General features: G+C 54.5%; 59 protein-coding genes and 1 other RNA gene (2 of these 60 cut by a window edge). 41 read left to right on the top strand and 19 right to left on the bottom strand.

Features of this window, described 5'->3' with window-relative positions:
* The 9 genes from nusA to N5923_RS04280 form a co-directional block, all read left to right on the top strand.
* Positions 1–446, top strand: partial view of a transcription termination factor NusA gene (gene nusA, locus N5923_RS04315; RefSeq protein ID WP_267142750.1) — the end only. Its footprint begins 1,042 nt before the window's first position; 446 of the gene's 1,488 nt are visible here — the last part of the coding sequence; its start codon lies off the left edge, out of view; it ends in the stop codon at positions 444–446.
* Between the two features lie 17 nt (positions 447–463).
* Complete coding sequence (infB, locus tag N5923_RS04310; protein WP_267142749.1) at positions 464–3,139, top strand: translation initiation factor IF-2; 2,676 nt, start codon at positions 464–466, stop codon at positions 3,137–3,139.
* A gap of 67 nt (positions 3,140–3,206) precedes the next feature.
* Positions 3,207–3,608: a 30S ribosome-binding factor RbfA gene (gene rbfA / locus N5923_RS04305; protein WP_267142748.1), complete on the top strand. Its 402-nt coding sequence runs from the start codon at positions 3,207–3,209 to the stop codon at positions 3,606–3,608.
* Between the two features lie 4 nt (positions 3,609–3,612).
* Complete coding sequence (truB, locus tag N5923_RS04300) at positions 3,613–4,557, top strand: tRNA pseudouridine(55) synthase TruB (protein ID WP_267142747.1); 945 nt, start codon at positions 3,613–3,615, stop codon at positions 4,555–4,557.
* 136 nt (positions 4,558–4,693) lie between these two features.
* Positions 4,694–4,963, top strand: coding sequence for a 30S ribosomal protein S15 (gene rpsO, locus N5923_RS04295; RefSeq protein ID WP_267142746.1), 270 nt, complete (start codon positions 4,694–4,696; stop codon positions 4,961–4,963).
* Between the two features lie 316 nt (positions 4,964–5,279).
* Positions 5,280–7,406, top strand: coding sequence for a polyribonucleotide nucleotidyltransferase (gene pnp, locus N5923_RS04290; protein WP_267142745.1), 2,127 nt, complete (start codon positions 5,280–5,282; stop codon positions 7,404–7,406).
* 123 nt (positions 7,407–7,529) lie between these two features.
* The gene (gene nlpI, locus N5923_RS04285) at positions 7,530–8,414 is read left to right on the top strand and encodes a lipoprotein NlpI (RefSeq protein WP_267142744.1); all 885 of its coding nucleotides are present in this window, start codon (positions 7,530–7,532) and stop codon (positions 8,412–8,414) included.
* A gap of 104 nt (positions 8,415–8,518) precedes the next feature.
* Positions 8,519–8,575, top strand: a complete 57-nt coding sequence (yrbN, locus tag N5923_RS24775; protein WP_100229640.1) for a protein YrbN — start codon at positions 8,519–8,521, stop codon at positions 8,573–8,575.
* A 16-nt stretch (positions 8,576–8,591) separates the two neighbouring features.
* Entirely contained in the window at positions 8,592–10,550 is a 1,959-nt protein-coding gene (locus N5923_RS04280) for a DEAD/DEAH family ATP-dependent RNA helicase (protein ID WP_267145220.1), read from the top strand.
* Positions 10,551–10,604: 54 nt separating this feature from the next.
* Here the strand turns inward: N5923_RS04280 and N5923_RS04275 are convergent, their stop codons facing one another.
* Positions 10,605–11,354 (bottom strand): SDR family NAD(P)-dependent oxidoreductase, encoded by a 750-nt coding sequence (locus tag N5923_RS04275; RefSeq protein WP_267142742.1) that lies wholly within the window; start codon positions 11,352–11,354, stop codon positions 10,605–10,607.
* A gap of 188 nt (positions 11,355–11,542) precedes the next feature.
* Here N5923_RS04275 and N5923_RS04270 point away from each other — a divergent pair, with 188 nt between their 5' ends.
* Positions 11,543–12,439 carry an AraC family transcriptional regulator gene (locus N5923_RS04270; RefSeq protein ID WP_267142741.1) on the top strand — a complete coding sequence of 299 codons (897 nt, stop codon included), beginning with the start codon at positions 11,543–11,545 and terminating at the stop codon, positions 12,437–12,439.
* A 30-nt stretch (positions 12,440–12,469) separates the two neighbouring features.
* Here the strand turns inward: N5923_RS04270 and N5923_RS04265 are convergent, their stop codons facing one another.
* The 3 genes from N5923_RS04265 to ubiU form a co-directional block, all read right to left on the bottom strand.
* Positions 12,470–13,480, bottom strand: coding sequence for a luciferase-like monooxygenase (locus tag N5923_RS04265; protein WP_267142740.1), 1,011 nt, complete (start codon positions 13,478–13,480; stop codon positions 12,470–12,472).
* Between the two features lie 128 nt (positions 13,481–13,608).
* Entirely contained in the window at positions 13,609–14,487 is an 879-nt protein-coding gene (locus N5923_RS04260) for a U32 family peptidase (RefSeq protein ID WP_267142739.1), read from the bottom strand.
* 8 nt (positions 14,488–14,495) lie between these two features.
* Entirely contained in the window at positions 14,496–15,491 is a 996-nt protein-coding gene (gene ubiU, locus N5923_RS04255; protein ID WP_267142738.1) for a ubiquinone anaerobic biosynthesis protein UbiU, read from the bottom strand.
* Positions 15,492–15,697: 206 nt separating this feature from the next.
* On the opposite strand from ubiU, the gene ubiT reads away from it, so the two are divergent.
* Positions 15,698–16,222 carry a ubiquinone anaerobic biosynthesis accessory factor UbiT gene (gene ubiT, locus N5923_RS04250; protein WP_267142737.1) on the top strand — a complete coding sequence of 175 codons (525 nt, stop codon included), beginning with the start codon at positions 15,698–15,700 and terminating at the stop codon, positions 16,220–16,222.
* On the top strand, positions 16,216–16,722 hold the full coding sequence (locus N5923_RS04245) for a GNAT family N-acetyltransferase (RefSeq protein WP_017801414.1): 507 nt from the start codon (positions 16,216–16,218) through the stop codon (positions 16,720–16,722). The genes ubiT and N5923_RS04245 overlap by 7 nt, the downstream gene beginning before the upstream one ends.
* Here N5923_RS04245 and N5923_RS04240 read toward each other — a convergent pair.
* Positions 16,706–17,011, bottom strand: coding sequence for a GIY-YIG nuclease family protein (locus N5923_RS04240; protein WP_267142736.1), 306 nt, complete (start codon positions 17,009–17,011; stop codon positions 16,706–16,708). The two genes, N5923_RS04245 and N5923_RS04240, sit on opposite strands and share 17 nt — an antisense overlap.
* 77 nt (positions 17,012–17,088) lie before the next feature.
* On the opposite strand from N5923_RS04240, the gene N5923_RS04235 reads away from it, so the two are divergent.
* A complete protein-coding gene (locus N5923_RS04235) occupies positions 17,089–17,523 on the top strand; it encodes a YhbP family protein (RefSeq protein ID WP_267142735.1) in 435 nt (144 codons plus the stop codon).
* Between the two features lie 26 nt (positions 17,524–17,549).
* Here the strand turns inward: N5923_RS04235 and N5923_RS04230 are convergent, their stop codons facing one another.
* Positions 17,550–18,068, bottom strand: coding sequence for a type 1 glutamine amidotransferase domain-containing protein (locus N5923_RS04230; protein WP_267142734.1), 519 nt, complete (start codon positions 18,066–18,068; stop codon positions 17,550–17,552).
* 137 nt (positions 18,069–18,205) lie between these two features.
* Between N5923_RS04230 and N5923_RS04225 the strand changes: the two genes are divergently transcribed.
* A complete protein-coding gene (locus tag N5923_RS04225) occupies positions 18,206–18,835 on the top strand; it encodes an NAD-dependent epimerase/dehydratase family protein (protein WP_267142733.1) in 630 nt (209 codons plus the stop codon).
* Here the strand turns inward: N5923_RS04225 and nrdG are convergent.
* From nrdG to N5923_RS04210, 3 genes are all read right to left on the bottom strand, one after another.
* Complete coding sequence (gene nrdG / locus N5923_RS04220) at positions 18,832–19,296, bottom strand: anaerobic ribonucleoside-triphosphate reductase-activating protein (protein WP_267142732.1); 465 nt, start codon at positions 19,294–19,296, stop codon at positions 18,832–18,834. The genes N5923_RS04225 and nrdG overlap by 4 nt on opposite strands.
* Positions 19,297–19,310: 14 nt before the next feature.
* The gene (gene nrdD / locus N5923_RS04215) at positions 19,311–21,452 is read right to left on the bottom strand and encodes an anaerobic ribonucleoside-triphosphate reductase (protein WP_267142731.1); all 2,142 of its coding nucleotides are present in this window, start codon (positions 21,450–21,452) and stop codon (positions 19,311–19,313) included.
* 149 nt (positions 21,453–21,601) lie between these two features.
* Positions 21,602–22,483: a LysR family transcriptional regulator gene (locus N5923_RS04210; protein WP_267142730.1), complete on the bottom strand. Its 882-nt coding sequence runs from the start codon at positions 22,481–22,483 to the stop codon at positions 21,602–21,604.
* A 100-nt stretch (positions 22,484–22,583) separates the two neighbouring features.
* On the opposite strand from N5923_RS04210, the gene N5923_RS04205 reads away from it, so the two are divergent.
* The gene (locus tag N5923_RS04205) at positions 22,584–23,120 is read left to right on the top strand and encodes an NAD(P)H-dependent oxidoreductase (RefSeq protein WP_267142729.1); all 537 of its coding nucleotides are present in this window, start codon (positions 22,584–22,586) and stop codon (positions 23,118–23,120) included.
* A 41-nt stretch (positions 23,121–23,161) separates the two neighbouring features.
* Here N5923_RS04205 and N5923_RS04200 read toward each other — a convergent pair whose 3' ends face one another.
* Positions 23,162–23,902 carry an SDR family NAD(P)-dependent oxidoreductase gene (locus N5923_RS04200; protein ID WP_267142728.1) on the bottom strand — a complete coding sequence of 247 codons (741 nt, stop codon included), beginning with the start codon at positions 23,900–23,902 and terminating at the stop codon, positions 23,162–23,164.
* 113 nt (positions 23,903–24,015) lie between these two features.
* Here N5923_RS04200 and N5923_RS04195 point away from each other — a divergent pair, with 113 nt between their 5' ends.
* The gene (locus N5923_RS04195; RefSeq protein ID WP_267142727.1) at positions 24,016–24,663 is read left to right on the top strand and encodes a TetR/AcrR family transcriptional regulator; all 648 of its coding nucleotides are present in this window, start codon (positions 24,016–24,018) and stop codon (positions 24,661–24,663) included.
* A gap of 52 nt (positions 24,664–24,715) precedes the next feature.
* On the opposite strand, the gene treC is transcribed toward N5923_RS04195, so the two are convergent.
* Positions 24,716–26,389, bottom strand: a complete 1,674-nt coding sequence (gene treC / locus N5923_RS04190) for an alpha,alpha-phosphotrehalase (protein WP_267142726.1) — start codon at positions 26,387–26,389, stop codon at positions 24,716–24,718.
* On the opposite strand from treC, the gene N5923_RS04185 reads away from it, so the two are divergent.
* On the top strand, positions 26,389–26,607 hold the full coding sequence (locus N5923_RS04185) for a hypothetical protein (protein WP_267142725.1): 219 nt from the start codon (positions 26,389–26,391) through the stop codon (positions 26,605–26,607). The genes treC and N5923_RS04185 overlap by 1 nt on opposite strands.
* Positions 26,608–26,742: 135 nt before the next feature.
* Positions 26,743–29,127: a beta-N-acetylhexosaminidase gene (locus N5923_RS04180; RefSeq protein WP_407704380.1), complete on the top strand. Its 2,385-nt coding sequence runs from the start codon at positions 26,743–26,745 to the stop codon at positions 29,125–29,127.
* A gap of 34 nt (positions 29,128–29,161) precedes the next feature.
* Here the strand turns inward: N5923_RS04180 and ridA are convergent, their stop codons facing one another.
* From ridA to argF, 4 genes are all read right to left on the bottom strand, one after another.
* Positions 29,162–29,548, bottom strand: a complete 387-nt coding sequence (gene ridA / locus N5923_RS04175) for a 2-iminobutanoate/2-iminopropanoate deaminase (protein ID WP_267142724.1) — start codon at positions 29,546–29,548, stop codon at positions 29,162–29,164.
* A gap of 80 nt (positions 29,549–29,628) precedes the next feature.
* On the bottom strand, positions 29,629–30,093 hold the full coding sequence (pyrI, locus tag N5923_RS04170) for an aspartate carbamoyltransferase regulatory subunit (RefSeq protein ID WP_267142803.1): 465 nt from the start codon (positions 30,091–30,093) through the stop codon (positions 29,629–29,631).
* 11 nt (positions 30,094–30,104) lie between these two features.
* Entirely contained in the window at positions 30,105–31,040 is a 936-nt protein-coding gene (gene pyrB / locus N5923_RS04165; RefSeq protein WP_267142723.1) for an aspartate carbamoyltransferase, read from the bottom strand.
* Between the two features lie 246 nt (positions 31,041–31,286).
* Positions 31,287–32,297 (bottom strand): ornithine carbamoyltransferase, encoded by a 1,011-nt coding sequence (gene argF / locus N5923_RS04160; RefSeq protein WP_267142722.1) that lies wholly within the window; start codon positions 32,295–32,297, stop codon positions 31,287–31,289.
* 165 nt (positions 32,298–32,462) lie between these two features.
* Here argF and rraB point away from each other — a divergent pair, with 165 nt between their 5' ends.
* Both rraB and miaE read left to right on the top strand, forming a co-directional pair.
* Positions 32,463–32,882, top strand: coding sequence for a ribonuclease E inhibitor RraB (rraB, locus tag N5923_RS04155; protein ID WP_267142721.1), 420 nt, complete (start codon positions 32,463–32,465; stop codon positions 32,880–32,882).
* A 59-nt stretch (positions 32,883–32,941) separates the two neighbouring features.
* Positions 32,942–33,724, top strand: coding sequence for a tRNA isopentenyl-2-thiomethyl-A-37 hydroxylase MiaE (miaE, locus tag N5923_RS04150; RefSeq protein WP_267142720.1), 783 nt, complete (start codon positions 32,942–32,944; stop codon positions 33,722–33,724).
* A 19-nt stretch (positions 33,725–33,743) separates the two neighbouring features.
* On the opposite strand, the gene yjgA is transcribed toward miaE, so the two are convergent.
* Positions 33,744–34,286, bottom strand: a complete 543-nt coding sequence (yjgA, locus tag N5923_RS04145; RefSeq protein ID WP_267142719.1) for a ribosome biogenesis factor YjgA — start codon at positions 34,284–34,286, stop codon at positions 33,744–33,746.
* A 111-nt stretch (positions 34,287–34,397) separates the two neighbouring features.
* On the opposite strand from yjgA, the gene pmbA reads away from it, so the two are divergent.
* The 11 genes from pmbA to N5923_RS04090 all read left to right on the top strand — a co-directional run bounded on the left by pmbA (position 34,398) and on the right by N5923_RS04090 (position 44,168).
* Complete coding sequence (gene pmbA / locus N5923_RS04140; protein ID WP_267142718.1) at positions 34,398–35,738, top strand: metalloprotease PmbA; 1,341 nt, start codon at positions 34,398–34,400, stop codon at positions 35,736–35,738.
* Between the two features lie 93 nt (positions 35,739–35,831).
* Positions 35,832–36,218 carry a cytochrome b562 gene (gene cybC, locus N5923_RS04135; RefSeq protein ID WP_267142717.1) on the top strand — a complete coding sequence of 129 codons (387 nt, stop codon included), beginning with the start codon at positions 35,832–35,834 and terminating at the stop codon, positions 36,216–36,218.
* A gap of 408 nt (positions 36,219–36,626) precedes the next feature.
* Complete coding sequence (locus N5923_RS04130; protein WP_267142716.1) at positions 36,627–36,971, top strand: glycine dehydrogenase; 345 nt, start codon at positions 36,627–36,629, stop codon at positions 36,969–36,971.
* 45 nt (positions 36,972–37,016) lie between these two features.
* On the top strand, positions 37,017–37,379 hold the full coding sequence (locus tag N5923_RS04125; RefSeq protein ID WP_267142715.1) for an SFCGS family glycine-rich protein: 363 nt from the start codon (positions 37,017–37,019) through the stop codon (positions 37,377–37,379).
* Between the two features lie 2 nt (positions 37,380–37,381).
* Positions 37,382–37,678, top strand: coding sequence for a DUF4312 family protein (locus tag N5923_RS04120; protein ID WP_267142714.1), 297 nt, complete (start codon positions 37,382–37,384; stop codon positions 37,676–37,678).
* A 32-nt stretch (positions 37,679–37,710) separates the two neighbouring features.
* Positions 37,711–38,487, top strand: coding sequence for a DUF4311 domain-containing protein (locus tag N5923_RS04115; RefSeq protein WP_017801392.1), 777 nt, complete (start codon positions 37,711–37,713; stop codon positions 38,485–38,487).
* Positions 38,488–38,501: 14 nt separating this feature from the next.
* Positions 38,502–39,149, top strand: coding sequence for a DUF4310 family protein (locus N5923_RS04110; protein WP_017801391.1), 648 nt, complete (start codon positions 38,502–38,504; stop codon positions 39,147–39,149).
* Positions 39,150–39,197: 48 nt separating this feature from the next.
* Positions 39,198–40,331, top strand: coding sequence for an amidohydrolase/deacetylase family metallohydrolase (locus tag N5923_RS04105; RefSeq protein ID WP_267142713.1), 1,134 nt, complete (start codon positions 39,198–39,200; stop codon positions 40,329–40,331).
* Positions 40,315–41,436, top strand: coding sequence for a DgaE family pyridoxal phosphate-dependent ammonia lyase (locus tag N5923_RS04100; protein ID WP_267142712.1), 1,122 nt, complete (start codon positions 40,315–40,317; stop codon positions 41,434–41,436). Before N5923_RS04105 ends, N5923_RS04100 begins: the two co-directional genes overlap by 17 nt.
* On the top strand, positions 41,433–42,173 hold the full coding sequence (gene dagF / locus N5923_RS04095; protein WP_267142711.1) for a 2-dehydro-3-deoxy-phosphogluconate aldolase: 741 nt from the start codon (positions 41,433–41,435) through the stop codon (positions 42,171–42,173). The genes N5923_RS04100 and dagF overlap by 4 nt, the downstream gene beginning before the upstream one ends.
* An 84-nt stretch (positions 42,174–42,257) precedes the next feature.
* Positions 42,258–44,168 (top strand): BglG family transcription antiterminator, encoded by a 1,911-nt coding sequence (locus N5923_RS04090; RefSeq protein WP_267142710.1) that lies wholly within the window; start codon positions 42,258–42,260, stop codon positions 44,166–44,168.
* Positions 44,169–44,396: 228 nt separating this feature from the next.
* On the opposite strand, the gene rnpB is transcribed toward N5923_RS04090, so the two are convergent.
* Positions 44,397–44,775: RNase P RNA component class A (rnpB, locus tag N5923_RS04085), an RNA gene on the bottom strand.
* Positions 44,776–44,807: 32 nt separating this feature from the next.
* Entirely contained in the window at positions 44,808–45,674 is an 867-nt protein-coding gene (gene rsmI, locus N5923_RS04080; protein WP_267142709.1) for a 16S rRNA (cytidine(1402)-2'-O)-methyltransferase, read from the bottom strand.
* A 62-nt stretch (positions 45,675–45,736) separates the two neighbouring features.
* Between rsmI and N5923_RS04075 the strand changes: the two genes are divergently transcribed.
* The 4 genes from N5923_RS04075 to dolP are packed head-to-tail and all read left to right on the top strand — an operon-like array spanning position 45,737 to position 49,311.
* Positions 45,737–47,770, top strand: a complete 2,034-nt coding sequence (locus N5923_RS04075; RefSeq protein ID WP_267142708.1) for a penicillin-binding protein activator — start codon at positions 45,737–45,739, stop codon at positions 47,768–47,770.
* Positions 47,728–48,123, top strand: a complete 396-nt coding sequence (locus N5923_RS04070; RefSeq protein WP_267142707.1) for a YraN family protein — start codon at positions 47,728–47,730, stop codon at positions 48,121–48,123. Before N5923_RS04075 ends, N5923_RS04070 begins: the two co-directional genes overlap by 43 nt.
* Before the next feature lie 14 nt (positions 48,124–48,137).
* Positions 48,138–48,728, top strand: coding sequence for a DnaA initiator-associating protein DiaA (diaA, locus tag N5923_RS04065; protein WP_267142706.1), 591 nt, complete (start codon positions 48,138–48,140; stop codon positions 48,726–48,728).
* Positions 48,729–48,738: 10 nt separating this feature from the next.
* Positions 48,739–49,311 carry a division/outer membrane stress-associated lipid-binding lipoprotein gene (gene dolP, locus N5923_RS04060; protein ID WP_267142705.1) on the top strand — a complete coding sequence of 191 codons (573 nt, stop codon included), beginning with the start codon at positions 48,739–48,741 and terminating at the stop codon, positions 49,309–49,311.
* A gap of 175 nt (positions 49,312–49,486) precedes the next feature.
* Here the strand turns inward: dolP and N5923_RS04055 are convergent, their stop codons facing one another.
* A complete protein-coding gene (locus N5923_RS04055; protein WP_267141253.1) occupies positions 49,487–50,191 on the bottom strand; it encodes a pirin family protein in 705 nt (234 codons plus the stop codon).
* Positions 50,192–50,327: 136 nt separating this feature from the next.
* On the opposite strand from N5923_RS04055, the gene N5923_RS04050 reads away from it, so the two are divergent.
* From N5923_RS04050 to N5923_RS04030, 6 genes are all read left to right on the top strand, one after another.
* Positions 50,328–51,224, top strand: a complete 897-nt coding sequence (locus N5923_RS04050) for a LysR family transcriptional regulator (RefSeq protein ID WP_267141252.1) — start codon at positions 50,328–50,330, stop codon at positions 51,222–51,224.
* A gap of 441 nt (positions 51,225–51,665) precedes the next feature.
* Positions 51,666–53,969 (top strand): autotransporter family protein, encoded by a 2,304-nt coding sequence (locus N5923_RS04045; RefSeq protein WP_267141258.1) that lies wholly within the window; start codon positions 51,666–51,668, stop codon positions 53,967–53,969.
* Positions 53,969–54,802, top strand: a complete 834-nt coding sequence (locus tag N5923_RS04040; RefSeq protein WP_267141251.1) for an alpha/beta fold hydrolase — start codon at positions 53,969–53,971, stop codon at positions 54,800–54,802. Before N5923_RS04045 ends, N5923_RS04040 begins: the two co-directional genes overlap by 1 nt.
* A gap of 156 nt (positions 54,803–54,958) precedes the next feature.
* Positions 54,959–55,663, top strand: coding sequence for a hypothetical protein (locus N5923_RS04035; RefSeq protein WP_267141250.1), 705 nt, complete (start codon positions 54,959–54,961; stop codon positions 55,661–55,663).
* Positions 55,660–55,971 (top strand): YjeO family protein, encoded by a 312-nt coding sequence (locus tag N5923_RS24770; protein WP_407704379.1) that lies wholly within the window; start codon positions 55,660–55,662, stop codon positions 55,969–55,971. The genes N5923_RS04035 and N5923_RS24770 overlap by 4 nt, the downstream gene beginning before the upstream one ends.
* Before the next feature lie 90 nt (positions 55,972–56,061).
* On the top strand, positions 56,062–56,393 hold the start of the coding sequence (locus tag N5923_RS04030) for an ABC transporter ATP-binding protein (RefSeq protein WP_267141249.1). The gene runs 739 nt beyond the window's last position; the window shows 332 of its 1,071 coding nt (coding positions 1–332); its start codon is at positions 56,062–56,064; its stop codon lies off the right edge, out of view.

Raw genomic sequence — 56,393 nt, 5'->3', positions numbered from 1 at the left:
ACCAGGCTGAAGCACATGCAGCCATTGACGTCTTTACCAGACATCTTGATATCGATGAAGAATTTGCCACCGTTCTGGTTGAAGAAGGCTTCTCCTCTCTGGAAGAGCTGGCCTATGTGCCGATCAACGAACTGCTGGAAATCGATGGCCTCGATGAAGATATGGTAGAAGCGCTGCGCGACCGTGCGAAAAATGCGTTGACCACTCTGGCACTGGCAAAAGAAGAGAGCCTTGGCGATACCAAACCTGCAGATGATTTACTGAATCTGGAAGGTCTGGAGCGCGCAATGGCATTCAAACTGGCGGCAAAAGGTGTTTGCACGCTGGAAGATCTTGCTGAGCAGGGTGTTGACGATCTGTCGGATATTGAAGGCCTCAGCGATGAGCAGGCCGGCGAGCTGATTATGGCTGCGCGCAATATCTGCTGGTTCGGTGACGACGCGTAATAACAGGAAGGAACAGCATGACAGATGTAACCGTAAAATCGCTGGCCGCAGAGATTGAGACTCCGGTGGAACGCCTGGTACAGCAATTTGCTGACGCAGGGATCCGCAAGTCTGAAACCGACTCAGTGACCCAGCAAGAAAAAGAAACCTTACTGACGCACCTGAATCGTGAGCACGGCAGCGTGTCAAGTAAACTGACTTTGCAGCGCAAGACGCGTAGCACCTTGAATATTCCTGGCACCGGGGGTAAAAGTAAATCGGTGCAAATCGAAGTCCGCAAAAAGCGCACCTATGTGAAAGGCGAAACTGACGCTGAACAAGCGGAAGCAGAAGCGCTGGCGCAGCGTGAAGCGGAAGAACAGGCTCGTCGTGAAGCTGAAGAAAAAGCTAAACGAGATGCCGCAGATAAAGCTAAGCGTGAAGCGGAAGAACAAGCTAAACGTGAAGCCGCCGACAAAGCAAGGCGCGAAGCAGCGGAAAAAGATAAAGTGAGCAATCAACCTACCGACGAAATTACCCGGGCAAATCAGTCAGATAAAGCCCGTCGCGAAGCTGAAGCTGCAGAGCTGAAGCGTAAAGCCGAAGAAGAAGCGCGCCGCAAGATTGAAGAAGATGCTAAGCGCGTAGCTGAAGAGGCCCGTAAAATGGCAGAAGAGAAAGGTGAAAGCTGGACCGTAGCGTCCGAAGAGCCTGAAGATACTTCTGATTACCACGTCACCACATCTACGCATGCCCGTCAGGCTGAAGATGAAAACGACCGTAAGGTTGAAGGTGAACGTCGTAGCCGTCCGGTGAAAGCCGTGCGTCAGAAAAAAGGCAATAAACACTCAGAATCGAAAGCTGACCGCGAAGAAGCGCGCGCTCAGGTTCGTGGTGGTAAAGGCAAGCGTAAGCCAAGCACTCTGCAGCAGGGCTTCAACAAGCCAGCGCAGGCGGTTAACCGTGATGTGATCATCGGCGAAACCGTGACCGTGGCCGAACTGGCCAACAAAATGGCGGTGAAAGGCTCCCAGGTCATCAAAGCGATGATGAAAATGGGCGCAATGGCTACCATCAACCAGGTTATCGACCAGGAAACTGCTCAGATGGTCGCGGAAGAGATGGGTCATAAAGTTACCCTGCGCCGCGAGAATGAGCTGGAAGAAGCGGTAATGAGCGACCGTGACACTGATGCAGCGTTAGAATCACGCGCGCCAGTGGTAACCATTATGGGTCACGTTGACCATGGTAAAACCTCGCTGCTGGATTACATTCGCTCCACCAAAATCGCCTCTGGCGAAGCGGGCGGCATTACTCAGCACATCGGTGCTTACCACGTCGAAACCGACAACGGTATGGTGACCTTCCTTGACACCCCTGGTCACGCCGCGTTTACCGCGATGCGCGCCCGTGGTGCTCAGGCGACCGATATCGTTATCCTGGTGGTTGCGGCGGACGACGGCGTGATGCCACAGACCATCGAAGCTATCCAGCACGCCAAAGCGGCGAAAGTGCCGGTTGTGGTTGCGGTCAACAAAATTGATAAGCCAGATGCGGATGCGGATCGTGTTAAAAACGAACTGACCCAGTACGGCATCATCCCGGAAGAGTGGGGCGGCGAGAACATGTTTGTTAGCGTCTCCGCCAAAGCGGGTACCGGTATTGATGACCTGCTGAACGCTATCTTGCTGCAGGCTGAGGTGCTTGAACTGAGCGCAGTGCGTCAGGGTATGGCAAGCGGCGTAGTGATCGAATCCTTCCTGGATAAAGGTCGCGGCCCGGTTGCTACCGTTCTGGTGCGTGAAGGTACGCTGAATAAAGGCGATATCGTACTGTGCGGCTTCGAGTATGGCCGTGTGCGTGCGATGCGTGACGAATTAGGTCGCGAAGTGCTGGAAGCAGGTCCGTCTATCCCGGTTGAAATCCTTGGTCTGTCCGGCGTGCCGGCAGCGGGTGATGAAGCGACCGTGGTACGTGACGAGAAGAAAGCACGTGAAGTGGCGCTGTATCGTCAGGGCAAATTCCGCGAAGTTAAACTGGCTCGCCAGCAGAAATCTAAGCTGGAAAACATGTTCGCCAATATGACCGAAGGCGAAGTGTCCGAGCTGAACATCGTGATGAAAGCCGACGTACAGGGTTCTGTCGAAGCGATTGCCGATTCACTGCAGAAACTCTCCACCGACGAAGTGAAGGTGAAGATTGTGGGTTCAGGCGTAGGTGGTATCACCGAAACCGACGCCACCCTGGCTGCAGCGTCCAACGCTATCCTGATCGGCTTTAATGTTCGTGCTGATGCCTCTGCGCGTCGCGTGATTGATTCAGAAAGCCTGGATCTGCGTTACTACTCCGTCATCTATAATCTGATTGACGAAGTTAAGCAGGCGATGAGCGGTATGCTGGCGCCTGAGTACAAACAGCAGATCATCGGTCTGGCTGAAGTACGTGACGTGTTCAAATCACCGAAATTTGGTGCTATCGCCGGTTGTATGGTGACCGAAGGTAACATCAAACGTCATAACCCGATTCGTGTTCTGCGTGACAACGTGGTTATCTACGAAGGCGAGCTGGAATCCCTGCGCCGCTTCAAAGATGACGTTAACGAAGTCCGTAACGGCATGGAATGTGGTATCGGCGTGAAGAACTACAACGATGTGCGTCCTGGCGATATGATTGAAGTATTCGAAATTATCGAGATCCAGCGTACTATCGATTAATGGTCGCCTGAAAAAGTGACTTATTTGGGAGGCCACTGCGCCTCCCGAATTATTTGGAGAATTGATTATGGCGAAAGAATTTGGTCGCCCACAGCGTGTCTCCCAGGAGTTGCAGAAAGAGATCGCGATGATTTTACAGCGTGAGATTAAAGATCCACGTCTGGGCATGATGGTTACGGTGTCCGGCGTCGACGTCTCGCGCGACCTGGCCTATGCCAAAGTGTTTGTCACCTTCCTGAATGACAAAGATGAAGCCGCGATTAAAGCGGGCTTACGTGCGCTGGGCGACGCCTCTGGCTATATCCGCACCCTGCTGGGCAAAGCGATGCGTCTGCGTATCGTGCCTGAGCTGACCTTCTTCTACGATAACTCGTTAGTTGAAGGTATGCGTATGTCTAACCTTGTCACTAACGTAGTGAGAAACGACGATGAACGTCGTGCTCCAGCGGAAGAAGACAAGGAGGAATAGCCTTATGAGTCGTCCTCGTCGTCGTGGCCGCGATATTCACGGCGTGCTGCTGCTGGATAAGCCACAGGGCTTGTCGTCGAACGATGTGCTGCAGAAAGTAAAACGTCTGTATAACGCCAACCGCGCAGGGCACACCGGCGCGCTGGATCCGCTGGCGACCGGCATGCTGCCGATCTGTCTCGGTGAAGCCACCAAGTTTTCCCAGTATCTGCTGGATTCTGACAAGCGCTACCGCGTGATCGCCCGTCTGGGCCAGCGTACGGATACCTCCGACGCTGATGGCGTGGTGATCAGTGAACGTCCGCAGACCTTCAGTCAGCCGATGCTGGATGCCGCACTGGAAAGCTTCCGTGGCGAAACGCAGCAGGTGCCTTCGATGTATTCGGCGCTGAAATACCAGGGGCGCAAGCTGTATGAGTATGCGCGTGAGGGTATCGAAGTGCCGCGTGAAGCACGCAGCATTGTGGTTTATGAGCTGAAGTTTATTCGCTGGGAAGGCGATGAGCTGGAGCTGGAAATCCACTGCTCGAAAGGCACCTATATTCGCACCATTATCGACGATCTCGGTGAACAGCTGGGCTGTGGCGCGCATGTGATTATGCTGCGTCGTCTGCAGGTGGCGACCTATCCGTTAAGTATGATGGTCACGCTGGAGCAGCTGACTGAGCTGGTTGAGCAGGCCAATGCTGAAGGCAGCGCGTCGGCGGATAAACTTGATCCTCTGCTAATGCCGATGGACAGTCCGGCAGCGGCGTTTCCTGAAGTCAATTTGCTTACCGTTGTCGCCGCTTATTTTAAGCAGGGACAGCCGGTACAAGCTTCTGGCGTACCGGCTCAGGGCTTAGTGCGTGTCACCGAAGGTGATGAGCGTAAGTTTATCGGTATGGCGGAAATCGATGACGATGGTCGCGTTGCGCCACGTCGTCTGGTCGTTGAATATTCTGATTGAGTCATTTGCTAACGCAGGTGGCTCAGAGTAGAATAGCGCGGCTTTGTACCCTGGGTCGAGTTACTCGGGTATAACATTGGGTAGCTGAATTAGAGATCGGCGCCTGTAAATTTATCTTAATATCTGGAGTTGTAATATGTCTCTAAGTGTTGAAACTAAAGCACAAATCGTTGCTGATTTCGGTCGTGGCGCTAACGACAGTGGTTCTACTGAAGTTCAGGTTGCTCTGCTGACTGCACAGATTAACCATCTGCAGGGTCACTTCTCTGAGCACAAAAAAGACCACCACAGCCGTCGCGGCCTGCTGCGTATGGTTTCCCAGCGTCGTAAGCTGCTGGATTACCTGAAAGGCAAAGACGTTGCGCGTTACGCCAGCCTGATCGAGCGTCTGGGTCTGCGTCGCTAAGTCTGAGAATCTGTTCTGAAACGTCCGTCGGCGTTAAACTGACGAAAGCACGGCTCGATGAACAGATTCGTGCGAGTTTCGCTAAAAGGGGGCCTTTATGGCCCCTTTTTCAGAGCAATCGGCAGCATTATGTACCAAACTAATGTATTGTTGCTTAGTGTGATCTTCAGTTGCAGAGGTTCGCGCGGCTAATGAGAGGCTTTTATCCAACGGGGCGTGGATTGAAGGTTGTCATTAGTCGCGAGAATGCGAATGAAGATTAAAAATCCCCGGCAGAGCACGATGAAAGTGTCTGCTATGAGTAAAGGATATTATTTTGCTGAACCCGATCGTACGTAAATTCCAATATGGTCAGCATACCGTTACCCTTGAAACCGGTATGATGGCGCGCCAGGCAACTGCAGCTGTAATGGTTAGCATGGACGACACCGCGGTGTTCGTTACCGTTGTTGGCCGTAAACAAGCTAAACCAGGTCAGGACTTCTTCCCTCTGACGGTTAACTATCAGGAGCGTACTTACGCTGCTGGTCGTATCCCGGGCAGCTTCTTCCGTCGTGAAGGCCGTCCAAGCGAAGGCGAAACCCTGATTTCGCGTCTGATTGACCGTCCGGTGCGTCCACTGTTCCCGGAAGGTTTCGTTAATGAAGTGCAGGTTATTGCCACTGTCGTTTCCGTTAACCCACAGGTTAACCCGGATATCGTGGCAATGATTGGTGCTTCTGCTGCGCTGAGCCTGTCTGGCCTGCCATTTAATGGTCCAATTGGTGCGGCACGCGTCGGTTACATCAACGATCAGTACGTGCTGAACCCGACCAGTGACGAAATCAAAGCAAGCAAACTGGATCTGGTGGTTGCCGGTACTAAAGGCGCCGTACTGATGGTTGAGTCTGAAGCTGATGTACTGAGCGAAGATCAGATGCTGGGCGCCGTAGTTTACGGTCACGATCAGCAGCAGATTGTTATCGACCAGATTAACTCACTGGTTGCTGAAGCAGGCAAACCACGCTGGGACTGGCAGCCAGAAGCAGTTAACGAAGCGCTGACCTCGCGCATCGCTGCACTGGCTGAATCTCGTCTGAGCGATGCTTACCGCATCACTGAGAAGCAAGAACGTTACGAAAAAGTTAACGTTATCAAAGCTGAAACTACCGCAGCCCTGCTGGCGGAAGATGAGACGCTGAACGACGGCGAAATCAGCGATATCCTGCACGCTATCGAGAAAGATGTGGTGCGTAGCCGCGTTCTGAACGGCGAGCCGCGTATCGATGGTCGCGAAAAAGATATGATCCGTGGTCTGGATGTGCGTACTGGCGTGCTGCCACGTACTCACGGTTCTGCACTGTTCACCCGTGGTGAAACTCAGGCACTGGTTACCGCGACGCTGGGTACTGCTCGTGATGCGCAGAACCTGGATGAGCTGATGGGCGAACGTACCGACAGCTTCCTGTTCCACTACAACTTCCCTCCGTACTCTGTGGGCGAGACCGGTATGGTCGGTTCACCGAAGCGTCGTGAAATTGGTCACGGTCGTCTGGCGAAGCGCGGCGTGCTGGCGATGATGCCAAAACCGGAAGATTTCCCGTACACCGTACGTGTGGTATCTGAAATCACCGAATCTAACGGCTCTTCATCAATGGCTTCTGTCTGTGGCGCATCTCTGGCGCTGATGGACGCAGGCGTGCCAATCAAAGCCGCTGTTGCTGGTATCGCGATGGGTCTGGTGAAAGAGGGCGAGAAATTTGTCGTTCTGTCTGACATCCTCGGTGACGAAGATCACCTGGGCGACATGGACTTCAAAGTAGCCGGTAGCCGTGAAGGTATCACCGCGCTGCAGATGGATATCAAAATTGAAGGCATCACCCGCGAAATCATGCAGGAAGCGCTGAATCAGGCCAAAGGTGCGCGTCTGCACATTCTGGGCGTGATGGAGCAGGCTATCAGCACCCCGCGTGGCGATATCTCTCAGTTCGCTCCACGTATCCACACCATCAAGATCAGCCCGGACAAGATCAAAGATGTTATCGGTAAAGGCGGCTCGGTAATCCGTGCGCTGACTGAAGAAACCGGCACCACCATCGAAATCGAAGATGATGGCACCGTGAAGATCGCAGCAACCGACGGCGAAAAAGCGAAATACGCTATCCGTCGTATCGAAGAGATCACTGCTGAGATCGAAGTAGGCCGTATCTACAACGGTAAAGTGACCCGTATTGTCGACTTCGGTGCCTTCGTGGCTATCGGTGGCGGTAAAGAAGGTCTGGTGCACATTTCTCAGATCGCTGATAAGCGTGTTGAGAAAGTGACCGATTACCTGCAGATGGGTCAGGAAGTTCCGGTTAAAGTACTGGAAGTAGATCGTCAGGGCCGTGTGCGTCTGAGCATCAAAGAAGCGACAGAGCAACAACCTGAAGAAGCAGCCGCAGTTAACCCTGAAGCTGAATAACGATCGACCACTGAGCTCTCCATGTTCGCATGGAGAGCTGTTTCATCGCGAGGACGGGACACCTTGTGTACGGCAGGCGGATAACAGGACGTTTATCCCAATGTTTGTTTTCGGGAGTGGGAAATGAAGCCTTTTTTGCGCTGGTGTTTCGTTGCGACAGCTATATCGCTGGCAGGATGCAGCAACTCTGACTGGCGTAGAAACGACGTTCTGGCGGTTCCGCTGCAGCCCACCTTGCAACAGGAAGTCATCCTGGCGCGCATGGAACAAATACTTGCCAGTCGTGCATTAACCGATGATGAACGCGCACAGCTGTTATATGAGCGCGGAGTGTTGTATGATAGTTTAGGTTTGAGAGCATTAGCGCGAAATGATTTTTCACAAGCGCTGGCGATCAGACCGGATATGCCGGAAGTATTCAATTACTTAGGCATATATTTAACGCAGGCTGGCAACTTTGATGCCGCCTATGAAGCGTTTGATTCTGTACTTGAGCTTGATCCAACTTACAACTATGCGCATTTAAATCGTGGCATCGCCCTGTATTACGGTGGTCGATACCCGCTAGCGCAAGATGATCTGCTGGCGTTTTATCAAGACGATCCTAACGATCCTTTCCGCAGCTTGTGGCTCTATCTCGTTGAACGTGAGATGGATGTCAGTAAAGCAAAAGTCACGCTAAAACAGCGTTATGACAAATCGGACCGGGAACAATGGGGATGGAATATTGTCGAGTTCTACCTTGGCGACATCAGTGAGAAAACACTGATGGAAAGTCTCAAGGCGGACGCAACGGATAACACCTCGCTCGCTGAACATCTCAGTGAAACCAACTTCTATTTAGGTAAGTACTACCTAAGTCTGGGGGAGAAGGACAACGCAGAAGCGTTGTTCAAACTGGCGGTCGCCAACAACGTAAATAACTACGTTGAGCACCGATACGCATTGTTGGAGCTGGCGCTACTCGGCCAGACACAAGACGATTTATCAGAATCTGACCAGCAATAGCTGACGAACTTTCTTTGCCTGAATTTCTGAAATGTCATCATCTTCACGGATGAGGGCCTTTTTGTTCGTCGAAACCACTAATTTGAGCCGGTTCACACTTTTTGATGAAAATGACTGAAAATTTTCACGACGAGTTATGTAGACTGGCCGCCGCAATTTAAGAGGCTTGTGTACTACATGACTACGATCGAAACCAATGATACTGCCATTGAAACCACTTTTGCTGACCTGGGCCTGAATGCTGCCCTTTTAGAATCACTGAATGGTATGGGCTACGTAAAACCATCACCTATCCAGTTAGAGTGTATCCCACATCTGCTGGCTGGCCGTGACGTGCTGGGTATGGCCCAGACTGGTAGTGGCAAAACAGCTGCATTCTCTCTGCCGCTGTTGCACAACATTGATAGTAACCTGAAAGCACCACAGATTCTGGTGCTGGCACCTACTCGCGAGTTGGCGGTTCAGGTTGCTGAAGCTATGACTGAATTCTCTAAAAAAATGAACGGCGTTAACGTTGTTGCCCTGTACGGCGGCCAGCGTTATGACGTTCAGCTGCGTGCACTGCGTGCGGGTCCACAGATTGTTGTGGGTACCCCGGGTCGTCTGCTGGATCACCTGAAACGCGGTACGCTGAACCTGTCCAGCCTGCGTGGACTGGTGCTTGACGAAGCTGATGAAATGCTGCGTATGGGCTTTATCGAAGACGTTGAAACGATTATGGCGCAGATCCCGGAAGGTCATCAGACCGCTCTGTTCTCTGCAACCATGCCAGAAGCGATTCGTCGTATTACCAAACGCTTTATGAAGGATCCGCAGGAAGTGCGTATCCAGTCCAGCGTAACCACTCGCCCGGACATCAGCCAGAGCTACTGGACTGCATTTGGTCGTAAGACTGATGCTCTGGTGCGCTTCCTGGAAGCAGAAGACTTTGATGCGGCGATTATCTTCGTGCGTACCAAAAACGCGACCCTGGAAGTGGCTGAAGCGCTGGAGCGTAGCGGTTACAACAGTGCAGCACTGAACGGTGATATGAACCAGGCACTGCGTGAGCAGACGCTGGAGCGCCTGAAAAGCGGTCGCCTTGATATCCTGATTGCGACCGATGTTGCGGCACGTGGTCTGGACGTTGAGCGTATCAGCCTGGTAGTAAACTATGATATCCCTATGGATTCAGAGTCTTACGTTCACCGTATCGGCCGTACCGGTCGTGCAGGTCGTGCTGGCCGTGCGCTGCTGTTCGTTGAGAACCGCGAGCGTCGTCTGCTGCGCAACATTGAACGCACCATGAAGCTGACTATTCCGGAAGTAGAACTGCCTAACGCAGAACTGCTGTCCCAGCGTCGTCTGGCTAAGTTCGCGGCGAAAGTTCAGGTTCAGCTGGAAAGCAGCGATCTGGAACAGTACCGTGCGCTGCTGGCTAAAATGCAGCCGGAAGAAGAACTGGATATGGAATCTCTGGCCGCAGCTCTGCTGAAAATGGCACAGGGCGAACGTCCACTGATTCTGCCACCAGATGCACCACAGCGCCCACGTCGCGAATTCCGTGACCGTGACGATCGTCGTGATGACCGTCGTCCTGAGCGTGGCGATCGTGCTCCACGTGAAGCGCGTGGCGAACCTCGCGGTGACCGCGATGGCGCACCACGTCGTGAGCGTCGTGAAGTTGGTGATATGGAACTGTACCGCATTGAAGTTGGCCGTGATGATGGTGTTGAAGTTCGTCACATCGTTGGCGCCATTGCTAACGAAGGCGATATCAGCAGCCGTTACATTGGTAACATCAAGCTGTTCGGTACCCATTCAACTATCGAACTGCCGAAAGGTATGCCAGGTGACATTCTGTCCCACTTCACCCGTACTCGTATTCTGAACAAGCCGATGAATATGCAGTTGCTGGGCGATGCGGTTCCACGCAGCAACGATCGTCCAGAGCGTAGCGGTGGCGGCGATCGTCGTCCTGCTGGCGGTGGTCGCGGTGGTTTCGGCGGCGGTGCGGGTCGTGAAGGCGGTCGTGATGGCGGCGCTCCACGTCGTTTCAGCGACCGTCGTGAAGGCGGCGGCGCAGGTCGCAGCAGCACCAGCCGTGGTCCACGTCAGGATGGCGGCAGCGCACCAACTCGTCGTCGTGATGCATAATCACTGACGCAAATAAAAAAACCAGCCTGCGGGCTGGTTTTTTTTTTTGCCTGATTAGCGCCAGCCTCCAGAGGTCAGCAGCCGTTCGCCGCTGACATAGGTAGCCTCTTCTGAAGCCAGAAACAGCGCCACGCGTGCCACATCCTCCGGGATGCCAAAACGGCCTAATGGTGTCATGGCGATAAGCTGTGCTTTAAACTCGGGTTTAAGCATCTCTGAAGCCAGCAGCCCCTCGGTAATAATGCAGCCCGGTGCGATCGCATTAACCCGAATATTCTTTGGCCCCAGCTCACGTGACAGTCCCTGGGTGATGCTGTCTATCGCTCCTTTGGTGGCGGCATAAAGCACTGCGCCAGGCGCGACATTCTTGCTGCTCACCGCACTCAGATTGATAATGCAGCCACCGCCATCGCCAAAATATTCCACCGCCTGTTGACTGACCAGCAGGGTGCCAAACACATTGACTGCAAATTGTTGCTGCATCTCCGCTTCGGTGATGTTGCTAAAGGGCGAGCGGTGAAACACCCCGGCGTTATTGACCACAATATCCGGCTTGCCATACTCGGTGTACGCCGTTGCAAACAGGCGTTTAACATGGTCGGCGCGTGAGACGTCAGCCTGAACCGCAATCGCTTCGCCACCTGCCTCGACGATATCGCTGACCACATCTTCGGCGCCCACTTCATCATGCAGATAATTTACCACCACGCGCGCGCCTGCAGCGGCAAACATAATTGCAATGCCTGCGCCTATGCCTTTCGATGAGCCCGTCACCAGGGCGACTTTTCCTGCGAGTGCTTTCATCGTTTCTCTCCTGCATTAATTCGCTGGTTTAATGTCGATAAAATATGCAATCGAAGCAGGCTGAGGGGTTAGCGTGATCCTGCAAGCTTTTTGCACAATCCTGCAAACATACGCCGGAAGGATTTTCTCACCGTGGGGTTTCAGTACAATAAGCCTCCTGAGCATCAACAGATCAGCAGGCTAATGGCATGAATATCCAAAGCCCTCAGTGGCAGGAACTGATTAACCTGATTGCCCATTTCGCCACCAAGGATGGGGTGGTCAATACGGCAATCGATTTTCTCTACTTTGGCCGCCGCTCTTCACCCTCGCAGCCGATGCATATTTCGCAATGGGCCAGTTTTGCGCTGGTGGCGCAGGGCGAAAAGGCGCTGCGTCTCGGCGATGAAACCTATGTCTATGGGCCAGGCGATCTGTTGCTGGCATCAATGGATATGCCGGTAAGCTCCTGTATCACACGCGCCAGCGCCGCCGAGCCTAATCTGGCGGTGGCGATCACCATCAACCCCCTGCGGCTGCAAAAGTTTATTAACGCGATGCCCGCCGAGCTGCATTCGGCGGTACCGAAAATCACGCGTGGCATCACCGTCAACCGGGTGTCTGAAGCGCTGCTGGATGCGGTTGTGCGTCTGATTAAATTGCTGCACCGCCCGGAGGATATCGCCATGCTGGCGCCGCTGATTGAGCAGGAGATTTTTTACCGTTTGCTCACCGGCCCGGAGGGGCCACGCTTACTGAATATCGCTCTGGCGGAGCGGCCCGGCAATAAAGTGGCGCAGGCGGCCAGCTGGCTGCGTGAAAATTTTCATCAGCAACTGAAAATTGATCAACTGGCCAGCAGTGTTGGCATGAGCACTTCGTCGCTGCATCACCACTTTAAAGCGGTCACTGCGATGACGCCGATGCAGTATCAGAAACAGCTGCGGCTTAACGAAGCGCGCCGTTTAATGCTGCTGGAAAAAATGGATGCCGGAACCGCCGGTTATCAGGTGGGTTATCAAAGCGCATCACAGTTTAGCCGCGAATACAGCCGCTTTTATGGCACGTCACCGACGCGTGATATCAAAATGCTGGGGCAGGAATAACAGGTGCTTCGGGCGAAGCACCTGTGAAGGTTACAGCGACTGAGCCGCCTGCATTGCCAGTTCAAACGAGCGCAGACGCGCCTGCGTATCGAAGATCTGGCCGTTAACCATAATCTCATCTGCCTGGGTTTCACGAATCAGTGAAGCCAGACCACTGCGTACTTTGTCGCTGTCACCAATCACCGACATACTCAGTGCCTGCTGCACGCCATACTGTTCCGACGGTGACCACAGGTTATCCATATTTTCCACCGGCGCCGGCAACGGACCCGGCTTGCCGCGACGCAGATTGATAAACTGCTGCTGCATTGAGGTAAACAGGAAGCGGGCGTCACGATCGCTGTCAGCCGCCACCACATTGACGCACACCATGGCATACGGCTTCTCCAGTCGGGCGGAAGGCTTAAAGCTGTCACGATAGATTTGCAGCGCCTGGAACAGCATATCCGGGGCAAAGTGTGAGGCAAAAGCAAAAGGCAGGCCCAGTCTCGCCGCCAGCTGAGCGCTATACAAACTGGAACCCAGCAGCCACACCGGGATCTTCAGCCCAAGACCCGGAACCGGCTGTACCGGCGGCTGCTCGTCTGCCCCGGCGTCAAACCAGTTCACCAGCTCGGCGACATCCGCCGGGAAACTATCGGCCTGCGCGCTGGAGAGATGACGACGCAGCGCCATCATGGTGCGCTGATCGGAACCTGGCGCGCGACCCAGCCCAAGATCAATACGACCCGGATAGAGCGACTCCAGCGTGCCAAACTGCTCAGCAATCACCAGTGGTGCGTGGTTAGGCAGCATTACGCCGCCGGAGCCGAGACGTAGCGTGGTGGTGCCTGCGGCCAGATAGCCAATCAGCACGGAGGTCGCGGCACTGGCGATCCCGGTCATATTGTGGTGTTCAGCCAGCCAGTAACGGTGATAGCCCAGCTTTTCTGATTGCTGCGCCAGCGCCAGTGATGAGTGGAAAGCCTCGCGTGCTGTAGAGCCTTGTGGGATCGGCGCTAAATCGAGCACCGATAAAGGAACAGATTTTTTCTCAGACATGGGAGCTCGCTTTTTAGCTGCGCGACGAACGGGTTCGCCTGCTATTAATAAATATCAGTATCTCAGTAACCCTATTAAAACTGTATTTATATATACCGGCTTTACACCCTGTGCCATCACTCTGCTGCTTACTCCTGCAGCACCAGTCCCGCCAGGTTGCGCCAGTAACCATTACAGTCATTACGCTGCGCCATCATTAGTGGCGCTGTGCCATGCTGGTTGGCGCGGAAACGGTCAATTAACGCCAGTGTTTCATGGCTTTCTGGCGACAATCGCAGAATATCGACCATACCCTGCATCGAAATCTGATCGTTAGCCAGGTTGTAGCAGTAGCCGCTCATGGTCTGAATGCCGTTAAGCACAAATACCTGCTGATTCTCCTGCGATAACACGCGTCGACCCTGAGGATAGTTGATACAGCAGGTTTCACACTCATCTTTGGCGCGATTTTCCGATCGGGCGGTAAAACAGCGGGCGGAAAGTGCCAGCGGCAGATGGCCATAGCCCATCACTTCCACTTCTAACTGCTGGCGGATGCCCAGACTTTCACTCTGCTGGAGAATATTTGCCAGCCAGTCGCGCGATAATTCTGGCGGCATACACCAGCGCGTCATTCCCTGTTTCAGCAACATGCGCAAGGTGACGGCGTTATAACAGTTTAACGCCAGGCCAGCGACAAACGGCAGTTTTTGCTCAGCCGCGAGATTGACCGTGCCAAGATCGTTGGCCTCCACCAGAAACTCGCCGTTATCGACATAGCGTTTTATCTCCCTCAGCTCCGAGGGCGACTGCACCAGCGCCAGCGTGCTGAACACCACTTGTTTGCCGCTGTCGCGCAGCATATGGGCGATATTCAGCCAGTCACTGAATTTGGTAGCGCGGCGCTTACTGCATACCGCTTCACCGAGATAGACAATTTCCGCACTGCTGGCGGCGGCGGCCTGGTAAAAAGCATTCAGCTGTTCAGTTGGCCAGTACCACAGCACTGGCCCTAATGCATATTTCATGGTGATTCCTACTGCCATTTACGGTGATAAGCGCCAAGCGTGGTTTGCGTGCCTTCCGACAGCGCACCCAGCGCCTGCATCCACTGCTGTTCCACCAGAAAGTCATCCGGTGTCGCCAGGCAACGATCGATCGCCTGACGCCAGATGCGCGTCACTTCTGCCACATAGGCCGGACTGCGCTGACGTCCCTCAATCTTCACCGAGGCGATATTGGCCCGCAGCAGCTCCGGCAGCAGCGCCAGTGTATTCAGGCTGGTTGGCTCCTCCAGCGCGTGATAGCGCATCTCATCGACGAGATAGCGTCCTTTGCATAGCGTCGGGTAGCCTGCGTTCTCATCGGCGGCGTAGCGGTCGATTAACACCTCGTTAAGCCGCGACTCCAGTCCGGCGGCAGTCTGCTGCCAGCGCACAAAACGCGCCGGTGAGCAGGCGCCGACGGTATTAGGTGATTCCCCGGTCAGCCATGAAGAGAGATAACAGCGGCCTTCCGCCATAATGCACAGGCTGCCGAAGGCAAACACCTCCAGCGGCACCGGCGTGACGCGCGCCAGCTGACGCACCTGATGCATCGACAGCACGCGCGGTAACACCACGCGCGAAACGGCAAAGTGGCGATGATAAAACTTTATCGCCTCCAGATTGGTGGCGGACGCCTGCACTGAGACGTGGCGCTCAATCTGCGGATAGCGTTCGGCGGCATACTCCAGCATCGCCAGATCGGCAAGGATCAACGCATCTGCGCCAAGATCGGCCGCCATATCGACCGCACGCTGCCAGCGCTGATAAGCGTCGGGATGGGCGAAGGTATTAATCGCCACATGCAGCTTGCGTTTACGCTGATGCACAAAGCGCGCGGCTTCCTGTAAGCGCTTCCCGGTAAAGTTAAGACCGGCAAAATGACGGGCGTTAGTATCGTCTTTCAGGCCGATATACACTGCATCTGCACCATTCTCGATGGCCGCTTTCAGCGCGGGAAGATTACCCGCCGGGCATAGAAGTTCCATGATTTCTCTCTGGAATAAGCAATAACAGCGGATGATTTTAGACGCGTGGCGCAAGACAAATTTTGATTTAAGGCAGCGAATGGCGTATTGATTGTGCAGTGGCGGTTTAAAAAGCTTAAAGTTCGCACTGTTCCTTGATCCTGCTGCCGGACGTCACGGACAGATGTGGCAAAATAGCTGAAATTTTTTCGTAAGGAGTGTTAATAGTGTTGAACCAGCTTCGTGCGCAGTGCGTACAAAAAGGCCCGCAGCTTCTGCGCTTTCCGCTACAACTCACCCCTTTCGCGATCAAAAAACGGCTTTTGCAGCAGTTACTGAACTGGCAATTTCATCATGCTTTGGCCGAAGGTGAGTTAAACTTTCTGGAAGGGCGCTGGTTGGGGGTGGAGATCCGCGATCTCGACCTGCGCTGGTCGGCCAGCGTGGTCGGTGGTCAGCTGGTAGTGAGTGACAGCCAGCAGCCAGACGTCTGGTTTCGTGGTGACGCAAACGATCTGCTGCTGATTGCAGCGCGTAAGCGTGACCCGGATACGCTATTTTTCCAGCGTCGGTTGGTTATTGAAGGTGATACCGAACTGGGGCTTGAGGTAAAAAACGTAATGGATGCAATTGAACTGGAAATGATGCCAACGCCGCTGCGTATCGGACTGATACAGCTGGCACAATTTGTTGAGACTGGAATGAATAAGGACGCGAATTCGACGGCGAATCGCGCAGGTGCATCATGTTAATTCGGACAGAGATTGGCGTTGATGCTGCGGGCATCGACAGCCTGCTGCGCCGCTGCTTTGCCACTGCGGCGGAAGCGGAGCTGGTGCAGCAACTACGCGAAGACGGCTTGCTGACTCTCGGTGTGGTGGCGACCGATGATGAAGGACAGGTACTGGGCTATGCCGCATTTAGTCCGGTAGAGCTGCAGGGCGAGGATAAACAGTGGGTTGGCCTTGCGCCGCTGGCGGTAGATGAAAGCGTCCGTCAGCAGGGTATCGGTAAGCAGCTGATTTACGAAGGGCTGGATACCTTAAATGAATTTGGCTACGCCGCGGTAGTGGTGCTCGGCGATCCCGATTTCTATGGCCGTTTTGGTTTTGAACCGGCGGCGCGCCATCAGTTACATTGTAAATGGCTGGGCACCGAGGCGGCATTTCAGGTGTATAAACTGGCAGATGATGCGTTTGTCGGTGTGGAAGGGCAGATCGAATTTTCGGCGCCGTTTAACCGTTTCGATTAGCCAGCCAGTCGCTCAGTGATTCAGGCTGGCTGGCAACCAGTCTGATTTTATCCTGCCTTTTAAGCTGTTTGACCTGATACTCCAGCTTCGATGCGCTGGAGCGATCCCCGGCATCACAATAAAACATCAGCGCCAGTGGCCCCTTGCCGCGTAGCGCTTTGGCGCCTTTACCTTCCTGATGCTGACGCAAGCGACGCGCCACATCATTGGTAATGCCGGTATAGAGCACGCCGCTGGCGGTGCGCAGAATATAGAGCTGCCACAGGGCTGGCAGGGTGTCGCTACTCATGGTTAATCTCAACTGGCGATAATCTGTTAGCATTGTACCCGCAAAATCATCACTTTCCCTGCCGTCACGGAGTCATTTTGTCTGAATCTGAATCACTTACTGCTATCGTTCGCTATCTGAAAAAACAGCATGTGCTGTCGCTGTGCTGTGGTGACGCACAGGATCTCTGGTGCGCCAACTGTTTCTACGTATTTGATGCCGAACGGGTGGCGTTCTGGTTGATGACCGAGCCTGATACCCGTCACGGTGCTTTGATGCAGCGGCAGGCGCTGGTGGCAGGCACGGTTAATGGCCAGCCGAAAAGCGTATTGCTGATTAAAGGCGTGCAGTACCGCGGGCAGATTATGGTATTAAGCGGTGAAACTGAAGCGCGCGCCAGAGCCGCTTACTGCAAGCGTTTTCCGGTAGCCAAAAAGGTGTCGGCGCCGCTGTGGGAAATCCGTCTGGATGAGCTGAAAATGACTGATAACGCGCTGGGCTTTGGCAAAAAACTGTTGTGGCAACGGGGTTAGCGGCCGGGCGCACCCGGCCTGCTGGCTTACAGACTTAAAATACGCAGTGATTCCCGATTAAACGCCGGTAAGTCTTCCGGTGTACGGCTGGTGACCAGTTTGTCATTGTCGACCACCACCTCTTTATCATAAAAATCAGCCCCGGCATTTTTCAAATCGACAGCAATCGCTTTTACTGAGGTCATCTTGCGGCCGCGTACGCCACTGGCGCTGATTAACAGCTGCGGGCCATGGCAGATAGCAAATATTGGTTTTCCGCTGGCAACAAACGCTTTGGTGAAGGCGACAAAACGGTCGTCACCGCGCAGGCTGTCGGGCGAATGGCCGCCAGGCAACAGCAACGCATCGAACTCTGCGGCATCGACATGATCAATATCCTTATCGATTTTTACCGTTGCCTTCCCCTGTTTGCCGGTGATGGTTTTACCCGCCTCTTTTTCAATGGTCACCACTTCATAACCCGCTTTAGCATAAGCTTCTGCGGGAGAGGTAAATTCCGAGTCTTCAAATTCATCGGTAATCAGCACCGCAATTTTCTTGCTCATCTTCTCCTCCGGTTTATATTGAATCGATGATTAAGTCTGGTTGAGAATCCTGAATTCGCAATGATAAATAATGATATAGACTGTAAGTATTCGTTTTTTCAGCGGGTTAATATCCACTCTACGAAAAGGAATGCCCCATGAGCAGAGTTCTTTTGACCGGCGCCACCGGTTTAGTGGGAAGTCATCTGTTGCGTTTGCTGATTGCCGAGCCACGTGTCAGTGAGATTATCGCGCCAACGCGCCGTGCGCTGCCGCCAATGGACAAAGTCACTAACCTGGTGGAAGAGGATTTAACCGATGTGCTGCGTCCGCTGGAAGGCGCGCTTGATGTGGTTTTTTGCTGTCTTGGCACCACGCGCAAGCAGGCGGGCAGCAAAGAAGCTTTTATTCACGTCGACTATACGCTGGTGGTCGATAGCGCGCTGGCTGGCCAGCGGCTGGGAGCCAGGCATATGCTGGTGGTCAGTGCTAACGGCGCTAATGCCCGCTCGCCGTTTTTCTATAACCGGGTAAAAGGGGAGATGGAAAACGCGCTGCGTCATCAGGCGTGGCCGCGGCTGACGCTGCTCAGACCCTCACTACTGCTGGGCGATCGCCCACACAAGCGTGGTGGTGAGTCGCTGTTTGCCCCGCTGTTTAAAATCCTGCCCGGCAACCTGCGGGCAGTGGAGGCGCGCGATGTGGCGCAGGTGATGCTGCGCGAAGCCTTTACTGAAGGCGGCAGTAGTGTAAACATTATTGAGTCGCGCGATCTGCATCTGGCTTAACGCAGGGTGTGAATCACCTGATTGCTGCTACCGCGCCACAGCAGCATCGGGTCATACAGCGCCTGCACAAACTTGCCGTCGATCAGTACATTGATCTCCGCTATCACCCGCTGCTGGGCGTCAGTCAGCTGATTGAGGGTATAGCCGGTCCATAGCCAGATATCCTTACCGGGGCACTGGCGACGCACTCGCTTTAACAGCCGCAGAATATCCGGCAGATTGGCCGGATGCAGCGGGTCGCCGCCGGACAGCGACAGCCCCTGACGCGGAATGCGCTGATCGTTAAGATCGTTGATCAGCGTCTCTTCCATCTCAATGGTAAAAGGCACGCCGGAATTCAGCCGCCAGGTGCTTTTGTTATAACACCCCGGGCACTGATGTTCGCAGCCGGAAACAAACAGCGTACAGCGCGTGCCGGGGCCATTCACAATATCAACCGGATAGTACTGATGAATATTCATGCTATTCGCCTGCGCTACTGATCCAGCATGCCGGTCGCCAGATGTTTTACCCGGCGTTTTACCTCTTCCTGCTTACCGGCATTAAAGGGCCGTGCATCCGGGCTGCCAAGATAACCACAGACGCGACGCGTTACCGATACCCGGCTGGCGTCATGATTGCCGCATTTCGGACAGGTAAAACCTTTGCTGGTGCAGGTAAATTCGCCGGTAAAACCGCAGTCATAACACTCATCAATCGGCGTATTGGTGCCGTAATAGGGCACGCGGTGATAACTGTAATCCCAGACATCCTCCAGCGCTTTCAGGTTGTGCTGAATATTCGGGTATTCGCCGTAACAGATAAAACCGCCGTTGGCGACCGGTGGATAAGCGGCCTCAAAGTCGATTTTGTCGTAAGGATTAACCTTCTTCTCGACATCGAGATGGAAACTGTTGGTGTAGTAACCTTTGTCGGTCACGCCAGGCACCACGCCAAACTGCGCGGCATCAAGGCGGCAGAAGCGATCACAAAGATTTTCACTTGGCGTGCTGTAGAGGCTAAAGCCATAGCCGGTTTCGGCCTTCCATTGATCGACGGCTTCGCGCATCCGGCTGACAATCGCCACGGCTTTCTGCCGCAGCACTGCGTCGTCATACAGATGGCGCTGACCGCCGCTCAGTGCGTTAATGGTTTCATGAATGCCGATATAGCCCAGTGAAATCGAGGCGCGACCATATTTAAAGATTTCGGCAACATTATCGTCGGCTTTCAGCCGCACGCCGCAAGCGCCCTCCATATACAGAATCGGCGCCACCCGCGCTTTTACCCCTTCCAGCCGGGCGATTCGCGTCATCAGCGCGCGTTTCGCCAGCAGCAAACGTTCATCAAGCAGGGTCCAGAAGCGCGTTTCATCGCCCTGAGCTTCCAGCGCGATACGCGGCAGATTCAGGCTGATCACGCCGATATTATTGCGACCCTCATGCACCTGCTCACCGTTCTCTTCCCAGACGCCAAGGAAGCTGCGGCAGCCCATCGGGGTTTTAAACGAGCCGGTAACTTTCACCACCTGATCGTAATTAAGAATATCGGGATACATGCGCTTGCTGGCGCACTCCAGCGCCAGCTGCTTGATATCGTAATTTACCTCGCCGGCGTGGCGGTTAACGCCTTCGCGGATGGCAAATACCAGCTTTGGAAACACTGCGGTTTTATGGTTTTTGCCGAGGCCAGCAATACGGTTACGCAGGATCGATTGCTGAATCAGGCGTGCTGACCAGCTGGTGCCCAGACCAAAACCAAAGGTGACAAACGGCGTCTGGCCGTTGGCGGTATGCAGGGTATTAACTTCATACTCCAGCGACTGAAAGGCGTCGTAACACTCTTTTTCGGTGCGGCTGTGGGCGTAGGTTTCAGCATCGGGGATTTGCCACTCGCGGGCTACCGCCTGATGTTTGGCAAAACTGGCTTCGACAAAGGGCGCCAGCACTTCATCGATGCGATTAATGGTGGTGCCGCCATAAATATGGCTGGCGACCTGGGCGATAATCTGTGCGGTGACAGCAGTGGCGGTAGAGATGGATTTGGGCGGCTCAATTTCCGCATTACCCATCTTAAAGCCTTTGTTAAGCATGCCGTTTAAATCAATCAGCATGCAGTTAAACATCGGGAAAAACGGCGAGTAATCGAGGTCATGATAGTGAATTTCACCCCGTTCATGGGCACTGACCACATCGCGCGGCAAAATATGCTGTTGCGCATAGTGCTTCGCCACTATCCCTGCCAGCAGATCGCGTTGGGTAGGGATCACTTTGCTGTCTTTATTGGCATTTTCATTCAGCAGCGCCGGGTTGCTCTGCTCAACCAGTCCGCGAATCGCCTGATTAAGTTTGCCGCGCAGTTCGCGCGCCACATCCCGGTCATGACGATATTCGATATAAGTGCGAGCCAGCTGCGGATAACGACCGGCCATCAGCAGATCTTCCACCGCCTGCTGGATCTCGTGAATATCGACGCTGCTGCGGCCCTGCATCTGCAGGCTTATCTGGCGAGCGACGGTCGCACAGTAGTCGTCGTCGGCAATCTGCGCGGCTTGCGCCGCACCACAGATCGCCGCACAGATGCGTTGCTCATCATAGGTTACCTGACAGCCATCTCGTTTGATTACTACTGTTGCCACCGCTGCTCTCCTTTTAGTGGAATATCTATATGTAGATAAGGATAAGCATAGTAAACGCTATATATGGTATTTTGATCGGAATTAACTGCACTTTTATTGATGCAAAGCAAAGATTGCCGGTTAAGGCGGGAATGTTGGGCAGATGTCAATTACGGTGAAAAATTGCTCAGCACAAACTCGACCCAGACGCGCACGCGTGGCGGCAGATCGGCGGAGGGATACCACAGCCATAGCGGCTGCGGTTCAGGCCACCAGGGCTGGAGCAGTGGCACCAGATCGCCGCGAGCGATATGGGTTTCCAGATACCAGTGCGACAGACAGACAACCCCCATATCGGACAGCGCGGCATCAACCAGCGCATCCGGCAGGGTTGTGATTAAATACGCCTGCTGCTCACTCAGTGGCGGGTGGCCAGGCAACCAGTCGAGTAATTTGCCATCGCCCGGATTGCGGTGCATCAGACAACGGTGTTGCAGCAGATCCTGCGGATGTTGCGGCGTGCCATATTGCGCCAGATAATCTGGCGAGGCGGCTAACATATGCTGTATCGGGCGCAACGGGCGCGCCACCAGCCGGGTGTCTTCAGCGGTACGCTGACCAATCGCCACATCGTAGCGTTCACCAATCAGGTTCACCTTGCGCGCCTCAAGTGCCAAATCAATGCGCACCTGTGGATAGCGCCGCTGAAACTCAGGCAGCAGCGGCAACAGGGAGTAGCGGCCAAAGCCGGGAATAACGCTGGTGCGGACCCAGCCAGCCGGGGTGGCATCGGGCGATTCCAGCGCCTGATTCAGCGCCTGCCATAACGGGCCAATGCGCTGGCGCAGCGCGACGCCCTCTTCGGTCAGGGTGACAAAATGGGTATTACGCTGAAACAGCGTCAGCGCCAGCCGCTGTTCGAGGGTGCGTACGCTCTTACTGACCGCGGCTGGCGTCAGTCCCAGCTGGCGGGCCGCGGCGGAAAAACTGTGGCAGTCGGCTGCGGCAAGAAAGCAGGGCAGCAGGCGATGAACGTCAGGGGGAAGCGACATGCTTTAAACCTTTGGTTGAAACAGATAGCTTAAATCAGAGACTACACCGTCGCCGCAACAAATGAAATCATAGCGCCATATTCCCGTTATGGAGCCAGCTATGAACCCTGTATTGATTGTCGCCGCCCACCGTACTCCCGACGCCTCACGCATTAACCGCGCGGCACTTGCCGCATTATCGCAGCAGGAAGGCGTCACTATTCATGAGCTTATCCGTGAATATCCCGATTTTAATATCGATGTGACGCGTGAACAGCAGCTGCTGAACAGCCATGACACTATTGTGCTGCTGTTCCCGTTTTACTGGTACAGCACGCCAGCAATTATGAAAGAGTGGCTGGATGTGGTGTTAACCGCAGGTTTCGCCTATGCCGGCGGCACCGCGCTGCATGGCAAAAAATTGCTGGTGGCTACGTCGACTGGCGGCTCGGCGCAGGCGTATACGCCGGAGGGTTACAATAACTATTCGATCGATGCGCTGCTGCTGCCGTTGCAGAACACTGCTAATCGCACCGGCATGATCTGGCAGCCGCCGCAGCTGATTCAGGGAGCCAATGATATTACTGAGCAGCAGATTACTGATGGCGTAACGCAGCTGGTGCAGCGTATTGATTCCTTTATCCCGGTGGTGAGCTAACCGCCGCCGCCGCCGCATCTGTTGCGACGGCGGCGGTATGATCAGGCGTTCATACCACCATCGACATTAATACCGGTACCGGTAATCTGCTTTGCTGCCGGACTGGCAAGGAAGGTGACCGCTGCGGCCACATCTTCAGCGGTACCGTAATGGCCGAGAGCGGTGAATGCGCGCTGGGTATCGGCATTTTCGCCATCAGCCGGGTTCATATCGCTGTCGGTAGGGCCGGGATGGACCAGATTGACGGTAATGCCGCGTGGGCCAAGATCGCGCGCCAGACCGCGAGTCAGCGACAGCAGCGCCGATTTTGTCATCGAATAGATGGTGATTCCGCTCATTGGCACGCGCTCGGCGAGACAGCTGCCGATATTAATAATCCGTCCGCCTTCACCCAGATGAGCCAGCGCTGCCTGGGTGGTGAGAATCAGGCCGCGAATATTTACGTTAATCATCGCGTCGATATCCTCCAGCGCCAAATCTTCCAGCGGACCGCCGCGCGCAACGCCGGCGTTATTCACCAGAATATCCAGACCGCCAAGGGTTGCCACGCTCTGATCAACTGCGCTGCGCGCCGCAGCCGGTGAGGCGCTGTCCGCCTGAATGGCGAATGCCTTACGCCCCAGCGCTTCAATCGCGGCGACCACTTCTGCCGCTTTATCGGCTGATTTTTCGTAGGTAATCACCACATCAGCCCCGGCTTCCGCCAGTGATAATGCCATTGCTTTACCTAATCCACGACTGGCGCCGGTCACCAGCGCACGTTTACCTGAGAGTGCAGACATAACTATTCTCCTGATTTATGTGTCGATCGATACGTAATTAATCTACGGGCAGTTGAAGCCAGGCGTCAACCGGTTTATTATATCGATCGGCACAAAATGATAAGGTAAGGCAGATGGCACAACGTGGACGCCCGAGAAGTTTTGACCGTCAGGCAGCACTTATTGCAGCGATGAAACTGTTCTGGCTAAAAGGCTATACCGCCACTTCAATGGCCGACCTCTATCAGGCGATGGGGATTAACTCGCCCAGTCTGTATGCCGCCTTTGGCAGCAAAGAAGATCTTTATCAGGAAGTGCTGGAGTATTATCAGCAGAGCGTAGCGCCGTTGATCTGGTCGCCGCTGGATACCGCCAGCAACGCGCGTGAAGCAGTACAGCAGTGGCTTAACTGCTCGGCCACGACCCTGACCAGCGCAGACTTGCCGCCCGGCTGCATGGTGACTCTGTCGACGGTGGCCAGCGAGGGTTATGAGCGTTTAGGTGAGCTGGTCAGGCGCGCGCGCGCGAAGGGCGTCAGTATGCTGCAAGCGCGGCTGGATCAGGCGGTTGCGGTTGGTGAACTGCCGCAGAGTGTCGATACCGCCGCATTGTCCCGGCTGTATATCGCGATTCAGCAGGGCATGTCGCTACAGGCGCGTGATGGCGCAACCACCACGGCGCTGTTATCAATGGCCGATATGGCGATGGGGTTGTGGCCGGATATCAGCAGAGCGGGCACCGGGAACGCCACCCCTGTGACGGAATACCTGAAACGGCTGTAGGGGAGCCGTTTTTGGCTCCCGCCTGACAAGAGGCAACGGCGGTGAAATCGCGTTAATAATTTTCGGTTCCCTTCTGATACCACCATACCGCCTCATAAGGCCGCAGCATCATCTCGCCAGGTGCCGGTCGCGGCGAAGGATAGTTGCTCATTAACACCTCCCAGCTGCCGTCAAATGCATCGGGATGCCAGGATTGCGCTTCACGGCTCAGGTTCACCGCCACAATCAGCGTTTCGCCCTGATATTGCCGACGATAGCACCATAAATAAGGGTGTTCCGCCAGCAAATCCTGGTAGTCGCCCCAGGTAAGAATGTAATGGCTTTTGCGCAGCTGAATCAGCTGTTTGTAGGTGTAGAACACCGACTCTTCATCCGCCACCGCCGCCTCGGCGTTGACCGTTTCGAGGTTATCGCTCATACCAATCCACGGCGTGCCCTCGGTAAAACCGCCGTTTTCACTGGCATTCCACTGCATCGGCGTACGGCCATTATCGCGTGACTTGCTGGCGAGGATCTCCAGCAGATTATCGCTATCGCGCCCCTGCGCACGCAGCTCGGCATACATATTGTGGCTCTCAATATCACGATAATCGATGATGCGGCTAAAGTGCGGGTTGGTCATCCCCAGCTCTTCCCCCTGGAAGATGTAGGGCGTGCCCTGCATACCGTGCAGCGCCATCGCCAGCAGTTTCGCTGACTGCACCCGATACTCACCTTCATCGCCCCAGCGTGAAACCACCCGCGGCTGATCGTGGTTACACCAGAACAGCGCATTCCAGGCGACATCGTGCATCCCCTGTTGCCAGTGGGTGAAAATCGCTTTCAGCGCCACCAGATCGAGCGGTGTCAGCGTCCATTTTTGTCCCTGGTAGAAGTCAACCTCAACATGGTCGAAGCTGAATACCATCGACAGCTCTTCACCCTCCAGCGAGCCATAACGCTGGCAGTGTTCAAGCGTCGCGGAAGACATCTCGCCAACCGTCATCAGCTCGCGCGGGCGAAACACGTCGTTGCTCATCTCCTGAATATATTCATGGATGCGTGGCCCGTCGGTATACAGACGCAGGCCATCGCCGCCGATATCGTCGGGGAAATCCTGATGCTTCGACACCAGATTCACCACATCCAGGCGCAGGCCATCAATGCCGCGGTCAGCCCAGAAATTGACGATCTGTTTCAGCTCGGCGCGCACATGCTCGTTTTCCCAGTTGAGATCGGCCTGCTCCGGCGCCCACAGATGCATATAGTACTGCGCGCTCTCGGCATGCCAGCGCCAGGCGTGGCCGCCAAACTTCGAACGCCAGTTATTCGGCGGCCCGCCCTCGGCGTTGGCATCGCGCCAGATATAATAAGAGCGATACGGGCTTTCACGATCGAGGGCTTCATGAAACCAGTGGTGCTGGGTCGACGAGTGGTTAAACACCATATCGAGGATCACTCGCAGACCGCGTTTGTGTGCCTGCTCAACCAGGTTATCGAAATCAGTCAGGGTGCCAAACGACGGATCGATGGCGGTATAGTTCGCCACGTCATAGCCATTATCAACCTGCGGAGAAATATAAAACGGCGTCAGCCAGATAGCATCCACGCCCAGTAATTTCAGGTAGTCGAGTCGCTGAATCACTCCCGCCAGATCGCCTGTTCCGCTACCGGTCGTATCCTGAAAGCTCTTGGGATAGATTTGATAGATCACGCCATTCTGCCACCATGGTGGAATTTTATTCATTGCTCAATCCTGATTATCAGGGCGAAAAGATCCACCCATTTATCGTGACGGTTTATTGGTTTTCTTTGCGTCCTTTAAGATTAGCTACTTACTGGCACTTAGAAACCGTTGTCGCACGGGATCAGTCTGAAAAACAGGCTGGCCTGTCAACGGCAAGTGCAGAACCAGCCATTACACAAGGAGATAGCGCAGATTCGGCGGCGAAAAAAGTTAAGTAAATCCGTGAATAAGGTTGTTGCAAAAATTTACGACCAGGCCAGATTTTCGCCAACGGTAACTTGCTGTACGCCGCGAATTATGTTTTATGGAGTTTTGCCTGATTTTTGCTCTGTCATGTAAAAGGGAGTTTTTTTATGCTGCTGCGCCATACCCTGCTCGCCTCTTCGATGCTTTTTTCTCTGCATGCCTTTGCTACCCCGGCGGGAGATTTGCCTTTAATGCCCTGGCCGCAACAGGTTGAACAGCCTGCGCAGGGCGGCAAGCTGGTGCTCAATCATCAACTTACGCTGCAAATCAGCGGCGACTATCTGGCCGGTGCACAGCAACGCTGGTTGCAGCGTATTGCGCGCCAGACCGGCTGGGAACTGCAACCGCATACAGAGCAGGTGGCGCATCCAACGATTAGCGTGATTATCGCCAACGCGGTTGACAGACAGCCGCTGCCCGACAGCGATGAAAGCTATCAACTTGAAGTTACAGCGCAGGGAGTGAAACTGCACGCCAGCACGCGTTTTGGCGCGATGCGCGGCATGGAAACGCTGTTGCAGCTGATCCAGAACGACAGCGACAACAGCTATATTCCGCTGGTGACAATCCACGATCGGCCACGCTTTCCCTGGCGCGGTGTGCTGATAGATTCGGCGCGTCACTTTATGCCGCTGGAAACGATTAAACGCCAGATTGACGGCATCGCCGCGGCGCGCATGAACGTGTTTCACTGGCATCTGACCGACGACCAGGGCTGGCGTTTTGCCTCCAGCCACTATCCACAGCTGCAACAGCAAGCCAGCGACGGCCTGTTCTATACGCAGGACGAGATGAAAATGATTGTGCGCTATGCCGCCGATCGTGGTATCCGCGTGGTGCCGGAACTGGATGTGCCTGGTCATGCCTCGGCGATCGCGGTGGCGATGCCGGAGCTGATCAGTGCGCCAGGTCCGTACAGCATGGAGCGCGGCTGGGGCGTGTTTAAGCCGCTGCTGGATCCAACCAACGAAGAGGTTTACCGCTTTGTGGATACGCTGGTGGCGGAAATGGCGGAGATATTCCCCGATCCTTATCTGCATATCGGCGGCGATGAGGTGGATGCCAGCCAGTGGCAGGAGTCAGCTAAAATCCAGCAGTTTATGCAGCAACATCAGCTAAAAGATGAGCATGCGTTGCAGGCGTATTTTAATGCGCGCGTTGAGAAAATCCTTGAGAAACATCAGCGGCAGATGGTGGGCTGGGATGAGATCTATCACCCGGATCTGCCACGCAGCATTCTGATCCAGTCATGGCAGGGCCAGGATGCGCTGGGCGCGGTGGCGAAAGATAACTTTCGCGGCATTCTGTCGACCGGTTTCTATCTTGATCAACCACAGGCTGCCGCCTATCACTACCGCAATGAAGTTTATCCGCACGGGCTGGATGGCGCTGACCAGTTACAGAGCAGCGAGCAGGCGCAGAGCTGGCAGTTCAGCATGCCGCGCCTGAAAGGCAGTGCGGTCAACGGCAGTTTTACCCTGATTGATGGTCAGCAGGGCTGGCGTGGATTTATTGATTTCAGCGGCAAATCACGGCGTATGGTGCGTGATATCCGCTGGCTGGCGCCGGACCAGCTGACCTTTAGCGTCGATACCTGGATGGGTGAAGTGCAGCCGGTGGTGACGCTGAATGGCGATAAACTGACGGGCTATATGCTGGTCGGCAATGTGCGTTATCCGGCCTCCGGCAGCAAGCTGGCGCAGGTTCCACAGGGCACCCAGCCGGTAGTGCCGGATGAAAAACAGCAGCAGGAGAATCTGCTGGGCGGCGAAGCGGCGCTGTGGGCGGAAAATATCAATGCCAGCGTGCTGGATATCAAACTGTGGCCGCGCGCCTTTGCGGTGGCGGAGCGCCTGTGGTCGGCCAAAGATGTCACCGATGAAGACAATATGTATCAACGCCTGGCGGCGGTGGATCGCTGGTCAGCGGTTTCGGTGGGTCTGCAACAGCATACCCAGACGCAAAGCCAGATGATACGGCTGGCGAACAGCAGCGATATTGTGCCATTGCAGATTTTCAGTGAGGCGCTGGAACAGGCGCAGTATTACACCCGCCAGCATCTGAAGTTCCAGGCCGGGCATTACCATCTGTTTGAACCGCTTAATCGTCTGGCCGACGCGCTACCGGCGGAAAGCAGTAAAGTACGGGCGCTGGATAAGCAGGTGGATGCGCTGATTGCCAACCGTGGTGATCAGCAGGCCGCACAGGCGATTCGCCAGCAGCTGAGACGCTGGCAGAACAATATTCCGCAGGTGATGCCGCTAATCGAGCGTAATTATCAGCTAAAAGCGTTGCAACCGGTCGCCAGCCAGCTGGCGCAGATCAGCCAGATCGGGATTGAATTGGTGGCATCGCTGGAGAGTCATCGCGCTTTTGGCGCGCATGAGGTGGCGCAGATGCAGGCCACGCTGGATAAGGCGGCGCAAACACAGGATGAAGTGGTGATTGCGCTGGTTTATCCGCTGGAGAAATTATTGCGCGCCAGTAAATAGAACTGAGGGGCGCTGTGCTGCGCCCCTTAAATGCTTAACGACGTACGGCGATCGCTTCAATCTCAATCTTCACATCTTTCGGCAAACGCGCTACTTCCACACAGGAGCGCGCCGGGAAGCTGGCGTTATGCTCACTGAAGAAAGCTTCATAGGTGGCGTTAACCGTCGCGAAGTCATTCAGATCTTTGACAAATACCGTCGTTTTCACGATATCGCCCACTTTAAGGCCAGCCGCTTCAACGATCGCTTGCACGTTTTCCAGTGACTGGCGGGCCTGTGCTGACACATCGTCGGCTACGGTGCCGGTTTTGGGATCAACCGGGATCTGGCCCGAAGTGATAATCATACTGCCAAGATCCACGCCCTGAACATAAGGCCCGATGGCGGCAGGTGCATTTTCCGTACTGATTTCGCGAGACATACCTTTCTCCAGTTGTAGGGGCGGCATTCTCGCCACCCGTGCTGATAACGACGTCTCCATTATAGGGACGTGCTCATCGATTACCAGTTCGCCAGCACCACATGATGGGCAAACTCTTTCTCGCAATATTTACACTTCAGCGACACATCATCCTGACGTTTTTTTACCGCAAAGCTGGAGTGTACCGGTTCGCTGCGGCTGATACAGTTACTGTTGGGGCAGGTCAGTACACGCTCAATCCGATCCGGCAGCGTCGGCGCGATCTTGCCGACCACTTCATACTCGTCGATGCGATTCACCGTAGCGTGTGGCGCATAGACCGCCAGCTGGTTGATCTGATCGTCGGTCAGAAAGGTGTTTTCGATCTTGATCAGATCTTTGCGTCCCATCTCGCCCGAAGGCAGATTCAGACCGATAGTGATACGTTGATCGGTTTCCGTCAGGCGAAACAGGGTCAATAACTTAAAGCCAATCTGCGCCGGAATATGGTCGATTACCGTGCCGCGTTTAATCGCTTCAACCTGCAGTTTGTTATCGTGTGTCATCATCTTTCCCCTTACAGAACCAGTTCGCTATTCAGTACCAGCGCCAGCAGCGCCTGACGGGCGTAAATGCCGTTGCCCGCCTGCTGGAAATACCAGGCATGCGGCGTGGCATCGACATCAGTGGTGATCTCATCAATACGTGGCAGCGGATGCAGCACTTTCATATTGTCACGCGCACCGGCCAGATCGCTGGCGCGCAGGACAAACTGTGCCTTTACATTGGCGTATTCTGACGGATCCAGACGCTCTTTCTGCACGCGCGTCATATACAGAATATCCACCTGCGGGATCACCTCTTCGATGGTGTCATGACGGCTCCAGACAATCCCCTGCTCATCGAGCATATCGGTAATATAGGCTGGCATCGCCAGCGCATCCGGGGCGATAAAGTAGAAGCGGTTGCCGTCAAACTTCGCCAGCGCCTGCGCCAGCGAATGCACTGTGCGGCCATATTTCAGGTCGCCGACCATCGCCACATTCAGGTTACTCAGGCGGCTCTGGGTTTCCTGAATGGTAAACAGGTCCAGCAGGGTCTGGGTCGGATGCTGGTTCGCACCGTCACCGGCATTCAGAATCGGTACACCGCCCGAGAATTCGGTGGCGAGGCGCGCGGCGCCTTCCTGTGGATGACGCATCACAATCGCATCTACATAGGTGCCAATCACCGAAATGGTATCGGCAAGGGTTTCACCTTTTTTGCCGAGTGACGTGTTGCTGCCATCGGCAAAACCCACCACCGACGCGCCAAGGCGATGCATCGCCGTTTCAAACGACAGGCGGGTACGGGTAGAGGCTTCAAAGAAACAGCTGGCAATCACATTATGCTTCAGCAGTTCCGGCTGCGGATGGGCTTTCAGGCTGGCGGCGGTGTTCAGCACCAGTTCCAGTTCTTCACGACTCAGATCGTTAATTGAAATTATATGCTTGTGATACAGCGGATTGGCCATGCCTCACTCTCCTCTACGCGTGCCGAACGACGGACAAAAAAAAGCCCCTGCAATGAGGGGCTTTTTTAAGATCGGGTATGTAACGGAAGGAAAAGCTGCACCGCCTGCAAGCAGACGTGGTCGGGCGATATTGTCAAAGGTGCTCAGATGCATACTTCCTCCCGGCAAACTGTCGGGCATTATACTGAACCAGCATTTCGCAGCAAGCGAAAATCACTGGCGAAGTCATCGTTTGCTACGCCGCTTTCAGGGCAGTTGCGCCAGGGTGGCCACCATCACGGCTTTGATCGTATGCAGACGGTTTTCCGCCTGATCGAAGACGATACTGTGTGTCGATTCAAACACCTCATCAGTGACTTCCATTCCGCCATGCAGGTCATATTGTTCCGCCATTTGCTGGCCCAGCGTGGTCTGATCGTCATGGAACGCTGGCAGGCAGTGCAGGAATTTTACCTGCGGATTGCCGGTCAGCTGTAGCATCGCCATATTGACCTGGTATTTACGCAGCAGAGCAATACGCTCCTGCCACACTTCTTTTGGCTCACCCATTGATACCCACACATCAGTGTAGATAAAATCTGCGCCGTTGACGCCTTCAGCGATATCTTCTGTCAGGGTAATTTTACCGCCGGTTTTTTCCGCCGCCAGACGACACTCCGTCACCAGCGCCTCTTCCGGCCAGCAACCTTTCGGCGCCACCAGCCGCAGATCGAGGCCCACCAGCGCCGCCGCTTCCAGCATACTGTTACCCATATTATTGCGTGCATCACCAACATAGACGAAAGTCATCTCTGTCAGCGATTTTTGCGGTAGGTGCTCCTGCATAGTGAGCAGATCGGCCAGCAGCTGAGTCGGATGGAATTCGTTGGTCAGGCCGTTCCACACCGGCACACCCGCGTGCTCCGCCAGTGTTTGCACAATTTCCTGGCCGTGGCCACGATACTGAATTCCGTGATACATACGGCCGAGCACGCGTGCCGTATCTTTAATCGACTCTTTATGGCCAATCTGGCTGCCGCTTGGGCCGAGGTAAGTGACGTTGGCGCCCTGGTCGAATGCGGCAACTTCGAAAGAGCATCGCGTACGAGTCGAGTCTTTTTCGAAGATGAGCGCAATATTCTTCCCTTTAAGATGCTGAACTTCTTCACCGTTTTTCTTATCGCTTTTCAGTGATGCAGCCAGCGCCAGCAGGGCATTGATTTCTGCCGGGGTAAAATCGAGCAGTCTGAGGAAATGGCGTTGATATAACTGACTCATACAGCACTCCATGTGTCGCTTTGAAATGAATTTAAATTCAATTTAACCGTATGAATATGCATTTTCAACCCCAGGCCAAAGAAACTTTCTGTTTTGTGTAGTGGCGCGAACGGCGCTGTGGGAAAATAATCAAACTTACCGCCGCATATTTTGAGGAACAGAATTATGGCTTACGAACAATTACTGGAAGAGCAACGCGAAGAAACGCGTCTGATTATCGAAGAGCTGTTGGAAGATGGCAGCGATCCTGATGCGCTGTACGCGATTGAACATCATCTTTCCTGTAACAACTTTGATTCACTGGAAAAAGTGGCCGTTGATGCCTTTAAACTCGGCTACGAAGTTGGCGAGCCTGAAGAGCTGGAACTGGAAGATGGCAGCACCGTGATGTGCTGCGATGTAATCAGTGAAGGCGCGCTGAATGCTGAACTGATTGATGCACAGGTTGAGCAGCTGGTTAACCTTGCCGCGCAGTACAATGTCGATTACGACGGCTGGGGCACCTACTTTGAAGATCCTGATGCGCAGGATGACGATATTGAAGGTGATGATGTGGACGATGAAGATACCGGCGTGCGCCATTAAGGCTGGTGTAAACTATTAGCGCGGGCGGCGTTAACGCCGCCCCTACGTTGTTGAATGCAATGAACTACTCCGAACTCCTTGCTCCTGTCCACGGCTTTCTGCACTGCCGTACACCGCAAGCCTGGATTGATCAGGCGCGCAAGCCGGAAAATCTGGCGCTGCTACTGACCGACCATCTGGTGTGCGAACTGAAAGCGGCGCAGACCGCCATCTGGCTGATCCGCAAATATGTCGCCGATAAAGAGAGCGGCGAAGCGCTGCTGGCGTGGCTGAAGCCTTACGAGAACTTCGTCCACAGCGAAAACCACGACCTGCAATTTCTTGACGCCCATAAAAGCCTGTCGAAAAGCGTGATTACCCGCGGCGAGCTGCCTTACGCTGATGAGCTGGTGGAAAAGATGGTGCTGCTGATCAAAGAAGAGCTGCACCATTTCTATCAGGTGCTGGAAATTATGCAGGCGCGCAATATTCCCTATATCAAAATCACCGCCAGTCGTTATGCCAAAGGGCTGTTGCGTGAAGTGACCACCCATGAACCGGATACGCTGGTGGATAAACTGATCTGCGGAGCCTATATCGAAGCGCGTTCCTGCGAGCGTTTTGCCAGCCTGGCGCCGTATCTGGATGAGGAGCTGGAGAAGTTTTATCTGTCACTGCTGCGCTCGGAAGCGCGTCATTATCAGGATTATCTGGCGCTGGCCGCGCAGATAGCGCCAAAAGATATCAGCGCGCGCGTCAGAAAGATTGGGGAAACTGAAGCGAAATTAATTCAACAGCCGGACAGCGAGTTGCGTTTTCACAGTGGCGTCCCCGGCGGGACGGCACAGCAGGGGCGACAGTGATGTCGCCCTTGTCGCTAACTCAGGCTTCTGCCAGTTCACGCAGATACTGAAAAATCTGGCGATAGGACTTTGGCGGCTTGTTGGCGGCTTTCTCTTTTTGCGCATTACGGATCATCGAGCGTAACTGCTGACGATCGGCATGCGGATAGAGAGTCAGCACTTCCGGCACTGCTTCATCACCCTGTTCAACCAGACGGTCGCGCAGTGCTTCCAGCTTATGGAACAGCGCAACCTGCTGGTTGTGGCGGTTCTTCAGCTTATCCAGCGCCTGACGAATCGGCTCTTCGTCGCGTGAACGCAGCATTTTGCCGATCAGCTGCATCTGGCGACGACGACCCTCTTTCTTAATCTTCTGCGCCAGCTCAATTGCGGCACGCAGATCATCATCCAGCGGGATCTTATCCAGCGAGTTTTTACCGAGCTCAACCAGCTCGCCGCCGAGGCGTTTTAACTCTTCCGCATCGCGTTTAATTTCACTTTTACTGACCCAGATAATCTCTTCATCTTCTTCTTGCTGATTATCGGGTTCATCATCGAGCCACTCTTCGGGCTGCCTGGTCATGGTTAGACTCCAAAAAAAGAGGCACATGCTATCAGGTTATGCGCCTTGTGCGAAATTGTTCTCTGAGTCTGTTAGACTCAAATGATAACCCATTAATTATATGGCAGGCCGATGAAAGTAATCTCCCAGGTTGCAGAACAGCGTAAGACGCTTGAGCAGGCGGTCGCGCAAGCGCTCGAACTGGCGAAAGCCAGCACGGACGGAGCCGAAGTCGCCGTGAGTAAAACCACCGGAATCAGCGTCAGCACGCGCTACGGTGAAGTGGAAAATGTCGAATTTAACAGTGATGGCGCGCTCGGCATCACCGTTTATCATCAGAACCGCAAAGGCAGCGCCTCCTCTACTGATCTTAGCCCGGATGCGATTAAACGCACGGTGCAGGCGGCGATCGATATTGCGCGCTATACCTCGCCGGATCCTTATGCCGGTGTGGCCGATCGCGATCTGCTGGCGTTTGACGCGCCGGATCTTGATCTGTTCCATCCATCGGATCTCGATGCCGAACAGGCGATCGAGCTGGCTGCGCGTGCCGAGCAGGCGTCGCTGAAGGCGGATAAACGCATCACCAATACCGAAGGCGGCAGCTTTAACAGCCATGTCGGGATTAAAGTGTTCGGCAACAGCCACGGTATGATGCAGGGCTACTGCTCCAGCCGCCACTCGCTCTCCAGCTGTGTGATCGCTGAGCATGATGGCGATATGGAGCGTGATTACGCGTACACCATTGGCCGTGCGCTGGGTGATCTGAAATCACCGGAGTGGGTGGGTGAGGAGTGTGCGCGTCGCACCCTGTCGCGCCTGTCGCCGCGCAAGCTGTCGACGATGAAAGCGCCGGTGATTTTTGCTGCTGAAGTTGCTACCGGCCTGTTTGGCCATCTGGTTGGCGCCATCAGTGGCAGCAGCGTTTATCGTAAATCAACCTTCCTGCTCGACTCGCTGGGCAAACAGATTCTGCCGGAGTGGCTGACGATTGAAGAGCATCCACATCTGCTAAAAGGTCTGGCATCGACGCCTTTTGACAGTGAAGGGGTGCGCACTCAGCAACGTGACATCATCAAAGATGGCGTGTTACAGGGCTGGCTGATGACCAGCTACTCGGCCCGCAAACTCGGCCTGCAGAGCACCGGTCATGCCGGCGGCATCCATAACTGGCGTATTGCCGGTCAGGGCGCCAGCTTTGACGCCCTGCTGAAGCAGATGGGCACCGGCCTGGTGGTCACCGAGCTGATGGGGCAGGGTGTCAGCGGCATTACCGGCGACTATTCGCGTGGCGCTGCGGGATTCTGGGTGGAAAATGGCGAAATCCAGTATCCGGTCAGTGAAATCACCATTGCCGGTAATCTGCAGGATATGTGGCGCAATATCGTCACCGTCGGCAGCGATATTGAGACCCGCAGCAATATTCAGTGCGGTTCTGTGCTGTTACCGGAAATGAAAATTGCTGGTCAGTAAATAAAACCACAATTTTCGCATAGTATTATCAGGCGGCCCCGTTAAGGGCCGCCTTTTTTGTCAGCAATTTTTATAATTATAAGGAATGTCGTGATGCATAAATTTTGTCGAGCAATGTTAACGGTAGTGCTGTTAAGCAGCAGCGCTGCAGCACTGGCGCAAGGCCTTGATGATGATATGGATATTCTGAAAGGCGCATATCGCACCGTGCAGAAAACTGAAGATGCCAGCGAGTTAAAAAAAGCGTTAACCGATATGCGTGCCGCAGCGGAAAACGCCAAAACGCAGACCCCGGAATCGCTGGAAGGTAAGGCGGCAGATAGCGCGGAGATGAAAGATTATCGCGCCGGGCTGGATACCCTGATTGGCCAGATTGACGCCAGTAAAAAGCTGGCTGACGCCGGGGATATCGCCGGGGCGAAAACCGAAGCGAAAAAGTTCGCCGCTACGCGCGATGCTAATCATAAAAAGTTTCGCTGATCTGAAATTGCTCCTTCCCCCACACGGTGGGGGAAGGCTGGGATGGGGGCGCAACGACATCTGCGTCTGAGATCGTTGCTCCCTCCCCCTGACCCCTCCCGCTTCGCAAGAGGAGGGATTATCCGCCATCGTTATTTCTTATATCTGCCCGCCCAACGACGATTACTTTCGCTAACCCGCAGCGCATGATGCATATATCGCCCGTCAGGTGCGTCATATTGTGATTTATCTCTCATTTGTTCCTCTGTATTTGCATGAAATAACGTTTTTGCGAGCTGGCAGCGAGCGGCCGCGGCGATTTCCGTTTCGAAACGGAAAAAGTGCGTCTACACAGTAGTACCAGAGCGGGGTAATTTATTTTCAACGCGAAATATCCATATCGGGTCGTTCTGGCAAAGAGGTGTAAAGGTGAAAAACGCAGCGGTGGCGGTAAATTCTGCAGCGAGCACGGAAGCGATCCAGGCGTTGGCCGACAGGGTGATGGTGCAAATTGAGACGCTGTTTAACGCGCAAGCCATTTTTCCCAATGCGGTACAGCAGCAGATGCTGGCGTCTCATGTCCGTGCGATGGCGCTGCGATCCCTGACCGGCGAACCCCTGCCGGAAGTGGAAGAGGAGCTGTTTGAGGATATCTCCCCTGAGTCGATGCAGCTGGCGCAGCAGGTGGTGGATCTGTTTGGCAACCTGCCGAAAGAAGAGGCGTGGTTGTTATCGGTGCACTTTGCGGTCGCTGAGGGAAACAACGAATCTTAACGGGAGCCGAAAACGGCTCCCCTGGGCAAATTTAAGGAATACAACATGTCACAAGTAACCGTAGTGATTGGCGATCGTTTAGGTAAAGGCCAGAAAGTGGCCATCGGCGTGGAGAAAGCAGGTGGTCGTGCGGTAGTGGTGCCTGGCGTGGCGGCGGATATGAAGCTGGGTGATGTGATGCAGGCGGAAAACGCCACTTTCGGCATCTCTTTCTGTGGCAGCGGCGGCGCCGGTGCGATTACCGCCCAGAACAAATATGGCTACAAAGCGAAGCACGGTATGCGCTCGATTGATGAAGGGGTTACCGCCATTAATGAAGGCTGCACGGTGCTGGGCTTTGGTTTTATGGATAAAGAAGAGCTGGGCGAACGTCTGGTGCAAGCCTGGAATAAAAAACACGGCGGTTGAGCATGAAGGAACAATTCACCACTCAGGTCACGGTCAGCGGCAAAGGCGACAGCAAAGGAAAGGCCTTCGCCGATGCCCTGAGCCGTGTGCAGAGCAGCGTACTGCGTTCCACCAATAAGATTCTGCTGCGTATCGAGCCACAGGATGTGCGGGTTCTTCGGGCGCAGGAGAGTGTCAGGAAAGAGAAATTTTTGTTCTTTTTTCTGGCGCGTGAGCGACGGAACTACAGCGTGGAGCTGGAGATTACCGTCAACGTGACGGTGATAGATACCGATAAGGTTGAATTCACTTCTAACTAAAAACGTTGGCAATAAAACCAAAGGAAAGACTAATGTTTTTAATTATTTTGTTTAAGTCGTTAATCATCGGCGGGTTAGTGGGGGTGGGCGTCGGCGCAGGTGCTGCGCGTATGTTCCACGCGCCGACCACGCAGGGGATGGGCGCATTTCGTACGCTGGGTGAATTGAACTCCTGTGAAGGCGATCCTGCCTCTCACTTCTCCTTCGGTCTGGGTTTCTTCTTTAACGCCTGGGCTTCTTCGGTTGCGGCGGGTTCTTTTACCCAGGACGTCGACCATCGCATTATCCCCAACTGGGGTGCTGCCGCGTTGATGGTGAAAAACCGCAACGTCGCGGAAACGCTGCACGATCCGAAAAAGATGGCCATTGCCTGCGGCATTATCGGCATGATCGTGGTCGCCTTCCTTAACTCCACCGCATCGGCGGTACCTGCCGCATTGCAGGTCACCGCAGTAAAAGTGCTGGTGCCGGCGGCAAACCTGCTGGTGAATACCGTGATGCCGGTGATCTTCTGGCTGGCAGCAATCGATGCCGGTAAGAAATCTGGTTTCTGGGCCACTATTTTCGGCGGCCTTGCGCAGCTGATTATGGGCAACGCGGTGCCGGGCCTGGTGCTGGGTATCCTGATTGGTAAAGGCGTCGAGGAGAGCGGCTGGAACAAAGTCACCAAAGTGATGATGTTTGCCATCGTGCTGCTGTTTGTCCTGAGCGGCTTCTTCCGTGGCTTCGATATGAAACTGTTGCAGTCGTTCCAGCTGGGTGTACCGGGCTGGCTCGATATGATTCACAACACCCTGAGCGGTAAGTAACGAGGAAGATGGCAATGAGTGATACGAAAAGCGGCTTCTGGTATGCCGACTGGTCTTTCCCGATTTTTGTTGGCCTGCTCTCCTCCGGGGTGTTTGCTGGTACCCATATGTACTATCTGTACGGTATCGGTGCGTTTAACGAAGTGGCCTTTGTCTCGATGCTGCGTGCAGGTATGGATACCGGAGTGTATGGCGCGGTAGCGGCCTTTGGCGCCAGCTTCCTGTTTGCGCGCATTATCGAAGGTTCGCTGGTCGGGATCCTCGATATCGGCGGCGCGATCCAGACCGGTGTTGGCCTCGGCGTTCCCGCGCTGCTGCTGGGAGCGGGCATTGTGTTTCCGGTGGCGAACTTTGCCGCTTCACTGGTAACCGGTCTGGTTATCGGCGTGGCGATTGGTTACCTGATTATTCTGGCGCGTAAATTCACTATTAATCAGAGCGACTCCACCTACGGGGCGGATGTGATGATGGGCGCCGGTAACTCCTCCGGTCGTTTCTTAGGGCCACTGATCATTCTCTCGGCGATGGCGGCCTCGATTCCGATTGGTCTCGGTTCGCTGGCAGGATCGTTGTTGTTCTATCTGTGGGGCAAACCGATTACCGGCGGCGCGATTTTAGGCGCCATGATCCTCGGCGCGATGTTCCCGATAGCGATCAGCTAAAAAATATAAGGGAGGCGTTCACACCTCCCTTGCTAAGGATTTGTACTTATGTTCGACCTGATTATCCGCAACGCGCGGCTCACTGATGAAAGCCTTATCGATATTGCGCTACGCGACGGCAAAATCGCCGCCGTCGGCACGGTTGAGGGGGAGGCGAAGCAGCAACGCGATCTGGCCGGCCGCTACTATCTTAGCGCCGGCTGGATCGACTCCCACGTCCACTGTTACCCGAAATCGCCGATTTATCATGATGAAGCGGATGCGATTGGCGTCACCACCGGTGTTACCACGGTGATTGATGCTGGCAGCACCGGCGCGGATGATATCGATGACTTTTATCAGCTGACGCGCAGCGCCAGTACCCAGGTGTATGCACTGCTGAATATCGCGCGCACCGGCATTGTCACGCAGAACGAGCTGGCGGATATGAACCAGATCGACAAAGTGGCCGTGCGTGATGCGGTGCAGCGTCTGCCGGGGTTTATCGTCGGCATTAAAGCGCGCATCAGCAGTAGCGTGGTGGGCAACAACGGCATTAAACCGCTGTTGCGGGCGAAAGAGATCCAGCAGGAAAATGGCGATCTGCCACTGATGGTGCATATCGGCAATAATCCGCCGAATCTCGATGAGATTGCCGATCTGCTGACCTCCGGCGACATTATCACCCACTGCTATAACGGCAAACCGAATCGCATTCTGACCCCTGCTGGTCAGCTGCGCGCTTCCGTCAGCCAGGCTCTCCAGCGCGGCGTGCGGCTGGATGTCGGCCATGGCAGCGCCAGTTTCAGCTTCGAGGTGGCGCGGGTGGCGATTGCACAGGGCATTTTGCCGCACAGCATCAGTTCCGATATTTACTGTCGTAACCGCATCAGTGGCCCGGTGCATAACCTGGCGCATGTGATGTCGAAATTCTTTAGCGTCGGTATGACGCTGCCGCAGGTGATCGATTGTGTCACCCACAAAGCCGCCGATGGTCTGCGCCTGAACAGCAAAGGTCGCCTTGCGGTGGGCTTCGATGCTGACCTGACTATTTTTACCGTCAAACAGGAAGTTCGTCCGTTCGTCGATTCCGCAGGGGATCGCGTTCAGGGCGAGAAACATCTGGTGCCATTAGCGGCGGTAGTCGCGGGCCAGTGGATTGTGACCGATGAAGGGAAAGGCAATCATGACTTCGATTTATGAGAAATACGATTTAAAACAGGTGATTAATGCCTCCGGGCGCATGACCATTCTGGGTGTTTCTACTCCCAGCGCCTCGGTAGTCGAAACGGTGAATTATGGCCTGAATCACTACTTTGAAATCAAAGACCTGGTCAATAAAACCGGCGCTTATATCGCGAAACTGCTGAATGCCGAAGATGCGGTGGTGGTTTCCTGCGCGTCAGCCGGACTGGCGCAGTCGGTGGCGGCGGTGATTGTAAAAGATGATCAGTGGCTGCTGGAAAATCTGCACGCCGCGCCGCTGACGGTGCCGCACGATATCGTGCTGCCGAAAGGGCATAACGTTAACTTTGGCGCGCCGGCAGGCACCATGGTGACGATGGGCGGCGGGCGGCTGGTGGAAGCGGGCTATGCCAATGAGTGCTCTGCGGAGCAGCTGTCTGCGGCGATTACGCCACAAACCGCAGCGATTCTGTATATCAAATCCCATCATTGCGTGCAGAAAAGTCATCTCAGCGTTGAGCAGGCAGCCGTGGTGGCGCGCAAACATGGCGTGCCGCTGATTGTCGATGCGGCAGCGGAAGAGGATCTGCAGTGCTACTACCAGTTTGGCGCCGATCTGGTGATCTACAGCGGCGCCAAAGCGATTGAAGGGCCGACCAGTGGTCTGGTGCTGGGCAAACAGCAGTACGTTGGCTGGGTGAAACGCCAGTCGGCAGGGATTGGCCGGGCGATGAAAGTCGGCAAAGAGGGCATTCTTGGCCTGACGCAGGCGATTGAAAACTATTTGACGCAGGAGAAAGTCACCGGCGCGCAGATGGTTGAGAAGATGACGCCATTTATCGACAGTCTGAATGGACTGAACGGTATTACGGCGCGCGTGGTGTGGGACGCCGCCGGCCGTGATATCGCGCGTACGGAAATCCATTGTGATGAAGCGGTGATTGGCCGCACCACCGGTGAGCTGGTGCAGGCGCTGAAAACCGGTGAAATCGCTATCTATTTCCGCGGTTATAAAGCCAATGAAGGGATTATCGAAGTGGATGTGCGCAGCGTAACGCCAGAACAGTTACAGACCATTTATCGCTGTATCAATGCCTTGTTATCAGGAGAGAAAATCGCATGACGCTGACGCCAAAATTTTACCGGGATCGCGTTTGTCTTAACGTGCTGGCCGGTTCTAAACAGAATGCGCAGGCGATCTGGCAGGCGGCGGAAGGCCATGTGCTGGTTGGCGTGTTATCGAAAAACTATGGTAGCGTCGACAGTGCGGTAGCGGATATGCGTGACTATGCAGCGTTGATTGATAATGCGCTGTCTGTCGGTCTGGGGGCAGGCGACCCCAGGCAGTCGGCAATGGTCAGTGAAATTTCACGCCAGGTGCAGCCGCAGCACGTTAACCAGGTATTTACCGGCGTGGCCACCAGCCGTGCATTGCTGGGACAGAATCAGACGGTGGTCAATGGTCTGATTTCGCCAACCGGCACGCCTGGCAGGGTAAAAATTTCCACCGGCCCGCTCAGTTCACAAACGGCGGACGGTATTGTGCCCATTGAAACCGCCATCGCGTTGCTAAAAGATATGGGCGGCAGCTCGGTGAAATATTTCCCGATGGGCGGCCTGAAATCGATTGATGAGTTTAAAGCGGTTGCCGTCGCCTGTGCGCAGCACGACTTCTGGCTGGAGCCGACCGGCGGTATCGATCTGGAAAACTACCAGACGATCCTGCAGATCGCACTGGATGCTGGCGTCAGTAAAATCATTCCGCATATCTACAGTTCAATTATTGATGCAGAAAGCGGTAATACGCGTCCGGCAGATGTCGCTACACTGTTGGCAATAACCAAAAAGTTGCTGGCGTAAACCAGCGGGCGGCGAGAACGCCGCCCCTACATGAAATCTACGTAGGGGCGGTTCGCCGCCCGTGATCACCGATGGAAAAGCAATGTGAGATTCCCCAATCAACGACTGGCACAACTGTTTGATGCGCTGCAAAACGAAACCCTGCCGCAGGACGAGCTGGCGCGACGTTTTGCCATTTCGACGCGCACTGTGCGCACCGATATCATCGCGCTAAACGAGCTGCTGGCCAGTCACGGCGCGCACTTTGTGCTGAACCGCGGCGAAGGCTATCAGCTAAAAATTGATGATGCCGCGCGCTACCGTCGTTTGTTAGAGGAATCTCCCTCACATCTGCGTGTGCCGCGCACTTCAGCCGAGCGCGTGCACTATCTGCTAACCCGTTTTCTGACTTCTGCCTTCTCGCTGAAACTGGAAGATCTGGCGGAAGAGTGGTTTGTCAGCCGCGCCACGCTGCAAAGCGATATGGCTGAAGTCAGGGAGTGGCTAAACCGCTACAACCTGGTGATTGAAACCAAACCGCGCTATGGCATGAAACTGTTTGGCAGCGAGGTGTCGATTCGCGCCTGTCTGACCGATCTGCTGTACCAGATCTCCCAACAGACCAATGAAAGCCCGCTGCTGAATCTGGAAGCGCTGAACAGCGGGATGCTGGTCACCCTGCAACCTTTGTTGCATCAGTGCTTCTCACGCTTTCATGTGCGCATGACCGACGACAGCGAGCACTATCTGCGTATCTACTGCGCGGTGGCGGTGCGGCGTATCAGCGAAGGCTATCCGCTCTCCGATTTTAGCGCCGAAGATGTCGATGACGATGTACGTGACGCGGCACGCCATATTATCAACCTGATGCGGCCGATTACCGGCAAAGCGATTTCGCCAGCGGAAGAGGCGTATCTGCGGGTGAATATCGCCGCGCGTCGCATACAGGAGATTGCGCCCAGCGCCATCAGTCCTGATGACGGCGATGCGCTGGTGGCTTATATCCTTAGCTATATCAATAATCACTACAATTTTAATCTGCAAGATGACGTCCAGCTGCATGCTGACCTGCTGACCCATATCAAGACCATGATCACCCGCGTGCGCTACCAGATTAATATTCCCAATCCGCTGCTGGCGAATATCAAACAGCACTACCCGCTGGCTTACGACGTCACGCTGGCGGCGGTCTCCAGCTGGGGAAAATACACGCCTTATGTGATCAGTGAGAATGAAGTCGGCTTTCTGGTGCTGCATATCGGCGTCGGGCTGGAGCGCCATTACAACGTCGGCTATCAGCGCCATCCGCTGGTGATGCTGGTGTGTGATACCGGCAACTCGACGGTGCGGATGATTCAGGCGATGCTGATGCGTAAGTATCCGCAAATTGTGGTGAAGAAGATTATCTCGCTGCGTGAATACGAAGCGTTAAGCAGCATTGACGAAGATTTTATTATCTCCACCGCGCGCCTCAGCGAGAAAGATAAGCCGGTAGTGGTGATGTCACCGTTCCCGACTGATTACCAGCTGGAGCAGATCGGCAAACTGGTGCTGGTTGATCGCACCCGTCCCTATATGCTGGAGAAGTTCTTTGATGCCAGCCATTTTCGCATTATCGACCAGCCGATGGAGCAGTCACAGCTGTTCCGTTTGCTCTGCGATCAGCTGGAACAGGAGGGCTTTGTCGATGCGGCTTTCTATCCGTCAGTGGAGGAGCGCGAAGCGATTGTCAGCACCATGCTGGGGGAGGGGATTGCGCTGCCGCACTCCTTAGGCCTGCTGGCAAGGAAAACTGTGGTCTGTACCGTGCTGGCGCCGCAGGGCATTAAGTGGGGAGATGAAACCGCCCATGTGATTTTTTTGCTGGCGATCAGTAAAACGGAATATGAAGAGGCGATGGCGATCTACGATCTGTTTGTCACCTTTATGCGCGAAAGGGCAATGACCCGGCTGCGTGACAGCTCCGATTTCGCCAGTTTTAAGGCGGTGGCAATAGACTGTTTGAGTCGGTTGTAATGCGAAACGCCGCCCCAACGCAAATCGGTTGTAGGGGCGGCGTTCTCGCCGCCCGTGCCGGTGATCATCCCTGAAAAGCAAAAACCCCGCCGAAGCAGGGTTTTAACCTAAAAAAGTGAAACTGACCGGTAAGCCGCGTTCTTTTATGAAGAGTGTCGTGGACAGTCATTCATCTGATGTTTGTTGCACAAAGCAAAAACCCCGCCGAAGCAGGGTTTTAACCTAAAAAAGTGAAACTGACCGATAAGCCGGGTTCTGTCGTGGACAGTCATTCATCTAGGCCAGCAATCGCTCACTGGCTCAAGCAGCCTACCCGGGTTCAGTACGGGCCGTACCTAGTGAACCCCTATTTGGCCTTGCTCCGGGTGGAGTTTACCGTGCCACGGACTGTTGCCAGCCGCGCGGTGCGCTCTTACCGCACCCTTTCACCCTTACCTGATCCCATAAATGGGCCATCGGCGGTTTGCTCTCTGTTGCACTGGTCGTAGACTCTCGCCCCCCAGGCGTTACCTGGCACCCTGCCCTATGGAGCCCGGACTTTCCTCCCCTCTGTCTGTCTCCCCCCGAAAGAGGACGGCAACAAAGCGGCGACTGTCTGGTCAGCCTCGGCGCGGATAATAGGGCATTATGCGCCCGTTGTCACCCCTCTTGCTGCTCCAGAGCGTACTTATACAGCGCATTTTTCTTCAGGCCGTGGATCTCGGCAGTGATTGCCGCCGCTTTTTTCAGCGGTAATTCCGCCTGCAACAACGCCAGGGTACGCAGTGCTTCCGGCGGCAGGGCATCGTCGGCCTGCTGCTTATAGCCTTCGATAATCAGCACCATCTCGCCTTTGCGCCGGTTTTCATCCTCTTTTACCCACGCCAGCAGTTCACCAATTGGCGCGCCCTGAATCGATTCCCAGGTTTTGGTGATTTCGCGCGCGAGCACGACATAGCGATCGGCACCAAGAACGGTGACAATATCCTGCATACTGTCGAGCAGGCGGTGAGTGGATTCATAGAAGATCAGGGTGCGCGGTTCCTGCTCCAGCGCCCGCAACGCATCGCAGCGGCCTTTGCTTTTTGCTGGCAGAAACCCTTCGTAACAGAAACGATCGGACGGTAATCCTGCGGCGCTTAATGCGGCAATCGCCGCGCAGGCGCCAGGCAATGGCACCACGCGGATCCCCGCTTCGCGACAGCGGCGCACCAGGTGATAACCCGGATCGTTGATCAAAGGCGTGCCAGCATCGGAAACTAACGCTATGCTTTGGCCTTCCTGCAACTTCGCCAGCAACAGCTCGGCTTTCTGCTGTTCATTATGATCATGCAGTGCGAACAGGCGCGCATTGATGGCGAAATGTTGTAGCAACAGTCCGGTATGACGTGTATCTTCCGCAGCGATCAGATCGACGCTCGCAAGCACTGTCAGGGCACGCTGGGTGATATCCCCCAGATTACCAATCGGTGTAGGGACGATGTAGAGCGTGCTGGCAGAAATATCTGCCCGATCGAGTTGTTTCATTGTTTCATCCGAATTGCCGATTTAATATTGAGCATCTTGAAAAAAACATCACTGGATACAGTATGCTTCCTTCAAAAGTCGTTCGTAATAAAGCAGGACGCTTCGTGCCTGTACTTCTCGCTGCACTTATTCTGGCTGCCTGTACCGGCCAGGCACCGCAAACTCCCGGTGCGAATGTCGAGGAACCTGCAACTAAAAATTCCGACTACTATCTGCAGCAAGTGCAGCAAAGCCCAGATGATAACAAGGCTGACTGGCAATTACTTGCCATACGTGCACTGTTGAATGAAGGGAAATACCCACAAGCCAGTCAGCAGCTCAGCCAGCTGCCCGGCCAGCTGAGCAATAGCCAGCAGCAGGAGCTGCAGTTACTGCAGGCGCAGAGCGCGCTTGCCAGTCAGGATATCGCCGCTGCACAGGGCATTCTCGGCAAGCTGGATCCGTCGGAACTGTCGTCAGATCAGCAGAGTCGTTACTGGCAATTGCAGATTGGCGCTAATCAGAATCGTCCTTCGCTGACGTTGCTGCGCGCTTATGTGGCGCAGGAACCGCTGTTGCAGGGTGACGCTCATCAGAAAAATATCGATGCCACCTGGCAGACGCTGGTGCAGATGACGCCGGACCAGATAAACAGCCTGGTGATTAATGCTGATGAAAATACGCTGCAAGGCTGGCTGGATCTGCTGAGCGTGTATAACGCCAATCGCAACGATCCGGATATGCTGAAGGCCGGGATTGCCGACTGGCAGACCCGCTACCCGAACAACCCGGCGGCGAAAACTCTGCCGACAGCATTAAGCCAGGTGCAGAACTTCCAGCCGGCATCGACCGGTAAAATTGCGCTGTTGCTGCCGATGAGCGGTCAGGCGCAGGTCTTCGCCAATGCTATCCAGAAAGGCTTTAACGACGCGAAAAACGGCGTATTAAGCGCGCCGCCGCAACCGGCCGCCGCTCAGCCTGGCAATATTGACCAGCCTGTCACCGCCCCTGTTGATGGCACTGATCCGGTTGTCAGCCCGTCAGCGACGGATAGCGATGCCGCGACAACGGATACCGCTGCTACGCCACCGGCAGAGGCGCCGCAGGCCAACGCGCCGCAAGTGGCGGCTGCGGCCAGTAATGCCGAAGTGAAAGTCTACGATACCAGTTCACAGCCGCTGGATCAGGTTCTGGCGCAGGCGCAGCAGGATGGCGCCACGCTGGTGGTCGGTCCGCTGCTGAAAAACAACGTTGAGCAGCTGGCAAACAGCCAGACGCCGCTGAATGTACTGGCGCTGAATGAACCTGGACAGATCCAGAACCGTCCGAATCTTTGCTATTTTGCACTTTCTCCTGAAGACGAAGCGCGCGATGCTGCGCATCATATCTGGGAGCAGGGCAAACGTACGCCGCTGTTACTGGTTCCGCGCGGTGCGCTTGGCGATCGTGTCAGCGTCGCCTTTACCGGTGAATGGCAGAAACTGGGCGGCGGCACGGTGCTGAAGCAGCAGTTCGGTTCCACCGGCGATCTGAAGCAGGGGATTAACAGCGGTGCGGGTATCAGCCTGAGCGGTACGCCAGTCAGCGCGCCGCAGCCACAGTCGCAGGACGTGAGCGTTGCTGGCCTGAATATTCCGGCACCAGCTGATACTGTGGCGCCAGCAGCAGCCTCTTCCGGCCGTGTGGATGCAACCTATATTGTCTCGACGCAGAATGAGCTGCAGCTGATTAAGCCGATGATTGCGATGCGCGTTAGCAGCCGTGATAACGTCGCGCTGTATGCCAGTTCGCGCAGCTTCCAGGCAGGCGCCGGCCCGGATTACCGTCTGGAGATGGAAGGTTTGCAGTTTAGCGATATTCCGCTGCTGACCGGCGCTAATCCGGCGCTGATGCAGCAGGCGGCGAAGTCATTTAACAATGACTACTCCCTGGTACGTCTGTATGCGATGGGCATTGATGCCTGGACGCTGGCGAACCACTTTAGTGAAGTGCGCCAGCTGCCCGGTTTCCAGTTAAGTGGCAACACCGGTAAACTGAGCGCCACTCAGGATTGCGTGATCAACAGGAAGTTGTCATGGAGCCAGTATCGTCAGGGACAAATCGTTCCGGCCAGCTGAGTCGCCAGCAAAAGGGGGCGGGCTATGAGTTAATCGCCCGCCGCTATCTGGAGCAAGCCGGATTGCAGTTTGAAGCCGCCAACGTCCGTTTTCGTGGCGGCGAGCTGGATCTGATTATGCGTGACCAGCAGCAATGGGTGTTTGTTGAGGTGCGTTACCGGCGTGACGACCGCTTTGGCGGTGCAGCGGCCAGCGTAACGCGTAGCAAGCAGCAGAAGTTATTACGGGCGGCAGCCATCTGGCTGGCGATGCGCAATGCCAGTTTTGATACACTGGACTGTCGTTTTGATGTCGTCGCTATCACCGGGGATCAGCTTGAGTGGTTGCCCGATGCGTTTAATGCACAAGATTAAAGCCGGGTGAAAACGTGCTGGAAAAAATTAAAGGTTGTTTTACCGAGAGTATTCAAACACAGATCGCAGCAGCTGAAGCACTACCGGATGCTATCTCGCGTGCGGCCCTGACCTTGGTTCAGTCTCTGCTTAATGGCAACAAAATTCTGAGCTGTGGTAACGGTACATCCAGCGCTAATGCTCAGCATTTTGCCGCCAGTATGATCAATCGCTTTGAAACCGAGCGTCCGAGCTTACCGGCCATTGCCCTGAGCGCCGACAACGTGTTGTTGACCGCCATTGGTAACGATCGCCTGCATGACGAGATCTATGCCAAGCAGGTGCGTGCGCTGGGCCATGCCGGTGATGTATTGCTGGCGATTTCAACTCGTGGCAATAGCCGTGATATTGTAAAAGCGGTTGAGGCAGCGGTAACGCGTGATATGACCATTGTCGCGCTTACCGGTTATGACGGCGGTGAGCTCGCCGGTTTACTGGGACCACAGGATGTAGAGATTCGTATCCCCTCACACAGAAGCTCGCGGATACAGGAGATGCACATGTTAACGGTGAATTGCCTGTGCGATTTGATAGATAACACCTTATTTCCCCACCAGGATGTTTAAAGGAGCTTAAATGAAGGCATTATCTGCAGTTGCAGTGATTCTTACCGCGCTAATGCTACAGGGTTGTGCAGCAGTGGTTGTGGGTAGCGCAGCCGTGGCCACTAAAACGGCAACTGACCCACGTACCGTCGGCACCCAGGTTGATGATGGTACTTTAGAGCTACGCGTCAGCAACGCGCTGGCGAAAGATCAACAAATCAAAAATGACGCACATATTGTCGCGACCGCCTATCAGGGCAAAGTACTGTTAACCGGCCAGGCGCCAAACAGCGAAATTGCCAGCCGCGCCAAACAGATTACCGTGGGTGTTGATGGTGCAACAGAGGTGTATAACGAGATCCGTCAGGGCGCGAAAGTAAGCCTCGGCACCGCCTCTTCTGACACCTGGATCACCACGAAAGTCCGCTCGCAGCTACTGGGCAGCGATCAGGTGAAATCCTCGAATGTCAAAGTGACCACCGAGAACGGTGAAGTGTTCTTACTGGGTCTGGTGACGCCTGAAGAGGGCAAAGCGGCAGCGGATATCGCCAGCCGGGTTAGCGGCGTGAAACATGTGACTACCGCGTTTACGATTCTGAAATAACAAACGGCTAAAGGGCGGCGAGAACGCCGCCCCTACGGTCTAATGATGTAGGGGCGGCGTTCTCGCCGCCCGTGTTGATGATTTGTACCTGCCGTAATGACGGCGTTCTCGCCGCCCGTGTTGATGATTTGTACCTGCCGTCATGGCGGCGTTCTCGCCGCCCTGTTTATGCTCTTCACACCGGTAAATCAATTACCAATGCACGCAGAGGCGTCTCTGCGGTTAGCGTGACGCTGGCCTCTTCTTGCAGGAAGGCACCATCGCCACAGGTCAGCGCCTGCTGCTGGCGGGAATGGGTTTCTGCCTGTAATGCCCCATGAATCGATTGCAAATAAGCGCGCGGCCCGTGCAGTTTTACCGTCCAGCTTTCGCCCGCCTGCAGATCAATATGATGGATCCACACCTGCTGACGCAGTTGCAGACTGTCACTGACGCCATCCGGCGAAGCCAGCAGGGTATCAACCTGATGCGTATTGATTTTAACCCGCTGAATCAGGCCATTCTCACGTTCCGGGCAGGCATCCAGCCACAGTTGCATACGCGTTAACGGCGTATCTTTGCTGAGATTGTGTTCACTCCATGTCACACCCGCCTGTGCCGACAGCAGCAGCGCCTCACCGGCGCGGGCGCTGGTATGGTTGCCTTCACTGTCGCGGTACTCCGCTTCACCTTGCAGAATAAGATTCAGAATATCGACTTTCGGATAACTGCGTGGCTGAAAAGAGGCGCCAGGCGCCAGCACTTCCTGATTGAGCACGCGCAGGGACGCATAGCCGAGCAGTTGCGGGTCAAAATAGTGTCCAAAGGAGAAGGTATAGCGGGCCTGCAACCAGCCGTAATCGGCCTGGCCACACTCTTTCGCTGCACGTGATGTAATCATAATTGTTTTAACCTCCAGCGTCGTCCTGCCCCAGAGTAGCGGACGCTCTTCATGATTCCATGGTAAGTTTCTGGACGCCGGATTGTTAGCCAGTTAATCTGCTGGGTATATTCAAATTTCCTGACAGAGAATCCTGATGGCTAAAGATCGGGCCTTAACGTTAGAAGCTTTACGGGTGATGGATGCCATTGACCGGCGCGGCAGTTTTGCCGCCGCGGCCGATGAGCTGGGCCGCGTGCCGTCTGCGCTCAGCTATACCATGCAGAAGCTGGAAGAGGAGCTGGATGTGGTGCTGTTTGACCGCTCCGGCCATCGTACAAAATTTACCAACGTTGGCCGCATGCTGCTGGAACGCGGGCGGGTATTGCTGGAAGCGGCTGATAAACTGACGACCGATGCCGAAGCGCTGGCGCGCGGTTGGGAAACCCATCTGACGATTGTCACCGAAGCGCTGGTGCCGAGTGAGCTGCTGTTTCCGCTGGTGGAGAAGCTGGCGGATAAAGCCAATACCCAGATTTCGCTGGTGACCGAAGTGCTGGCTGGCGCCTGGGAGCGGCTGGAGCAGGGCAGAGCGGATATCGTGATTGCGCCGGATATGCACTTCCGCGCCTCGTCGGAGATCAACACGCGCAAACTGTACAGCATGGTCAGCGTCTATGTCGCCAGTCCGGATCATCCGATTCATAACGAGCCGGAGCCGCTGTCAGAAGTGACGCGGGTAAAATATCGCGGCATTGCGGTGGCGGATACCGCACGCGAGCGACCGGTACTGACCGTGCAGCTGCTGGATAAACAGCAGCGTCTAACCGTCAGTTCGATTGAGGATAAGCGCAATGCGTTGCTGGCGGGTTTAGGCGTCGCCACTATGCCTTATCCGCTGGTGGAAAAAGATATCGCCGCCGGACGTTTGCGCGTGGTCAGCCCGGAATATTCGCGCGAAATTGACATTATTATGGCGTGGCGACGTGACAGTATGGGCGAGGCGAAAGCCTGGTGTCTGCGTGAGATCCCGCGTCTGCTGGCGAAGCGTTAATTCCCCCAATAATTCTTTCCAATTGTAGGGGCGGCGTTTCGCCGCCCTGGCGAAAACTTTAGTCTTTTCTATCCCCGGATAAGCGCTATAAAGTTGCGGTTTATCACCTTATGTTAACGTCATTTCCTTTTGTAAGATTCTGTGTGCAACATCTGTTTATCCCTTGTTATAAACCAGCGGTGTTTGAGTTATTTTCAGATCCCCTCTTTTTAGAACAGATGCCTGCCTCAGGGACTGCGGCGAGTCATTGATCACTACACCGGTGGTTGTTGAGTTTGTTTAAGCCATACGTATCAGCGGAACGATACAACAACCACTCTCAATTATTTTGTGTAGGGAAGAGCAATGATATCTGCGCCGTTTAGGGTTAAGCCTTTAGTGCTGGCTATAAGTTCTGTTATTGCATTGCTGTCTCAGGCTGAGGCTGGCTCTTTGTCGTCAGTGGAAATTTCGGGCGTTACTACCACTGGCCAGACCGTAAGCACCCCTCTGGATTCATTCTCCGTTCTTGCTGGCGGCAAGATTGAAACCTCGAATTACTACGGGATAAACAACTCCTCGACCATTAACACCCTGAGCAATGCAGGAACTATTACTGGCGCGGAAGCGATTTTTAACTCAGGCACAATCGGCAATATTGTTAACTCGGGCACGATTAGTGCTGCTGATGCTGGCGTCTGGGGTTCCGAAGGAACCATTGATTCACTGACAAACAGCGGGCTGATTACGGGCGGGGTCGCGGTAGTGATTCAAAGCGGTGCCACGCTTGGCGCTCTTGATAATCACGGAACCATCAGCGGAACCTATTACGCTATCGGCAATTTCGGTGGCGGCGGGACGATCGGCAGCATTAACAATTCCGGGTTGATCAGTAGTCAATCCGCTATTTATAACAGTACGGCCAGTATTGGTCCGATCACCAACAGCGGGACAATTGCAGGAGATATCTATTCCGCCAACAGCTTAACCTTTAACGGTGGCAGCGGCTCCACCTTTGGCACTCTGACCGGCTATCAGTCAGGCGACCAGGGAAACATCTACATCACCAGCGGTGACTTAGTCTTCGCTTCCGGCAATATGCTGTTAAACGACAATATCAGGGTGAATAGCGGCCAGCTACTAAACCAGGCAGCCACACTACAAATCAACAATATTGTCACCATCAATGGCAACTATAGTCAGGGCAGCAATGCCAGCCTGCTGATTGGCGTCGCGGATAATGCGCTGACTACCGGTGATATTGCCACTGACAGCGGCTATGGACGTTTAGTCGTATCTGGCAGCGCTAATCTGGCCAGCGGCTCCGGTGTTTCGCTGGTGAAACTGGGTAACTATGCGTTTGCTCAGGGGCAGCGCTATGTGGTGGTGCAGGCCGCCAGCAGCGGCACCGAGTACAACGCCAGCAGCCTGAACTACAGCGTTAGCGGCTATAACGGTGCGCTAAAAGGTGCGGCGGTGACCGACAGCGCCGACAGCAGTAAGACGGACCTGGTGGTGACACTGGTTGCTGCGCCCGTCACACCCACGACACCAACAACGCCAACTAACCCAACGACGCCGGTTACACCAACAACGCCAGTTACCCCAACAACGCCGGGTAGCTCCGACCCCATCAGCTTTGCCACAACATCCGGCGCAAAATCAGCCTTTGCTGGCCTGTTTAACTATCCAGGCACTGATGCGTCATTGCTGAATGTCTTTAACGCCAGCGCCGCGTTGGGCAACTCAGCGGCTGCTAACCGTGCTGGCGCTCAGTTGAGTCCGGCGGCGATGGCCTCCGCTGCGGCGAAAGCTTCTTCCGCACCAACCAATGCAGTGCTGAATGTGATTTCACAACGTGCTGATGTGATGCGTCAGGCTCCGGCGAGTGGTATCGCCACCGGTGAGAGTGACAGTGATATTGCAGTCTGGGGTCGTGGTTTCGGTGGCGTCGCCAGTCAGGATCAACGTGATGATATCTCTGGCTACGATGCACGCTTTGGTGGTCTGCTGATTGGCGCTGATGCCGCGGTTAGCGAACGTCTGCGCCTCGGCGGGCTGACCAGCTATGCCGGTACCGCCGTCGATAACACCGGTGATAACAGCGGCAGCAAGGTCAACATCAAATCCTGGGGTCTGTTTGGTTATGCTAACTACGATGCGCAGCCATGGTTCTTCGATCTTTCTACCGGTGTAGTGCATCACCGTTACCAGACTAACCGCCATATTGACTTCACCGGCTTTAACGGCGAGGCCAATGGCGCGTTTGATGGTATGCAATATATTGTTGCCGGGCAGACCGGTTATCCGCTGCAATTAGGCGCCAGCGACACCACGCTGACGCCGATTGCCGGACTGACTTACAGTATTCTGCGTCAGGATGGCTATCGCGAATCAGAGGCGAATGGCGCAGGTCTGACGGTCTCCGATGCCACCAGTACCTCGCTGAAAAGCGATCTGGCCCTGAAGCTGGAACACAGCTTTGCGACGCCGGCTGGCGAGCTAGTGCCGTTTACCCAGCTGGGATGGCGTCATGAGTACCACGACAGCGCCCCGCAGTCGGTGGCGAACTTCTCTGCTGACAGCACCGGCTCTACTTCGTTTGTCAGCAGCGGATCGCGTCCGATTGCCGACACCGCAGTGCTGTCGGTGGGTACGACGCTGGTGCGTAACAGCGATCTGAGCCTGTCGGTAATCTACACCGGCGAGGCCGCTCGCAGCTATGACAGCCACAGCGGCAACCTGCAACTGCGCTGGCAGTTCTGATGTTACCGGGTTGGTGTGCACAACTCAGGCTCAGAGGGCTGTTACTGCTCTCTCTGCTGACAGGCTGTGCCAGCGACCCGGCCATCCATGCGGATCAGATAGCAGGTAGCGCGGGCCTGCAACGGGAAACCGTGCAGACATCATCTTTTGTGCTGGCGGCATGGGTGCGAATCACCCGTGCCGACCAGCCGCTGCATATTTATATCGAAGGGGATGGCCGCGCCTGGCGTAATCGTTATCAGCCAGCGGACGACCCGACACCGCATAAAGCCATCGGCCTGAGCCTGGCGGTTGCCGATGATGCGCCGAATGTGCTCTACCTCGCCAGACCCTGCCAGTTTATCCCGATGACGCGAAATCCACGCTGTCGGAGCGATTACTGGACCGGAAAACGTTTTGCGCCGGAAGTGATTACGGCAATCAACGAAGCGATTTCACACTATACAACCCGCACTCCCGGGCAACCGATCGTTCTGACTGGCTACTCAGGTGGTGCAGCGGTTGCTGCATTAGTGGCGGCGCGGCGCGATGATGTGGTCTTATTGCGAACGGTGGCCGGTAATCTCGACCATGTTGCGGTTAATCGCCTGCATCGGGTGTCGCCAATGCCTGACTCTCTGAACCCTGCCGATGAAGTGGCGCGTATTGCCGCCATTCCGCAACGCCATTTTAGTGGCGCGGAAGATAGCGTGGTACCACCGTCGATTGGTCGCGACTTTGCAGCCGCAGTGGGTAAATGCGCCAGCTGGCAAGTGATCGCCGATATGGGCCATGAAAGTGACTGGGCGCGAGTCTGGCCGCAACTATTGCAGCAGCCGGTTTATTGTCAGTGATAAATTGCTTCCCTGTAACTTACCCATTTTCGTGCTTCTTCACAGTTTTTATATTCCTGTTACTTCTTTAGATGTAAACCAGTTCTCATGGATAGATTAATTCAGTATGCTGTTTTATGGATGGAGTCGGATTGATAAAAAGACAAGGAGTCTGCTATGGTTAATCCATTTTGCAAAGTTGATGAGTTAGGTTTTCCGCACTTTACTGCGGTAGATTATATACGATTTAGATTTTTCCCTGATAATCAGCGTTTTTTGACGGGTAATAATTATCTTTGGGCCTACAAAGCTGGGTTCCTTGTTTACAACAGAGACCGAATAATGCGTTACGCCAGAGAGTATAATATCCCTGTTTTACTTTTGGCTGGGGTCGCCGTTGCAGAAGCTGGTGGTAAACCAGACAGGATGAAGGGGTATGGTATCCTGCAAATACGGCAACTTATTGATTTAATAAAACGCAACAATTCATTATCTAATCGTACATCTATTGGTGCGCTGGCAATACAGCTTAGAGCTGCAGCTGAGACAATGGGGATTGATGCAGCTAAATTGACTCACACGCAGCAGTTTCAGCTATCCGCTTGTTTATTAAATAATGATTTCAATATAAAAGTTGTCGCTAAGCATTTGCATGATTTGATCTTACATGATTATCCCGATGCTGATACGGCAAAATTAACTGATGAACAGATAATTGTTGCTGGTTCTCGTTACAATCGAGGAATTCAACGTACTAAGAGTGATTTTATTGACTCCATATACGCACCAGTGGGTTCCCCCCTGAGAGAGTATTCTGAATACGGAAGGCGCATTGTTGAAAAGCGTGAAACTATCGAAAATATAATGAGGCTTGCTCAGTGAATATCTGGAAACTCCTGTGTCTTCTGGTTTACAGCCTGTTTTGCGCAGTAATCATTGATATGTTTTCCTTCCTTGATTATGAGGAAATGGTTGGTCAGGGAGAAATAACCAATGTTTGTGTGGTATTAAGAACTCTGGTAATGGACGATACGCGTGATGTTCTCGCGCCTTTGGCTTTTTTGCTTATCTCGCCTCTATTCTATCTCGTCGCGAAAAAGAAACTAAAGTCGTGGCCAATTAATATCATTACTATGCTGTTATTTATATTCTGGCTATGGCGTTTCTTCCTCAGATTCAAATTTTGTTAATCGCTTAATAATAAGCGTAGCGTCACCTGGTTGTAACAATTCCCCGCTATCGTCAGACAACACACACTCTGCTGAGTTTAGTCTGGCGCTATGTCTGAAATCGTAATTAAGCAGCTGTCTAAATCCTTTGGCTCACAGAGCGTACTGCAGGATGTCACGCTGCATATTCAGCACGGTGAATTCGTTGCCGTCCTTGGCCCCTCGGGCTGTGGCAAAACCACGCTGCTGCGTACGCTGGCCGGTTTTGAAACCATCGATAGTGGATCTATCCGCATTGGCGATCGCCTCTGTTCTTCTGCAAATCTGCATTTACCGCCGGAAAAACGTCAGCTGGGGATTGTCTTCCAGAGCTATGCGCTATGGCCGCATATGAGCGTGGCGGAAAACATCGAATACAGTCTGAAAGTCAGTGGCGTTACGAC

Source organism: Winslowiella arboricola (assembly GCF_025527015.1).
Lineage (GTDB): Bacteria > Pseudomonadota > Gammaproteobacteria > Enterobacterales > Enterobacteriaceae > Erwinia > Erwinia arboricola.
Note: the sequence above shows the minus strand (reverse complement) of the source record. Positions and strands in the feature narration are given on the sequence as shown.

Bases quoted from the DNA above. Each gene is read 5' to 3' on its own strand.
- truB (WP_267142747.1), top strand. From the start codon at position 3,613: ATGAGTCGTCCTCGTCGTCGTGGCCGCGATATTCACGGCGTGCTGCTG.
- yjgA (WP_267142719.1), bottom strand. From the start codon at position 34,286: ATGACCAGGCAGCCCGAAGAGTGGCTCGATGATGAACCCGATAATCAG.
- rbfA (WP_267142748.1), top strand. From the start codon at position 3,207: ATGGCGAAAGAATTTGGTCGCCCACAGCGTGTCTCCCAGGAGTTGCAG.
- N5923_RS04240 (WP_267142736.1), bottom strand. From the start codon at position 17,011: ATGAGTAGCGACACCCTGCCAGCCCTGTGGCAGCTCTATATTCTGCGC.
- treC (WP_267142726.1), bottom strand. From the start codon at position 26,389: ATGAATAAAATTCCACCATGGTGGCAGAATGGCGTGATCTATCAAATC.
- N5923_RS04180 (WP_407704380.1), top strand. From the start codon at position 26,743: ATGCTGCTGCGCCATACCCTGCTCGCCTCTTCGATGCTTTTTTCTCTG.
- N5923_RS04120 (WP_267142714.1), top strand. From the start codon at position 37,382: ATGAAGGAACAATTCACCACTCAGGTCACGGTCAGCGGCAAAGGCGAC.
- N5923_RS04205 (WP_267142729.1), top strand. From the start codon at position 22,584: ATGAACCCTGTATTGATTGTCGCCGCCCACCGTACTCCCGACGCCTCA.
- N5923_RS04110 (WP_017801391.1), top strand. From the start codon at position 38,502: ATGAGTGATACGAAAAGCGGCTTCTGGTATGCCGACTGGTCTTTCCCG.
- N5923_RS04055 (WP_267141253.1), bottom strand. From the start codon at position 50,191: ATGATTACATCACGTGCAGCGAAAGAGTGTGGCCAGGCCGATTACGGC.
- N5923_RS04115 (WP_017801392.1), top strand. From the start codon at position 37,711: ATGTTTTTAATTATTTTGTTTAAGTCGTTAATCATCGGCGGGTTAGTG.
- N5923_RS04230 (WP_267142734.1), bottom strand. From the start codon at position 18,068: ATGAGCAAGAAAATTGCGGTGCTGATTACCGATGAATTTGAAGACTCG.
- nrdG (WP_267142732.1), bottom strand. From the start codon at position 19,296: ATGAATATTCATCAGTACTATCCGGTTGATATTGTGAATGGCCCCGGC.
- miaE (WP_267142720.1), top strand. From the start codon at position 32,942: ATGAACTACTCCGAACTCCTTGCTCCTGTCCACGGCTTTCTGCACTGC.
- dagF (WP_267142711.1), top strand. From the start codon at position 41,433: ATGACGCTGACGCCAAAATTTTACCGGGATCGCGTTTGTCTTAACGTG.
- N5923_RS04075 (WP_267142708.1), top strand. From the start codon at position 45,737: ATGCTTCCTTCAAAAGTCGTTCGTAATAAAGCAGGACGCTTCGTGCCT.
- N5923_RS04040 (WP_267141251.1), top strand. From the start codon at position 53,969: ATGTTACCGGGTTGGTGTGCACAACTCAGGCTCAGAGGGCTGTTACTG.
- nlpI (WP_267142744.1), top strand. From the start codon at position 7,530: ATGAAGCCTTTTTTGCGCTGGTGTTTCGTTGCGACAGCTATATCGCTG.
- ridA (WP_267142724.1), bottom strand. From the start codon at position 29,548: ATGTCTCGCGAAATCAGTACGGAAAATGCACCTGCCGCCATCGGGCCT.
- N5923_RS04210 (WP_267142730.1), bottom strand. From the start codon at position 22,483: ATGTCGCTTCCCCCTGACGTTCATCGCCTGCTGCCCTGCTTTCTTGCC.
- rraB (WP_267142721.1), top strand. From the start codon at position 32,463: ATGGCTTACGAACAATTACTGGAAGAGCAACGCGAAGAAACGCGTCTG.
- N5923_RS04260 (WP_267142739.1), bottom strand. From the start codon at position 14,487: ATGAAATATGCATTAGGGCCAGTGCTGTGGTACTGGCCAACTGAACAG.
- infB (WP_267142749.1), top strand. From the start codon at position 464: ATGACAGATGTAACCGTAAAATCGCTGGCCGCAGAGATTGAGACTCCG.
- N5923_RS04105 (WP_267142713.1), top strand. From the start codon at position 39,198: ATGTTCGACCTGATTATCCGCAACGCGCGGCTCACTGATGAAAGCCTT.
- N5923_RS04280 (WP_267145220.1), top strand. From the start codon at position 8,592: ATGACTACGATCGAAACCAATGATACTGCCATTGAAACCACTTTTGCT.
- N5923_RS04125 (WP_267142715.1), top strand. From the start codon at position 37,017: ATGTCACAAGTAACCGTAGTGATTGGCGATCGTTTAGGTAAAGGCCAG.
- N5923_RS04245 (WP_017801414.1), top strand. From the start codon at position 16,216: ATGTTAATTCGGACAGAGATTGGCGTTGATGCTGCGGGCATCGACAGC.
- pyrB (WP_267142723.1), bottom strand. From the start codon at position 31,040: ATGGCCAATCCGCTGTATCACAAGCATATAATTTCAATTAACGATCTG.
- N5923_RS04050 (WP_267141252.1), top strand. From the start codon at position 50,328: ATGGCTAAAGATCGGGCCTTAACGTTAGAAGCTTTACGGGTGATGGAT.
- N5923_RS04265 (WP_267142740.1), bottom strand. From the start codon at position 13,480: ATGTCTGAGAAAAAATCTGTTCCTTTATCGGTGCTCGATTTAGCGCCG.
- rsmI (WP_267142709.1), bottom strand. From the start codon at position 45,674: ATGAAACAACTCGATCGGGCAGATATTTCTGCCAGCACGCTCTACATC.
- N5923_RS04225 (WP_267142733.1), top strand. From the start codon at position 18,206: ATGAGCAGAGTTCTTTTGACCGGCGCCACCGGTTTAGTGGGAAGTCAT.
- N5923_RS04035 (WP_267141250.1), top strand. From the start codon at position 54,959: ATGGTTAATCCATTTTGCAAAGTTGATGAGTTAGGTTTTCCGCACTTT.
- argF (WP_267142722.1), bottom strand. From the start codon at position 32,297: ATGAGTCAGTTATATCAACGCCATTTCCTCAGACTGCTCGATTTTACC.
- pyrI (WP_267142803.1), bottom strand. From the start codon at position 30,093: ATGACACACGATAACAAACTGCAGGTTGAAGCGATTAAACGCGGCACG.
- pmbA (WP_267142718.1), top strand. From the start codon at position 34,398: ATGAAAGTAATCTCCCAGGTTGCAGAACAGCGTAAGACGCTTGAGCAG.
- cybC (WP_267142717.1), top strand. From the start codon at position 35,832: ATGCATAAATTTTGTCGAGCAATGTTAACGGTAGTGCTGTTAAGCAGC.
- dolP (WP_267142705.1), top strand. From the start codon at position 48,739: ATGAAGGCATTATCTGCAGTTGCAGTGATTCTTACCGCGCTAATGCTA.
- N5923_RS04275 (WP_267142742.1), bottom strand. From the start codon at position 11,354: ATGAAAGCACTCGCAGGAAAAGTCGCCCTGGTGACGGGCTCATCGAAA.
- N5923_RS04195 (WP_267142727.1), top strand. From the start codon at position 24,016: ATGGCACAACGTGGACGCCCGAGAAGTTTTGACCGTCAGGCAGCACTT.
- N5923_RS04270 (WP_267142741.1), top strand. From the start codon at position 11,543: ATGAATATCCAAAGCCCTCAGTGGCAGGAACTGATTAACCTGATTGCC.
- N5923_RS04100 (WP_267142712.1), top strand. From the start codon at position 40,315: ATGACTTCGATTTATGAGAAATACGATTTAAAACAGGTGATTAATGCC.
- N5923_RS04070 (WP_267142707.1), top strand. From the start codon at position 47,728: ATGGAGCCAGTATCGTCAGGGACAAATCGTTCCGGCCAGCTGAGTCGC.
- N5923_RS04200 (WP_267142728.1), bottom strand. From the start codon at position 23,902: ATGTCTGCACTCTCAGGTAAACGTGCGCTGGTGACCGGCGCCAGTCGT.
- rpsO (WP_267142746.1), top strand. From the start codon at position 4,694: ATGTCTCTAAGTGTTGAAACTAAAGCACAAATCGTTGCTGATTTCGGT.
- ubiU (WP_267142738.1), bottom strand. From the start codon at position 15,491: ATGGAACTTCTATGCCCGGCGGGTAATCTTCCCGCGCTGAAAGCGGCC.